Origin of the sequence: Pantoea sp. DY-15 (assembly GCF_019795935.1) — a bacterium.
Classification (GTDB): Bacteria; Pseudomonadota; Gammaproteobacteria; order Enterobacterales; family Enterobacteriaceae; genus Pantoea; species Pantoea leporis.
Window position 1 is genome coordinate 115344 of sequence record NZ_JAIMIF010000003.1, and the last position, 57366, is coordinate 172709.

Sequence of the window (57366 nt, forward strand, 5' to 3'; positions counted from 1 at the left end):
AAAATTGATAAAACCGCCTATCAGGCGGGCGACACCGCGCATGTGCAGGTGGAATCGCCTGCTGCCGGGAAAGGCTATCTGATGGTGGAATCCAGCAGCGGCACGCTGTGGTGGCAACCGCTGGAGGTTCCGTCGGGCGGCGCAACCATTGATGTACCGATTAGCGACAGCTGGAAGCGACACGATCTCTATCTCAGTGCCATCGTGGTGCGCGACGGCGACAAGGCCAGCGGCGTCACGCCGAAACGCGCGGTGGGGTTACTGCATCTGCCGATGGCGACCGAAGCGCGCCGCCTTAGCTTAGCGCTCGACGCGCCGGATAAGATCCGTCCTGAGCAGACGCTAAAAGTGCAGGTCAAAGCCAGCCGTGAAGGTGGCGCATTGCCTAAGCAGGTTCAGGTATTACTCTCGGCGGTGGACAGCGGTGTGCTTAACATCACTGACTACAAAACCCCGAATCCGTGGGAAGCGTTCTTTGGCCGCAAGCGCTATAACGCCGATCAATACGATGTGTTTGGTCAACTGATTGAAGGCGGTGGCAAACTGGCCGCGCTGCGCTTTGGTGGTGACGGCGACGATGCGGATGCGCTGTCGCGCGGCGGTAAAAAACCGGTCACTGATGTGCAGATCGTGGCGCAGCAGTTGCAGCCCGTAACGCTGGATGGCAATGGCGAAGGCATGCTGGAACTGCCGATTCCGGCGTTTAATGGCGAATTGCGTTTGATGGCGCAGGTGTGGAGTGACGACAGCTTCGGGTCGGCCAATCGTAAGCTGGTGGTTGCCGCGCCATTGATCAGTGAACTGGCGACGCCGCGCTTCCTGGCCAGCGGCGATCAATCTACGCTGGCGCTGGATCTCACTAACCTCACCGATCAACCGCAAACGCTGAAAATCAACATCAGCGCCAGCGGCCAGATCGCCCTGAACGGCAACATCCCTGCCAGCGTGCAGCTGGCGCAAGGCGCGCGCACCACCTTGCAAATTCCGGTCAGAGCGCTGGGCGGCTTCGGTGAAGGCGAGGTACAGGTCAGGGTTTCCGGCATGAGTTTGCCGGGTGAAACGCTGGCAGCGAGCGAGCGTAAATGGAAAATTGGTGTGCGACCGGCGTATCCGGCACAAACGCTGAGTTTCGATAACGTGATGCAAACCGGCCAGAACTGGCAGGTGATGGCCAGCGCCTTCAATGGCTTGCAGCAGGATACCTTGAGCGGACAGCTGTCGCTCAGTAACCGTCCACCGCTGAATATCGCCAGCTATATCAGTTCGCTGTACGCCTATCCTTATGGCTGCCTGGAACAGACCGCCAGCGGCATTTGGCCGTCGGTGTTCACCAATCATGCGCAGCTAACGGCGATGGGCATCAAAACCAGCAACGATGAAGCGCGTAGCGCCTCGATTGATACCGGCATCGCGCGTCTTGCCGGCATGCAGCGCGGCAACGGCAGCTTTGGTTTGTGGAGCAAAGAGAGTCAGGAAGAGTTCTGGCTGACGGCTTACGTCACCGATTTCCTGCTGCGCGCCAGCGAAGCCGGTTACGGTGTACCGGATGGCGTGATTACCCGCGCCGACGAACGTCTGATGCGCTATCTGCAGGATCCCGCGCAGATCGAAACCAGCTGGAGCAGCGATGCCGATGGCTTGCGTTTCAGCGTGCAGGCTTATGCCGGATTGGTGCTGGCACGTCAGCAGCAGGCTCCGCTCGGTGCGTTGCGTGCGCTGTATGAAAAGCGCGATCAGGCTAAATCGGGCCTGGCGATGGTACAGCTTGGCGTGGCGTTGAAGCTGATGGGCGATCAACAGCGCGCGCAACTGGCGCTGGCGCAGGGCATTGGTCTGGAACGTAAACCCAACAGCTGGCTCGGCGATTACGGCAGCCCGGTGCGCGATCGCGCGCTGATTCTGTCGCTGCTGACGGAAAACCAGCTGCTGCCGGAGATGCAAGGTCCGTTGCTGATCGATCTGGCGGAAGCCGTGCACGGACAGCGCTGGTTCTCGACTCAGGAAAACAACGCGTTGTTCCTCGCCGCCCGCACCTTGCAGCAGCACAAAGGCGAAAGCTGGCAGGCGACACTGCAGGGCAAAGCAGAACCGCTCAGCAGTAATCAGCCGCTCAATATTGGCATTACGGAAGATCAGCTGCGTCAGGGCATGTCGGTGAAAAGCGACAACGCGTCGCCGCTTTACGGCACGCTGAATGTGGTGGGCTATCCGCGCACCGCACCGTCGCCGATGAGCAACGTGCTGCATATCAGTCGTGAGTACTTCACGCTGGATGGTAAGCCGGCGGATCTCACCAACCTGAAAAGTGGCGAACTGCTGGTGGTGCGGCTCAAAGTCGCGGCCAGCGAGCGCGTCAGTGATGCGCTGGTGGTGGATCTGCTGCCTGCCGGACTGGAGCTGGAAAACCAGAACCTGAGCGACAGCAGCGCCAGTTTAGGCGACAGTGCCGATGCGCTGAAAGAGAGCATGATGGATATGCAACAAGCCAACATCAAGCACATCGAATTCCGTGACGACCGCTTCGTCGCCGCGCTGGCGCTCGATGGCTACACGCCGGGCACGCTGCTGTATCTGGCGCGAGCGGTGACGCCGGGCAGCTATCGCCTGCCGCCGCCGCAGGTGGAATCGATGTATGTGCCGGAATGGCGCGCGATTGGCAGCACGCCGGAAAAACTCAATGTGCGTTAAGCATTGATGTCTGGAAGTAAGCGACTAAAGCGGTGGCGCTGGCTGCCGCTTTTTTTACTGCTGCTGCTGGCCGCGCTGTGGCTACTGGATCGCCTTACACCGCTACCGCTGCATGAGTTACAGCCGGCGCGCGTGGTGGTGGCTGAGGACGGTACGCCGCTGTGGCGCTTTGCTGACCCGCAAGGCATTTGGCGCTATCCGGTGACGCTGGAGGATGTCTCGCCTTCCTATATTGAGGCGCTGCTGACCTACGAAGATCGCTGGTTCTGGCATCATCCCGGCATCAATCCGATGGCGATTATGCGTGCAGTCGGGCAGAACGTGCTGCATCACGGCGTGGTCTCCGGCGGTAGCACGCTCACCATGCAGGTGGCGCGGCTTATTGATCCGCAACCGCGCACCCTGCGCGGCAAAGTGGTGCAGGCGTGGCGCGCGCTGCAGCTTGAATATCATCTCTCAAAACGCGACATCCTCACGCTGTATCTCAATCGCGCCCCTTTCGGTGGCACGGTGGAGGGCGTTGGCGCGGCGAGCTGGATGTGGCTGGGGAAACCGCCTTCGCAACTTACCCAAGGTGAAGCGGCGCTGCTGGCGGTGTTGCCTCAGGCACCAAGCCGCCTGCGTCCGGACCGCTGGCCTCAGCGCGCCGAAGCAGCACGCAATAAAGTGCTGGATCGCCTCGCGCAATATCACGTCTGGTCAGCGCAGGTTGTCGCCGATATTAAACAAGAAGCGGTGTGGCTGCCGCCGCGCCAGATGCCGCAACGTGCGCCGCTGCTGGCCCGGCGCCTATTGTCGCTGTCACCCGACACCAAAATCACCTCAAACATTGATGTGTCGCTGCAGCGCGAACTGGAGAATCTGGCGACGTCGCTGAAAAACAACTTACCGCCGCGCACCTCGCTGGCGCTGCTGGTGGTGGATCACCAAAACATGAAAGTGCGCGGCTATGTCGGATCGGTGGATTTCAATGACGATAGCCGTTTTGGTCATGTCGATATGATCTCCAGCGTGCGATCGCCGGGATCGGTGCTGAAGCCTTTTGTCTATGGCATGGCGCTGGATGATGGGCTGATTCATAGCGAATCACTGCTGCAGGATGTGCCGCGCCGCTTCGGTGACTATCGTCCCGGCAACTTTGACTCGGGCTTTCACGGGCCGGTGAGCGCCAGCGCTGCGCTGGAGCGGTCGCTCAATCTCCCGGCGGTGCAGTTGCTGGATGCGCTGGGGCCAAAAAGCGTCGCCGCGCGCTTGCGTAACGTGGGATTGAATCTGCGCTTTCCCGCTGGCGCAGAACCCAATCTGTCGCTGGTGCTGGGCGGCACCGGCGCGCGCATGGATGAGATTGTGGCGGCCTACAGCGCCTTTGCCCGTCACGGCAATGCGGCGCAGTTGCGCTGGCTGACGACACAGCCGCTGCAGGAGAGGACGCTGTTGTCGCCGGGCGCAGCATGGATTGTGCGGCGCATTCTGGCTGGTGCGGCGCAACCTCCGGCCAGCGGCGCGGTGGCGGAGATTGCACCTTTGGCGTGGAAAACCGGTACCAGCTACGGCTATCGCGATGCATGGACGATTGGCATCACGTCGCGCTATCTGATTGGCGTGTGGGTTGGGCGGCCGGATGCCACGCCGGTCGCCGGGCAATTTGGTTTTGCCTCGGCGGTGCCGGTGATGAATCAGGTCAATAATGTGCTGGCGGGACACATGCCGGTGAGCGGTGCGCCGCGCGATCCGCGTCCGCTTGCGGTCAGCGCCATGAGCATTTGCTGGCCTGGCGGTCAGCCATTGCCTCCCGGCGACGAAAACTGTCGCCAGCGTCGTCAGAGTTGGGTGTTGAATCAAACTGTGCCACCGACGCTGCTGGCGCCGGGGCAGGAAGGCGTCAATGGCTTGCGTCAGCGCTACTGGCAGAACAGCCGGGGATGGCGTGTGGCGGCAGATTGCCCGGATGCACAAAGTCGGGAGCGCCTGATGTGGCCGCTGCCGCTTGAACCCTGGCTGCCGGTTGCTGAACGCCGTGCGCAGCGCTTGCCGCCGATCGATCCCGCTTGTCCGCCGCGCAATCAGGGCAATGCGCCGCCGATGGTGATTACTGGTGTGATCAACGGCCAGCGCGTACAGCCGCTGCCGGGTAAAGTGGTGCTGGTGATGCCGGTTGCGGTGCAGGGCGGGCAAGGTGAGCAGCGCTGGTGGTTCTTAAACGGAGAGCCGCTGGAGCGGGACGCGAATGATAAGAGTGCGGCGCTGGTGCTGGATGAGCCGGGCAGTTATCAATTGGTGGTGATGGATGAAGCGGGGCAACTCTCATCGGTGTCATTTATCCGCGGTTAAGTGCATGGATATGGCATACTTTTTGCCTGCGCGCCCCGACAAAAATCAATTATTTTCAATAATTCCGCAAATCGCTAATAGGCAACGCGCTGCGATATCCCTATAATCGGCGCGTTTTCTTACCGGGAGGAGCTCCCGGATTCTTCAGGATGCTAACTAGAGGTCAACATGGCAATCGAACGTACTTTCTCAATCGTGAAACCAAACGCCGTCGCTAAGAACGTGATTGGTGCAATTTATAACCGTTTTGAAAGCGCGGGCTTCAAAATCGTTGGCGCAAAAATGCTGCACCTGACCAAAGAGCAGGCTGAAGGCTTCTACGCTGAGCACAAAGGCCGTCCATTCTTTGATGGTCTGGTTGAATTCATGACTTCTGGTCCGGTTGTGGTTTCTGTACTGGAAGGCGAAAACGCCGTTCAGCGTCACCGCGATCTGATGGGTGCAACTAACCCAGACAACGCGCTGGCAGGGACCCTGCGTGCGGATTACGCGGACAGCTTCACCGAGAACGCGACCCACGGTTCTGACTCTGCTGAATCTGCAGCACGCGAAATCGCGTACTTCTTCGCAGAAAACGAAGTCTGCCCACGCACTCGCTAAGTGCGTTGATGGCCTGAGCGGACACCCGTCTTTACAGCTGTTCAACCTCTGTGAAACGGTTCCCCTGGCATCATGCAGCAGATGTAGTACAATTATGCGCCCTTGTTGAGCCAGCCTCAGCGAGGGCGCTGTTTTTTTCCTACTATTAACCAGAGCCGTAACGTGTAACAACGAGGCCAGAGAACATTATGTCCGAACAGATTGTGACGCCGTCGTCCGCTTCCCCCGTGGTTGTTTCCCCAAAAAACGAAAAAATTAACCTGCTGGATCTTAACCGTCAGCAGATGCGCGAATTCTTTCTTGAGATGGGCGAAAAGCCGTTCCGTGCCGATCAGGTCATGAAGTGGATGTACCACTACTGCTGCGATGATTTCGAGCAGATGACCGACATCAACAAAGTGCTGCGCGGTAAGCTGATGCAGCGCGCTGAAATCCGTGCGCCGGAAGTGGCGGAAGAGATGCGTTCCACCGATGGCACCATTAAATGGGCGATTCGCGTGGGTGACCAGTTGGTTGAAACCGTCTATATCCCGGAAGCAGATCGCGCAACCTTGTGCGTCTCTTCGCAGGTAGGCTGTGCGCTGGAGTGCAAATTCTGTTCGACGGCGCAGCAGGGCTTTAACCGTAACCTGCGCGTATCAGAAATTATCGGCCAGGTATGGCGTGCCGCGAAAATCATCGGTGCCGCAAAAATTACCGGTCAGCGCCCGATCACCAACGTGGTGATGATGGGCATGGGCGAACCGTTGCTCAACCTGAACAACGTAGTGCCGGCGATGGATATCATGCTTGACGACTTCGGTTTCGGCCTGTCAAAACGTCGCGTTACGCTGTCTACCTCAGGCGTGGTGCCGGCGCTGGATAAGCTGGGCGATATGATCGACGTAGCGCTGGCGATTTCGCTGCACGCGCCGAACGATGCGATTCGTGATGAGATCGTGCCGATCAACAAAAAGTACAACATCGAGACTTTCCTTGCGGCGGTCAAACGCTACATCGGCAAGTCCAACGCCAATCAGGGCCGTGTGACCATTGAGTATGTGATGTTGGATCACGTCAATGACAGCACCGACAACGCACATGAACTGGCGGCACTGCTGAAAGAGACGCCGTGCAAAATCAACCTGATTCCGTGGAACCCCTTCCCGGGCGCGCCGTATGGCCGTAGCTCCAATAGCCGTATCGATCGCTTCTCCAAAGTGCTAATGGATTACGGTTTCACCACCATCGTGCGTAAAACCCGTGGTGATGATATCGACGCCGCTTGTGGTCAGCTGGCGGGCGATGTGATTGACCGTACCAAGCGTACGCTTCGTAAGAAAATGGCGGGCGAAGCCATCTCTGTGAAGGCGCTCTGAAAGCCAGCGCCTGCTGATATTCAGCGGGCGTAACTCATGTCAGTCTCTCCACATATTTTTCATGGAGAGACTGAAATGCGTAAAGGATTACCCGCCGCGATTCTGGCTGGCTTTGTTGTAACCGGTTGTGTCAATCATCCTGCAAAGCAGAGTGCAGCGGATATCCGTTTGCAGCTCGGATTGCATTATCTGGCGGTGAAGGATTATGCCGCTGCACAGCGCAATTTATTGCGTGCTCAGCAGGCAGCGCCGAAAGATTATCGCGTGCCGTTGGCCCTTGCTCGGGTGGCGCAGGCGCAGCAGAACAGTGCACAAACCCGCTGGCACTATCAGCGGGCGCAGCAGTTAGCACCGCTGAATGGTTATGTGGCTAACAATTACGGTGCGTTTCTCTGCGGTTTAAGGCAGTATGACGAAGCGCATCAACAGTTTAAGCTGGCAATTGAGGCGCAGGAAATCGATGCTCGTCAGGATGCATTCCTGTTTTCGGGCTATTGTTACCTGCAGGCTGATGAGAGTGCCGCAGCGCGCGAGCAATTAGGTTACGCGCTGGATGCCGCGCCGGAGCAGGGCAGTCAACTGCTAAGGGAAGTGGAAAGGCGGCTTGAACAGCAGGAACAGCAGTCGGTTCCGCTGCTTTTAGAAGTGTACCACCAGCGTTTGCCCGCAACGGCAGAGAGCCTGTGGTTACAGATACGTTTCGCCGCGCAACAGGGAAACGCTGCTGACGTTACACGTTATGGCGACCGGTTGGCGCGAAGTTTTCCACAATCGATACAGTACCAGCGTTATTTAGCTAATGAATACTGAAGCCACTCAAGAGAATTCTGCAGTACATTCCACAGGTGAACGCCTGCGTCTGGCCCGTGAGCAGATGGGGCTGACCCAGCAAAACGTCGCTGAACGCCTGTGCCTGAAACTTACTACCGTGCGTGATATTGAAGAGGATAAGTCACCTGCTGATTTGGCTTCGACATTCCTGCGCGGTTACATTCGCTCCTATGCCCGTCTGGTGCATGTGCCGGAAGATGACCTGCTGCCGATGATGGCAAAACAGGCTCCAGTTCGTGCTGCCAGGATCGAGCCGATGCAGAGCTTCTCATTGGGTAAGCGTCGTAAAAAGCGCGATGGCTGGCTGATGATCTTCACCTGGTTGGTGGTTTTCGTCGTAGTCGGTTTGACCGGTGCGTGGTGGTGGCAGAACCATAAAGCGTCACAGGCTGATTTGGTATCGATGGCCGATCAAAACGGCAGCGGCGACAATAGCCAGTCCATTCCATTGGGCGACAACAGCACCGACAGCAATACTGATGCGGATACTAACGCTGCCGGTACGCCAGTCGATAACGGTGCTGGCGCAGTGGCCACGCCTGAAAGCAACGCCAGCGCACCTGCGTCGAGCATGAGCAACAATGCGCAAACCACCGGCAGCGACAACGCCGTGGTTTCGCCAAGCCAGGCTCCAATTGATACAGCGCCGCCAGCGGCGACCTCTCCGGCGCCAGCAAACAGTGTTCCTGCTGGTCAAATGCCTACCGCGGATGCGGCAGTCAGCCAACCGGCAGGCGATCCGAATGCCATCGTAATGAACTTCAAAGCCGACTGCTGGCTGGAAGTCAGCGATGCGACCGGCAAGAAGTTGTTCAGCGGTTTGCAACGTAGCGGCGGTAAGCTGAGTTTGTCCGGAACGGCTCCGTATCGTCTGAAAATTGGCGCACCGGGTGCGGTTGACGTGCAATATCAGAATCAGCCCGTTGATTTAAGTCGTTTTATCCGTAATAACCAGGTTGCCCGTCTGACGCTGGGTGCGCAATAACGCGCAGCGCGCTTTCCGGGTAATTGTGGAGAGAGAATATGCATAACGAAGCACCCATCATCCGTCGCAAATCAACACGGATTTACGTCGGCAAGGTGCCAGTTGGCGATGGTGCGCCCATCGCCGTTCAGTCAATGACCAACACCCGCACCACTGACGTGGACGCCACCGTTAACCAGATTCGCCAGCTTGAGCGCGTCGGGGTTGATATCGTGCGCGTCTCCGTTCCCACTATGGATGCGGCTGAAGCCTTCAAACTGATTAAGCAACAGGTCAACGTGCCGCTGGTCGCGGACATTCACTTTGACTATCGCATCGCACTGAAAGTCGCTGAATATGGCGTGGATTGTCTGCGTATCAATCCAGGCAACATCGGCAACAATGAGCGTATTCGCCAGGTGGTGGATTGTGCGCGTCATTACAACATTCCGATCCGTATCGGCGTTAATGCCGGTTCGCTGGAAAAAGATCTGCAGGAAAAATATGGCGAGCCAACGCCGCAGGCGCTGCTCGAATCCGCGATGCGCCATGTGGATCACCTTGATCGCCTCAACTTTGATCAGTTCAAAGTGAGCGTCAAAGCCTCTGACGTCTTCCTTGCCGTTGAATCTTATCGTTTGCTGGCGAAAGCCATCGATCAGCCGCTGCACCTCGGTATCACCGAAGCGGGCGGCGCGCGTGCGGGTTCCGTGAAATCGGCGATCGGTTTAGGTTTACTGCTGGCCGAAGGCATCGGCGATACGCTGCGTATTTCGCTGGCGGCCGATCCGGTTGAAGAAGTGAAAGTCGGCTACGATATCCTCAAATCTCTGCGCATCCGCTCCCGCGGCATCAACTTTATTGCCTGCCCGACCTGTTCGCGTCAGGAGTTTGATGTCATCGGTACGGTTAATGCGCTGGAAGAGCGGCTGGAAGACATCATTACGCCGATGGATATTTCCATAATCGGTTGCGTGGTGAACGGTCCGGGTGAAGCGACAGTTTCTACCCTCGGCGTGACCGGCGGAGCCAAGAAAAGCGGCTTCTACGAAGATGGTGTGCGCCAGCGCGATCGTCTCGATAACAACGACATGATCGACCAGCTGGAAGCGCGTATTCGCGCTAAAGCCAGCATGCTGGATGAAAGCCGCCGTATCAACGTGCAGCAGCTGGAAAAATAATCGTGGTGCGCGCCTGTCGCGTGCCAGTTTGTGATTGAACCTGTGCGGTTTCATCCTCATAAGGTATGATGCCGCTCAGGTTTTTTTGTCTTAAGAGATTCTAACGTGGCGAAGAATATTCAAGCGATTCGCGGGATGAACGATTACCTGCCGGCGGATACCGCGATTTGGCAACGTATTGAAGGCACCCTTAAGCAGGTGCTGGCCAGTTATGGTTACAGTGAAATCCGTCTGCCAATCGTTGAGCACACCCCGTTGTTCAGCCGCGCGATCGGTGAAGTCACCGACGTGGTTGAGAAAGAGATGTACACCTTTGAAGACCGCAACGGCGAAAGCTTGACGCTGCGTCCGGAAGGCACTGCAGGTTGCGTGCGCGCCGGTATCGAGCACGGTCTGCTGTACAATCAGGAACAGCGTCTTTGGTACACCGGCCCGATGTTCCGCTACGAGCGCCCGCAGAAAGGTCGTTATCGCCAGTTCCACCAGATGGGTGTAGAAGTCTTCGGCCTGCAAGGCCCGGACGTAGATGCTGAGCTGATCATGATGACCGCGCGTTGGTGGAAAACGTTAGGTATTGCCGAGCACGTTGATCTGGAGCTGAACTCTATCGGTTCGCTGGACGCGCGTGCCAACTATCGCAGCGCGCTGGTAGCATTCCTTGAGCAACATCAGGACGTACTCGACGAAGATTGTAAACGCCGCATGTACACCAATCCACTGCGCGTGCTCGACAGCAAAAATCCTGACATCCAGAAACTGTTAAACGATGCGCCAACGCTAGGCGAATTCCTTGATGAGGAGTCACGCGAGCACTTCAGCGGCCTGTGCGCCTTGCTGGACGACGCGGGCATTAACTATCGCATTAACCAGCGCCTGGTGCGCGGCCTCGATTACTATAACCGTACCGTGTTTGAATGGGTGACCAGCAGCCTCGGTTCGCAGGGCACCGTGTGCGGCGGCGGACGTTACGATGGTTTAGTTGAACAGCTGGGTGGACGTGCTACGCCAGCGGTTGGTTTTGCGATGGGTATGGAGCGTCTGGTGTTGCTGGTGCAAGCAGTTAATCCAGAATTTGAACCGACGCGCATTGTTGATGTCTATGTTATCGCTTCGGGGCAGGGCGTTCAGTCTGCCGCGATGCAACTGGCGGAAAAACTGCGTGATGCTGATCCGGCACTAAAGATGATGACCAACTTTGGTGGCGGTAACTTCAAGAAGCAGTTTGCCCGTGCAGACAAGTGGGGCGCACGCATTGCGCTGGTGCTGGGCGAAGATGAAGTGAAAGCGGGCCAGGTTGTGGTGAAAGACCTGCGTACCGGCGATCAACAGACGCTGGCTCAGAGCGACGCCGCAGCAACGTTGCGCACGCTGCTGCAGTAAGCGCAGCACTGCAACAGCCATTTTAAAGAGAGGGATTGCGTGGAAGTTTACAGCAACGAAAACGAACAAGTTGACGCGCTGCGTCAGTTCTTTGCCAACAATGGCAAATTTCTGGCCGTTGGCGTAATCATCGGTATCGCTGCGCTGGGTGGCTGGCGTTTCTGGTCCAGTCATCAGGAAGGCACCGATAAAGCGGCATCAGCAGAATATCAACAGCTGACCAGCGCGATGCAAGCGGACAAGCCTGATTCGCTGGAAGCGGTCGCCACTTTCGCCAGCGAAAACAACAACACCTATGGTGCGTTGGCTTCGTTGGATCTGGCTAAGCAGTATGTTGAAACCAATCAGCTCGATAAAGCTATCACTCTGTTACAGAGTGGGCTGAAAGATACCAAAGATGCCAACCTGCAGGCGGTGATTAACCTGCGTCTGGCTCGCATTCAGTTGCAGCAAAGTCAGGCCGATGCCGCACTTTCTACCCTTAACAATGTTAAAGGTGATGGCTGGACAGCCATTGTGGCGGACATTCGTGGCGAAGCACTGCTGAGCAAAGGCGATAAGCAGGGCGCGCGTGATGCCTGGAGCAAAGGTGCTGAATCGCAGGCCTCTCCTGCGCTGAAGCAAATGCTGCAGATGAAGATGAATAACTTAAGTTAAGCCAGTCAAGAGAGCGCACATGGAATTACGTAAATACCTGCTGCCAGGGCTGATTTCAGTCACTCTGCTCAGCGGTTGCTCGCTGTTCAGCGGCGAAGAAGATGTAGTGAAAATGGCCCCGCTGCCTAAAGTGGAAAACCAGTTTACGCCGCAGACCGCGTGGAGCACCTCGGTTGGCGATGGCGTTGGTGATTTCTATTCCAATCTGCATCCAGCCTGGCTGGACGGTACCGTGTATGCTGCGGATCGTTTTGGTGTGGTTAAAGCGCTTGATGCCAGCAATGGTAAAGAGAAATGGAAAGTCGATCTCTCTGAGAAAACCGGCTTCTTCTCGAAAAACATCTCGGCACTGCTCTCTGGCGGCGTCACCGCCAGCGGCGACCGCATCTACATCGGTAGCGAACGTGGACAGGTATTTGCGTTGAATACCAGCGATGGTGGCATTGCCTGGCAGACCAAGGTCGCCGGTGAAGCGCTGTCGCGTCCGGTGGTGAGCGACGGTTTAGTGCTGGTTCACACCAGCAACGGTATGTTGCAAGGCCTTGATCAGAGCACTGGCGTGATCAAATGGACTGTTAACCTTGATATGCCTGCGCTGTCACTGCGCGGTGAATCAGCCCCGACCGTGGCCTTTGGTGGCGCAATTGTGGGTGGCGATAATGGCCGCGTGAGCGCAGTCATCGTCAATCAAGGTCAGCTGATTTGGCAGCAGCGTATTTCGCAGCCAAGCGGCGCCACGGAAATCGATCGCCTGAGCGACGTCGATACTACGCCAGTCGTGGTAAACGGTGTGGTTTATGCGCTGGCGTATAACGGTAACCTCACCGCGCTGGAACTGCGTTCTGGTCAGGTGCTGTGGAAACGTGAGATTGGCGGCGTGAAAGACATGGTGGTGGATGCGGGTCGTATCTATCTGGTCGATCAGGATGACCGCGTGATTGCCCTGAATGCTGACGGTGGCGTAGCCATCTGGCGTCAAAGCGATCTGCTGCATCGTAATCTGACCTCGCCGGTGCTGTTCAACGGTTATCTGGTTGTCGGTGATAGCGAAGGTTATCTGCACTGGATTAACACCCTTGACGGCCGCTTCGTGGCGCAGCAGAAACTGGACAGCGATGGCTTCCAGACTGAACCGGTTGTTGCCGGTGACAAGCTGCTGATCCAGGCGAAAGGCGGAGAAGTTTACGCCATCACCCGTTAAGGATTTGGCTCTGCGGGAACGCGTTTCCCGCTCGCTTACACGGCTCCTGATTCGTCAGGGGCCGTTTCGTTTTTAGTCAGGCATGGTATTCTTTGCGCCTTCAGCCTGACGCCTGGCGTCAAATGTCGTTATAATCACGCCATTCGGGCGAATTATTTTAAAAACTGAGGCAAGTGTTATGGTACCTGTGGTCGCGCTGGTTGGGCGTCCCAATGTGGGAAAATCTACGCTATTTAACCGTTTAACACGCACACGTGATGCGCTGGTGGCGGATTTTCCTGGACTGACTCGCGATCGCAAATATGGTCGCGCCGAAGTGGAAGGGCGCGAATTCATTGTTATTGATACCGGCGGTATTGATGGCACCGAAGAGGGCGTAGAAAACCGCATGGCGGAGCAGTCGCTGCTGGCGATTGAAGAAGCCGATGTGGTGCTGTTTATGGTGGATGCGCGCGCGGGCGTAATGCCGGCGGATCAGCAAATCGCCAATCATCTGCGTGCCCGTGAGAAAGCCACCTTTGTTGTCGCCAACAAAACTGACGGTATCGACCCGGAAGCGGCGGTGCTGGATTTCTATGCGCTGGGCTTAGGCGAGATTCACGCCATTGCAGCTTCGCATGGCCGCGGCGTTAACAGCCTGCTGGAAACCGCACTGTTGCCGTGGATGGAAGAAATCGTTCCAGAAGTCGAGCTCACTGAAGAAGAAGAGAACGCTGCTTATTGGGCCGATTTAGAAGAAGAGAGTGAGAAGGCGCTGGAGGAAGAGGAAGAAGAAGATTTCGACCCAACCACACTGCCAATCAAACTCGCTATCGTTGGCCGCCCGAACGTGGGTAAGTCAACGCTAACTAACCGCATTCTTGGCGAAGACCGTGTCGTGGTCTTCGACATGCCGGGCACCACGCGCGACAGCATCTATATTCCGATGGAACGTGACGGACGTGAGTATGTCCTGATTGATACCGCTGGCGTACGTAAGCGCGGTAAAATCACCGAAACCGTCGAAAAATTCTCAGTTATCAAAACGTTGCAAGCTATCGAAGATGCTAACGTGGTAATGCTGGTGATTGATGCGCGTGCCGGAATCTCCGATCAGGATCTCTCGCTGCTCGGCTTTATCCTGAACAGTGGGCGCTCACTAGTGATCGTGGTCAACAAGTGGGATGGCATGACGCAGGAAGCCAGAGATGAAGTCAAAGAGATGTTGGACTTCCGCCTGGGCTTTATCGATTTTGCGCGCATCCACTTTATTTCCGCCCTGCACGGCAGCGGCGTCGGCAACCTGTTCGAATCGGTGACCGAAGCGTACGACTGCTCCACCAAGCGTGTGGGCACCGCAATGCTGACGCGCATCATGACTATGGCCGCCGACGATCACCAACCGCCGTTGGTACGGGGTCGCCGCGTGAAGCTGAAGTATGCGCACGCCGGTGGTTATAACCCGCCAATCGTGGTGATTCACGGCAACCAGGTGAAAGATCTGGCCGATTCCTACAAGCGTTACCTGATGAACTACTTCCGTCGTTCACTCAACGTTATGGGTACGCCGATTCGCATTCAGTTCAAAGAGGGCGATAACCCGTACGCGGGCAAACGCAACCTGTTGACGCCAACGCAGCAGCGTAAACGTCAGCGTCTGATGTCGCATCTTAAGAAGAACAAGCGTTAAGATGAGAAGGGCCCATCAGGGCCCTTTTTTTATGCACCTGTAACTCGTAGGGTCGCCATTCATGGCGACCGCCATCCAAAGCGCAGAGGACAATTGATGAATTTTTCCTGCCCAGCCTGTCAGCAATTACTCACTCTCAGTGAAACCGGTTTTGACTGCCCCAACTGTGAACGTCATTTCGATCGTATCGCCTTATGCCCGGATTGCCATCAGCCGTTACAAGTGCTGAAAGCCTGCGGCGCTGTCGATTACTTTTGTCAGCACGGCGACGGTTTGATCTCGAAAAAGCGCGTCGAATTTACGCCTGCCTTCACCGCAGATTAAAAACTCCGGCTTTCACGCCTATATTTATTAACAAGTTACGCCTGGATTTGTAGCAAAAATGCTATTAACCAGTGACTGCCGCGTTATGGATATTCACTTCTTATTGTACCAGGTGGTACAATCCTGCCGCCTTGTCGCGAGAATCACTCTCACCTGCGTTGTGTCCTCGCTCACAAGCGCCGAATCACGGGCATTGCACCCGTACCAATAGATATAAAATAAAGCGTAACGGAATAGTTCCTGTCTCCCGCTTCGGCTGGGGCCTTGTCATCGGCTGCCACAGATTTATCGGCGCCAGCGCTTTATTTTTTCAGGAGAGTTTTTGTTATGGCAGAAAATTCCGCTCGTCCCGGCAAAGGGCTGAGCATCTGGTCCGTACTGTTTGGCCTGGTCTTGCTGGCAATCGGCTTGTTCTTCGCAATCGGCGGCGGCAAGCTGGTCGCGCTGGGCGGCAGCTGGTACTTCCTCATCGCCGGTATCGTCATGCTGCTGTCGGCCATTCAGTTCTTCCGTCGCAAATCATCCGCCGTCACCCTGTTTATTCTGGTGTTTGCTGGCACGTTGATTTGGTCACTGTTTGATGCAGGCCTGCATTTCTGGCCGCTGGTATCACGCTTGATGGTGCCGGCCGGTTTGATGCTGTTTGCATTCCTCACCTGGCCAGCCCTGCGTAAAAGCGAAGGCAAAAGCTCTCTGGCGAAAGTCTCTTATGTGCTCTCTGCGGTGATCGCGGTGGGCATGGTGGCGACCTTCGTGCAGATGTTCCAGCCGCATCCTACCGTGGCGTTTGACGGTAAACAGCTGCCGCTGATTCCGGTCGATAAATCAAAACCTCAGCAAGACTGGAGCAGCTACGGCCGTACGCCGGGTGGCGACCGCTTCGCTGCCATCGATCAGATTACCCGTGACAACGTGAAAGACCTGCAGGTTGCCTGGACTTTCCACACTGGCGATACGCCAATCAGCCCAACCGGTAACGGTGCGGAAGATCAGCAAACCCCGCTGCAGGTGGGCAACACGCTGTTCCTGTGCACCCCGCATAACAATGTGATTGCGGTTGCCGCAGACAGCGGTAAGGAAATTTGGAAACGCGAAATCAACGCGCAGGCAGAAGTGTGGAACCGCTGCCGTGGCTTAGCCTATTTCGATGCAACTAAACCGCTGCAGCAGCCAACCGAGCCGGGTTCAACGCCGGTTACTGCCGCTGTGCTGCCTGCTGGCGATACCTGTCAGCGTCGTATTCTGATGAACACCATTGATGCGCGTCTGATTGCTATCAACGCCGACAACGGTGAGCTGTGCGACACCTTCGGTACGCACGGTGTGGTTGACCTGAAAACCGGTCTGGGCAGTGCGCCAGATCCGCAATATCAGCTGACGTCACCGCCAGCGATGGCCGGTACCACTGTTGTTGTGGGTGGTCGTGTCGCCGATAACGTACAGACCGACATGCCTGGCGGCGTGCTGCGTGGTTTTGACGTCATCACCGGTCAGATGCGTTGGGCGTTTGACCCAGGCAATGACGACCCCAATGCGGTGCTGATGCCGGATAAAAATTACACCCGCAGTACGCCAAACTCGTGGGCGCCAATGTCTTACGATCCGGCAATGAACACCGTGTTCCTGCCGATGGGTAGCTCGTCAGTGGATCTGTGGGGTGCGAACCGTACCAAACTGGATCACACTTACGGCGCATCAATCCTGGCGTTGGATGCCACCACCGGTAAGCAGAAGTGGGTTTATCAGACCGTGCATAACGATCTGTGGGACTTCGACCTGCCAATGCAGCCGAGCCTGGTCGACTTCCCGATGAAGGATGGCACCAACAAGCCAGCCGTAGTTATCGGCGCGAAAACCGGCATGATCTGGGTGCTGGACCGCCTGACTGGCAAGCCTTTGACCAAAGTTGAAGAGCTGCCGATGCCGCAGGGTCACATCCCGAACGAGCAGTACACCAAAACTCAGCCGCACTCTGTGGAAATGCCAAATATCGGCAACCAGAAAATGACGGAATCGGATATGTGGGGTGCAACACCGTTTGATCAGCTGGCGTGCCGTATTGCCTTTAAAGGCATGCGTTACGATGGTCTGTTCACCGTGCCGGATACCGATAAATCCCTCAGCTTCCCAGGTTCACTGGGCGGTATGAACTGGGGCGGTATCTCGTTTGACCCGAACAACCAGTACATGTTCGTTAACGACATGCGTCTGGGCCTGTGGGTACAGATGATTCCACAAGACACCAGCAAAACGGCGGCCAGCAACGGTGGTGAAGCTATCAACACCGGTATGGGTGCGGTTCCGCTGAAAGGCACACCGTACGCGGTGAACAAAAACCGCTTCATGTCGCCGCTGGGCATTCCGTGTCAGGCTCCGCCGTTTGGTACGCTGTCAGCGATTGACATGAAAACCCGTCAGATCGTGTGGCAGGTGCCGGTGGGTACGGTAGAAGATACCGGTCCGTTTGGTATCAAAATGCGCGCGAAAATGCCAATTGGCATGCCGACCTTAGGCGGCACGCTGGCAACGCAGGGTGGCCTGGTGTTCATCGCGGGTACGCAGGATTACTATCTGCGCGCTTTCGATAGCTCAACCGGTAAAGAAGTGTGGAAAGCACGTCTGCCAGTCGGCAGCCAGGGCGGTCCAATCAGCTACGTTTCGCCGAAAACCGGCAAACAGTACATCCTGATCTCCGCAGGCGGTGCACGTCAGTCGCCAGACCGTGGTGATTACGTGATTGCTTACGCGCTGCCAGACAGCAAGTAAGTTAAAAAAGGAGAAAGGCCGACATCATGATGTCGGCCTTTTTTTTATCACCCTCCGTGGCACATCTCTTCCTTTAAGGCACCTTAATTACTGCTGCTTAGAAGGGCGACGGCTTTTTTGACCTCCTTTTCTTCCAGCTTCCCTGGCTCTTTCAGGATCGTTTCTGAAATTACCCCCACTGACTTTGCCGCCAGCGCTACCGGCTTCCCTGGCGCGCTCCGGGTCCTCTGCAAAGTTCCCGGCACCACCTCGTTGCTTTTTTTGTGTCATAGCAGAGACCTCATCTAAGGGTGTTTTCTTCGACGTGGACTAGCTAGCCACATAATGAGTATAGTCAATCAGTTACGCTCTGCCTTGAGAGATCTCCGATAACCTATTCACCGTCTCGCCACAGCGATTGCAGCTCGGGGGGCGCCAGTTGTTCGGGAATTAAAATCACGAAACTTCCCGCTTCGCGATGGGTGGCGTAGGTGATTTGAATGCGGAAGTAGCGCTGATCGCCACGACCGACATTTGCCGCCTGATCTTCCGTTTCCCCCAAGGGCATTGCCTGTTCCAGTACTTCGCAGACGCGCTGCTTTTGCGGTTCCGGCAGTTCCGCCAGCGCAAAGCGCCGTTCGCCGCGCAGTTTAGGGATAAAAGCGATTCCGCCTTCCCGCGCCAGCTCGATGATTGCGTCATCGGTCAGTTGGATGTCCATGTTACGCCTACCTGCTGCCAGGCGGATTGGATCTTTTCCGCCACTGAGCTGTTGAATCGTTGATTGGCATGCTGCACGGTAAAGCGCGCAAAGGTGCTGAAATCGGCATCCTGCGGCAGCGTTTTGTCGCACAGCGTGTCGTACCAGGCTTGACCGGCCTGTTCCCACGCAAAGCCGCCCAGCGCTTTAGCGGCGAGGTAAAAGGCGCGATTGGGAATGCCGGAATTGAGGTGCACGCCGCCGTTGTCGTCACGCGTTTCGATGTAGTGCGCCATATCGGCCGGTTGCGGATCTTTACCCAGCACAGGATCATCGTAAGCCGTTCCCGGTGACGACATCGAGCGCAATCCGCGCCCGTTGATGCCCTGTGCCAGCAAACCTTCGCCGATGATCCAGTCAGCCTGATCGGCGCTCTGCTTGAGGTGGAATTGCTTCACCAGCGAGCCAAACACGTCAGACATCGATTCGTTCAGCGCACCTGCCTGCTGGAAGTAGATCAATCCCGCTTCGGTTTCCGTCACGCCATGCGTCAGCTCGTGCGCCACTACATCCAGCGCGATGGTGAAGCGATTGAAAATCTCGCCGTCGCCGTCACCAAACACCATCTGCTGCCCGTTCCAGAAGGCGTTCTGATACTCCTTGCCGTAATGCACGGTGCCATCGAGCTTGAGGCCTTTGTTGTCCAGCGAGTTGCGTTGGTAGGTTTTCCAAAAGAAATCGTAGGTAATGCCGAGATAGTTCCAGGCTTCTTCGGCTGCAACATCGCCATTTCCCGGCTGGCCTTCTTCGCGCACCAAAGTGCCGGGCAGATTTTGCGTCCCTTCGGCGTCGTAAATAGCACGCAGCACCGTGCCTCGTTGCGCTGTGGCGGTACCTGCCGGTTTAACGTTATGTTCGCCCATCAAGTGTTGGACGTGGGTGAGGGTGCGGCGGGCGTAGTCTTGCTGCGCGCCGGAGCAGTTATCAATGATATTGCGCAGAATGTAAGGAGGAATAACGCTGTAAGACATACCAATCTCCCTGGCTCTTTTACGAATGTGCCAGAAAGTATAGTTTTCATACTATGAACGTGCTTTGCGACTCCGGGATTTCTGCGGTTCGAGGGCGGTAACCTGGCTTTCCACCCAGCCATCGTCGAGTCGGGTGCGTAGCAAGTCGCCTTTGCTGAGCTGCTGGGTTTTCTTCACCACCTGACCTTGAGTGTCGGTGGTTACGCTAAAGCCACGCGCCAGCGTCGCCAGCGGGCTTACGCCTTCCAGCTGTGCCGCCAGCGTGCCAAAGCGCTGACGATTGTGATTGAGCTGCTTCTCCATGCCCTGCTGTAAGCGATAGTGCCATTGCTGGAGCTGCTGCTGAGCGCGCAGAATACGTCCCTGCGGCTGCTGGGCGTTAAGGCGTTGCAGCAGGCGATCCTGCTGACGATTGGCCACACGCATGCGCTGGTCCATCGCTTCACCGAGACGGCGCTGCAGCTGGAAGAGCGCGGTTTGCTGGCGTGCCAGACGCAGCTGTGGATGCTGCTGCTGCAAGCGGTGCTGAATGCGCGTGAAGCGACGCTGCTGCTGAGCCAGATAGAAATCCATCGCCATCTCCATGCGCTGCTGCTGCGACTGCAAACGACGCAACAGTTCAAGCTGATTACGGCTCACCAGTTCTGCCGCAGCAGACGGCGTCGGCGCACGTAAATCCGCTACGAAGTCAGCGATGGTGACATCGGTTTCATGCCCAACGGCGCTGACAATCGGCAGGCGGCTGGCAAAAATCGCCCGCGCCACGCGCTCGTCATTGAAGCTCCACAAATCTTCCAGCGAACCGCCGCCACGACCGACAATCAGCACGTCACACTCATCGCGCTGGTTAGCCAGCTCAATGGCACGCACAATGCCAGCCGGCGCATCCACGCCTTGCACCGCGGTGGGATAGATAATCACCGGCAGTGAAGGATCGCGTCGATGCAGCACGCGCAGCACGTCGTGCAGCGCCGCGCCGGTGGCGGAGGTAATCACGCCCACCTGACGCGCCGGATCCGGCAGCGGCTGTTTGAACTGTTGATCGAATAAACCTTCCGCGGCTAAACGCGCTTTCAGCTGCTCGAATTGCTGCTGCAGCAAGCCTTCACCGGCCGGATGCATGCTTTCGATAATCAGCTGATAATCGCCGCGCGGCTCATACAGCGTGATGCTGGCGCGCACTAACACCTGCTGGCCATGTTGAGGACGGAAGGTGACGCGACGATTGCTGTTGCGGAACATCGCGCAGCGCACTTGTGCGCCATCATCCTTCAACGTGAAGTACCAATGACCGGAAGAGGGCTGAGTGAAATTTGAAATTTCAGCGCTGAGCCACACCAGGCCCATCTCATTTTCCAGCAGTTGGCGCACCGTGGTGTTCAGGCGGCTGACGGTAAAAATATTGGCGGTTGGCGGTAGCGACATGTGATGTAGATCAAATTTTAAATCAGAGGGTTAATCAACTGATACTACATTGCTTGCCCCGAGGATCAAGACATTTTCTGAAAAAACACTGGAGGCAATCGGTTTCGGCCTGTATAATGCCGCGGCAATATTTTATCTGTTTTAATCGCCCCCAGGTGGAGATATTGCAATGTTAAGAATCGCTAAAGAAGCCCTCACATTTGACGACGTTCTGCTCGTTCCCGCTCACTCCACTGTCTTACCGAACACCGCTGATCTCAGCACTCAACTGACGAAAAACATCCGTCTGAACATCCCCATGCTCTCCGCTGCAATGGACACCGTGACCGAAGCCGGTCTGGCAATTGCGCTGGCGCAGGAAGGTGGTTTAGGCTTTATTCACAAAAACATGTCAATTGAGCGCCAGGCGGATGAAGTTCGTAAGGTGAAAAAACACGAAAGCGGCGTCGTTACCGATCCGCAAACCGTGCTGCCAACCACCGCGCTGGCGGCGGTGAAAGAGCTGACCGAACGTAACGGCTTCGCCGGCTACCCGGTCGTGAACACCGACAACGAGCTGGTGGGCATCATCACGGGCCGTGACGTGCGTTTTGTTACCGACCTGACCTTACCGGTTTCCGCGGTGATGACCCCGAAAGAGCGCCTGGTAACGGTGAAAGAGGGTGAAGCACGCGAAGTTGTGCTGCACAAAATGCATGAAAAACGTGTTGAGAAAGCGCTGGTTGTTGATGACAGCTTCCACCTGCTGGGCATGATCACCGTTAAAGACTTCCAAAAAGCCGAACGTAAACCTAACGCGTGTAAAGATGCGGAAGGCCGTCTGCGCGTAGGCGCTGCTGTTGGTGCCGGTGCGGGCAATGAAGAGCGCGTTGATGCGCTGGTTGCTGCCGGTGTTGACGTGCTGCTGATTGACTCATCACACGGTCACTCTGAAGGCGTGCTGCAGCGTATTCGTGAAACCCGTGCTAAATACCCGAACCTGGAAATCATCGGCGGCAACGTTGCCACCGGCGCAGGCGCATTGGCGCTGGCGCAGGCCGGCGTGAGCGCGGTGAAAGTGGGGATCGGTCCTGGCTCAATCTGTACCACGCGTATCGTCACTGGTGTTGGCGTGCCACAGATCACCGCGGTTTCTGATGCGGTTGCCGCGCTGGAAGGCACCGGCATTCCGGTTATCGCTGATGGCGGTATCCGCTTCTCTGGCGACATCGCAAAAGCGATTGCAGCAGGCGCAGCGGCCGTTATGGTTGGCTCAATGCTGGCCGGTACCGAAGAGTCTCCGGGCGAAATCGAGCTTTATCAAGGCCGTTCGTTCAAGTCTTATCGCGGTATGGGTTCATTGGGCGCGATGTCTAAAGGCTCTTCAGATCGTTACTTCCAGAGCGATAACGCCGCTGACAAACTGGTACCGGAAGGTATCGAAGGCCGCGTGGCCTATAAAGGCCGCCTGAAAGAGATCGTGCACCAGCAGATGGGCGGCTTACGCTCTTGCATGGGCCTGACGGGTTGCCAGACCATTGACGATCTGCGCACCAAAGCGGAGTTCGTGCGTATCAGCGGCGCGGGCATCAATGAAAGCCACGTGCATGACGTGACCATCACCAAAGAGTCACCAAACTACCGCATGGGTTCATAATCCCGTAAAATTTAGCGCCCGGCACCCGCCGGGCGCTTTTATTATTAAGTCCATCCCAATGGAAACGCCTCAATGACGACTGAAAATATTCATAAACATCGCATTTTGATCCTCGATTTTGGTTCTCAGTATACGCAGCTGGTTGCGCGCCGCGTGCGCGAGCTGGGTGTCTACTGCGAACTCTGGGCGTGGGATGTCACCGAAGAGCAAATTCGCCAGTTTAACCCGAACGGCATCATTCTCTCTGGTGGTCCGGAGAGCACCACCGAGCTGAACAGCCCGCGTGCGCCGGAATACGTGTTTAACGCGGGTGTGCCAGTGTTGGGCGTCTGCTACGGCATGCAGACCATGGCGATGCAGTTGGGCGGCAAGGTTGAAGGCTCTAACGAGCGCGAATTTGGTTATGCGCAGGTTGAAGTGCTGACTCAGAGCGCGCTGGTGCGTGACATCGAAGATGCGATTAGCGCAGCAGGTAAACCGCTGCTGGACGTTTGGATGAGCCACGGCGACAAAGTCACCGCCATCCCAGCCGGTTTCGAAACCGTTGCCAGCACCGAAACCTGTCCGTTTGCCATCATGGCTAACGAAGAGAAGAAATTCTACGGCGTGCAGTTCCACCCGGAAGTGACGCACACGCGTCAGGGCCTGCGCATGCTTGAGCGTTTCATTCGTGACATCTGCGGCTGTGAAGCGCTGTGGACGCCAGCTAAAATCATCGAAGATGCGGTTGAGCGTATTCGTCAGCAGGTTGGCGATGACAAAGTGATTCTCGGTCTGTCTGGCGGCGTGGACTCTTCTGTGACCGCGATGCTGCTGCATCGCGCCATCGGCGAGCGTCTGACCTGCGTGTTCGTGGATAACGGCCTGCTGCGTCTGAATGAAGCTGAGCAGGTGCTGGAAATGTTCGGTGACCACTTCGGTCTGAACATCGTGCACGTTGCGGCAGAAGCGCGCTTCCTTAATGCGCTGGCGGGCGAGAACGATCCCGAAGCCAAACGTAAAATCATCGGCCGCGTATTCGTAGAGGTGTTTGACGAGCAGGCGCTGCGTCTGGAAGACGTGAAGTGGCTGGCACAAGGCACCATCTATCCTGACGTGATCGAATCGGCGGCTTCTGCCACCGGTAAAGCGCACGTGATCAAATCGCACCACAACGTGGGCGGTTTGCCGAAAGAGATGAAGATGGGCCTGGTTGAGCCGCTGAAAGAGCTGTTCAAAGACGAAGTGCGTAAAATCGGTCTGGAACTCGGCCTGCCGTACGACATGCTGTATCGTCATCCGTTCCCAGGTCCAGGTTTGGGCGTGCGCGTGCTGGGCGAAGTGAAGAAAGAGTACTGCGACCTGCTGCGCCGTGCAGACGCTATCTTCATCGAAGAGCTGCATAAAGCTGACCTGTACAACAAAGTCAGCCAGGCGTTCACCGTGTTCCTGCCAGTACGTTCTGTTGGCGTGATGGGCGATGGTCGTAAATATGATTGGGTAGTTTCACTGCGTGCGGTGGAAACCATCGACTTCATGACAGCGCACTGGGCGCACCTGCCGTACGATTTCCTCGGCCGCGTCTCTAACCGCATCATCAACGAAGTTAACGGCATTTCCCGCGTGGTTTATGATATTTCAGGTAAACCACCTGCGACGATTGAGTGGGAATAAATCCTGCTTTGATCACTGCGTAAAAACGAAGCCCGCTTAATTGCGGGCTTTTTTATGACTTCTGCTGTTTAGTGTTGTGGAATAAGACGCACACCTGCTGCACGCGTGATCTCCGTAAGAGTCGTCAATGTAGGATTGCCGTTTTCAGATAGCGTTTTATACAGTTGTTGACGTGACAGCCCTGATTTTTTTGATATTTCACTGATCCCACCACGCGCTTCAACAACACGGCGTAAGGCGATGAGGAAGGCTGCAATACCCCCTTCTTCATAAATATCTTCGAGAGCGGTCTGCAGATAAATTTGTGCATATTCAGGATTTTCGCGCAGCTCTGCTACCATCGCATCATCGTGGTTTATTGCTTTTTTCTTTTTAGCAGACTGAATGATGATAGTCATATTCTTACCTCTTTTGATAATCCCGCCAAAATTTTACAGCTTTCATTAAGTCGCTTGCTTGAGTGGATTTATCTCCACCAACGAGGAGTAAAATTATTCTTTCACCATCAAGGGTGTAATAGACACGATAACCGGGGCAATAATCAATTCTAAGCTCCCAAACACCATCCAATTCAAACTTATGATCGCCAAAATTGCCGCTTTCTGCGCGGTCAATGCGGATATCAATTTTTGCTGCAGCACGAGGATCTTTTTTACGTAACCTTTTGATCCACTCAGTGTAGGGGACTTTACCGGTAGCGTCCTGATAACGTTGAGTCGTGTACAGCATAGCGTCCTCGCAAGCACTGAATCCTTAGCAGATTGTCTTTTATAAATGACGGTAAGACAATCAAATTTTGTACAATCAATTTACTTCTGTTAGGCATGCCGCTTTTTCGCTTCATCGCATAGTTCGTGAATACAACCCCCCCCATTTCGATGCAAGATAGCAAGTGATTTTTACTCATCAGGATGCCGTCGATGTTGCCTTTCAAAGCCGTACTGATCTCTTTTCTTTGCATCATTTTGCTTTCATTAGGCGCGAGTCTGGCGCAGGCAACGCGTAGCGGTGAGCTCACCTCTGAACGCGGTGGCTGGGCGTCCGCAAGGCGCGATTCGGCCGGTATCGCACCGGATCCACAGCGTTATGCGGCAGAAGCTATCGTGCAGGTTTATGCTGCGCCGACTTATGGCTGGAAGGGCGCGGTGGCGGTACATCCGTGGATTATCTTCAAACGCGCCGGTGAAATCCGCTATAACCGTTACGAAGTGATTAGCTGGGGCAGCGGCGATAAAGTGCGTCGTAACAGTAACCTTCCGGATGGTTACTGGTACGGCGCGAAGCCGCGTTTGTTAGTTGATCATCGCGGCAGTAGCGCAGAAGCGATGATTCCGCAGATCGAAGCGGCAATTAAATCCTATCCGTGGCCGACCACGTATCACGCCTGGCCGGGACCCAACAGCAATACCTTCATGGCGCACATTGGCCGCGAGGTTCCGGCATTGAAGCTGGACTTGCCGGCTAACGCGCTTGGTAAAGATTATCGCTCGCTACTTAATCCAGTGGGTTTACCGCCTTCAGGTCGCGGCGTGCAGCTTTCCTTGCTGGGCGTGTTGGGGGTGACGCTTGGCGCAGAAGAGGGGCTGGAAGTGAATCTGCTGGGTTTAAATATGGGGCTGGATTTCACACCTTTCCGGCTGCGTCTGCCGTTTATCGGCGGCATCGGGCAGAACAATGTGCAGCGAGAAAATCCCTAAAAATGGCCCCGATTTGGGGCCGTTTTTTTAACAGACGCCGAAATCACCGTCTTCGTGATACAGATTCACGCTATCGGCTCTGACTTCAATTTCACGCTTGATGTGATCGTCAACACGAGCGCACCACAGCATATCGCCCTCTACGCGCAGCACCTGCATCTTTGGGCCACCGGTCTTAGACTGCACAAAATCATCCACGTTAAACATGCTTCTTCTCCGTCAGGTCAGTGATAACAATAGAGTCTATATGCACTTCAGGCGCTGTGCGGTTGATTTCGTGCGCTGTCTTCCAGCACAAAAAGGAACCAAAGCGCGTTGAGACCGTTCTGGTTATTTTCTGCAGCATTCGTCGCTGAAATAGTATCGAAATACCTCTTGGTTGTCAGTTGACAACTTGGTGTGCTGGGCATAAGGTAATCAGCGATGTCAGACAGGAAGCGGCATCCGCATAAAGCGGTCGAAGAAGCTTTGCGATATGCAGAAGCTAGTGGTTGGAAGATTACAGTTGGCGGTCACCATGCGTGGGGCAAGATGTACTGCCCAGATAACTCGGCAGAGTGTCGGTGTGGGGATTACTGTATTACCTGCATTTGGAGTACGCCAAAAAATCCCGACACACATGCCAAACTGTTACGGCGCGTGGTGGATAACTGCAGTGAAAGCCCTCAGCGGGTTAAGTGACGAGGAGTGAAACATGGAATTTGAGTTTACGCTGCGTTTTCAGCTCAGTGGTGAGATCGCCATCGATGTTGTGATCGAACGGCTCGGATCGCAAGGCTGCACTGATGCGTTAATTGGTGCGGGCGTGGCGGGAAAATTAAGCATGACGTTCTGCCGCGAAGCCAGCACTGCACAGGACGCGGTGCGTAGCGCGTTAGAGGATGTTTTTCAGGCATTGCCAGATGTTGAACTGATTGAAGCCGCGCCAGATTTAGTCGGGTTAACGGATATTGCAGAGTTGATTGGTGTTTCGCGGCAGAACATGCGCAAGCTGATGCTCAGCCACAGCCCGCAGTTTCCGCGTCCGATTCATGATGGAAAAACAGCCATATGGCATTTGATCGATGTGCTGGAGTGGTTAAATCAGCGTGGTTCAACGCGGGTCAATCCAGCACTGAGTGAACTGGCGCGCGCAACGTTGCAACTCAATTTACAGCAGATGCTGCAACGTTACGCACACTGTTTAAAGCCTTAATGATGCAGCAAAAATATCGTCGCCAGACCAAGGAAGATAAAGAATCCGCCGGTATCGGTGATCGCGGTGATCAGCACGCTAGAGCCAACGGCGGGATCGCGTTTCATTTTGGTCATGATTAACGGAATCAGCACGCCCATCAGCGCGGCCAGCAGCAGGTTCAGCACCATCGCCAGCATCATCACGCCGCCGAGTTGCAGGTTGTCATACATCAGCCAGGTGACACCGCCCATAATGCCGCCCCAGAACAGGCCGTTAATCAATGCCACGCCGAGTTCACGCATGATCAGGAACGAGAAGTTACCCGGTTCAACCTGATGCAGCGCCAGCGCACGCACAATCATGGTAATGGTTTGATTGCCGGTGTTGCCGCCGATGCCGGCGACGATTGGCATCAGCGCCGCCAGCGCAACCAGCTGCGATATGGTGGCTTCAAACAGGCCAATCACGCGCGAAGCGACAAATGCGGTACACAGGTTAACCGCCAGCCAGGCCCAGCGTTTGCCCACCGCTTTGCGCACCGGCGCAAACACGTCTTCGCCCTGGCTGATACCCCCCATTTTACGGATGTTGCTTTCGTTCTCTTCGTTCACCAAATCGACCACGTCTTCAATGGTGATACGGCCAATCAGTTTACCTTGAGCATCGGTGACCGCAGCGGAGATCAGGTTATAACGTTCAAACGCGCTGGCGGCGTCTTCCGCTTTATCGTTGAGCTGAAACGTGGTGGGATGCGAATTCATCACTTCTGCGACCAGCATCTTCGGTTTGTTGAGCAGAATATCAGTGAGCGTTAACTCACCTAACAGTTGATTCTGTTCGTCGGTGATAAAGATCTTATCGGTGCCGTCAGGCATTTTTTTGCCTTTACGCAGATAGCGCTGCACCGTGGCTAAGGTCACGTCAGAGCGCACCGTCAGGATATTGAAATCCATGATCTGCCCGACGCGATCGCGATCCAGCTCGATCACGCTCATCAGTCGCGCGCGCAGGCTAGGTTCAAGGGTGGTGAGCAGACGTCCGGTTAAATCGCGCGGCAGGTAGCGCGCCAGATATACCTGATCGTCGATATCCAGCGGCTCGATGGCGTGCAGAATATCGCGATCAGACATTTCTTCCGTCAGGCTGGCCCAAACGGTTTCTGAAGCCTCAACCAGGACGTGACCACGCTGTGCCGTCGGCACTAAACGCCACAGCGCCTGACGCTCTTCTTCCGGCAAGGCTTCGAGGATGTCGGCTAAATCCGCGGCGTGCAATTGCTGCAGCTCAAGCTCTAATTCATGACGCCAGTCGGTGATATCACGCAGTTCGGCGGCATTCAGATCGACGGATTTATCCAGCAGAACATCAACCAGATCGTGCTCGTTGAGCAGCAGGTTGAGAATGTGATGACGGGTTTCAGCTAATTTTTGTGAATGCGAAGCAGACATAACGCGTTCCTTGTGTCTGTAAAGTCAGCTCACAGTGTAGCGCGTTGCGGGTAACAGGACGTAAAAAGCAGCATTGTCTCAAAGGACAATGTTTAGCAGCGACAGCCGACCCGCAAATTATTTAGCGCGAATCACTGGTGCTCAGCGTGACCGGTTCAGGGATGGCTTTCTTTTGCTGATGATGCTCGATGGCACCGGGAATGATGAAAAGCAGGCGGCCGAACAAAATTAAGAAGCTGACCAGTAAAACAATGCGGGTCATGGTGCCAGTTTTGGGACGTCTTCGTGCAGAGATAGCGCTGTTCACGCGGGGTGGTTCCTGTAAATGCCCGATGGGCGGAGGCAATATTTAGTCACACTTAGATCGCTAAAGCAATCGCTGTGTGAAAAATGAGCGAAAAAGGTTCAGCGCACTGATCGACATCAGACAATCGAATGGCCGCACAAAGCGGCCGTTAATTCAGTAACTGGCTTTCTGCGCCAGCAGCGTGGCGAAACGGGTTTTAATGCGGTTACCGTTTTCATCACGACGATGCAGTTCACCGACCTCTTCGTTGTATTTCACAATATGCCAGTTGCGGTAATAGTGGCTAAGTTCACCGGATTTAAACGCAAATGGGAAGTTTTGCGTATTGGGATAATCATCGGTATCCATCGCCGCCACAATCAGGTTGTAGCCATATTTACGCGTGCTGGCCTGCATATCGGCAATCAGCTGCGGAATGGTTGCCGGCTGCAGGAACATCATCACCACGGTCGACAGCACAAACTGATAGCTGCCGTTGAAGCGCACGCTATTCAGATCGCACAGCTCGGTGTGAATGTTCTGTAGATTCTCTTCCGCGATGATGCTGTTCAGGCGCTCCAGACTGGCGGGATTGCTGTCCCAGGCCGTCACGTCAAAGCCATGCTGATTGAGAAACAGACTATTGCGGCCCTGGCCGCAGCCCAAATCCAGTGCTTTCCCTACTTCAAGATGAGGCAGGGCCGCCAGCACTTCAGAATGGGTCGGCGTGAGGCCGTATTGTTCAGCGTAATAATTATCGGGGCGTGTAGTCATAACCAGATTGCGGGCCAGTTGCCCGCATTACTCCTCTTCTTCCAGCATCAGTTTCCAGCCGGTGACATCATTCCAGTAAGCTTGCTCGCGCTCCAGATCCAGCTGCACCAGCGTATTCTGGCTCAGGAAGCCGGCAGGGAAGGTCAGCGTCCAGTGGCCGTCGTCGGTGCTGAGCTTGAGAGAATCCGGTTTGGTGGTCGCCTGACGCTGATTATTCAGCAGCGTGCCAAGACGCAGCAGGAATACCATCGGCAGAAACTGTTTCTTTTTAAACAAGGTGAAACGCGGCATCTCATCCTGCTTCACCGCTTTGCGGTGATAACGTACCAGCGTGGCCAACAGCATCTGTTGATCCTGATTAAAGCCCGGCATGTTGGAGTTCTGCAGGATGTAGGCCGAATGGCGCTGCATACCGCTGTGATTGATGGTCAATCCCACTTCATGCAGCAGCGCGGCCCATTTCAGCAGCGCCGACAGTTGCGGATTGGCTTGCTTGGGATTCTGCTCCTGCCACTGCAAATAGAGCTTCTCGGTGGTTTCCAGCACACGGCGCGCCTGATCGCTATCAATCGCATAGTGATTTGCCAGACTTTGCGCGGTGCGGCTGCGAATGTCCTGATGACGGAAACGGCCTTCCATCTCATACAGCACGCCTTCACGCAGTGCGCCGTCAGAGAGACGCAGCTCGCGAATCGCTAACGCATCAAACACGCCACACAAAATTGCCAAGCCCGGTACAAATACCGCCTTACGCTCTTCCGACAAGCCCGGCAGGCTCAGCGCGTTAAACGACTTATGCTTCAGCACTTCGCTGGTCAGCAATTCCAGCGTTTCTGGCGTAATCAGCTTCTCTTTTTCGCCCATCGCCAGCAGCACTTCGCAGGCCGCTTTAATGGAACCCGACGCGCCTAGCGCATATTGCCAGCCGTGCAAACGATATTGCCACGCCATGGTTTCCAGCTTTTGCGCAGCGGAGAGGCGCGCGCGGCGGAAGTTTTCTGGCGTAATTTCGCCTTTGGGGAAGAAGAGATTGGCGAAGCTGACGCAGCCCATGCGGCGGCTCTCTACCAGCTGCGGCTCAAAGTCTTCCCCAATCACCAGTTCGGTGGAGCCGCCGCCGATATCGATCACCAGCTTGCGGCCTTTTTCCGGCTGCGTGTGCTCCACGCCCATAAAAATCAGACGCGCTTCTTCGTTGCCGGAGATCACCTCGATCGGATAGGGAATCACCTCGGCCGCGCGCTGCAGAAACTCTTCCGCATTGCTGGCGATACGCAGCGTGTGCGTGCCGACGATCGTCACGTTGGCGGAACTGAAGCCCTGCAAACGTTCGGCGAACAACGCCAGACAGCTCAGCCCGCGCTCAATCGCTTCTTCGCTCAGGCGATTGTGCGCATCCAGCCCATCGGCCAGATGCACGCGCTGTTTCAGGCGTCCCAGCACTTGCAAAGCGCCATCCACCACGCGGGCAATGACCATATGGAAGCTGTTCGAGCCGAGGTCGATTGCCGCGAATTCCTGAGGTTTCGGCGTACTTTTATGTGAGATTGGCATAGGCGTTATTCGGGTTGTTCCAGTTTCTTGATGTAGTCATAAATGGCCAGCTGCGAACGCACCTTTTTACGGTTGCCGCGCGGCACATAACGATTACTCAGCTCTTTATCGACGATGCGGGCTTTCACCGTATCACTAAACAGAATGGCGATGATGTCCAATATGCGCTGCTTCACGCGGGGATCAAGAATCGCCACGGCTACTTCAATGCGGTGGTCTATGTTACGCGTCATCCAGTCCGCGGAAGAGAGGAACACCTTTTTCTCGCCGCCGTTCTCAAAAATATAGACGCGGTCGTGTTCGAGATAGCGGTCAACGATGCTGGTAATGCGAATATTTTCACTGATGCCCGGTAAATCAGGAATCAGCGAACACATGCCGCGCACCAGCAGATTCACTTTCACGCCTGCCGACGAGGCGGCGTAAAGTCGATCAACTAAACCATTATCCACCAGGTTGTTGATCTTCAACGTAATGCCAGCAGGATTGCCTTGCTGCGCGTTGGCGATCTCGGCATCAATGAACTTATACAGCACGTCACGCGAGTTCTGCGGTGACACCAGCAAATGCTCGAAGGTGACCGGACGATACGGATTCTCAATGAAGTTGAACACGCGACGCACTTCATTGGTGATGCGCGCATCGGCGGTCAGCAATGAATAGTCAGTATAAATGCGCGCGGTTTTTTCGTTGAAGTTCCCGGTACCGATATGCGCATAACGCACCACTTCTTCGCCTTCACGGCGCGAAATCAGGAACAGCTTGGCGTGAATTTTCAGACCCGGCGCGGAGAAGATCACATGCACGCCCGCTTCGGTCAGGCGTTTCGCCCAGCGGATGTTGGCCTCTTCATCGAAGCGCGCCTGCAGTTCCACCACCACCGTGACTTTCTTACCGTTATAGGCGGCGTGAATCATCGCATCCATGATGCGCGAGTTTTTCGCTACGCGGTAAATATTGATCTTAATCGCCAGCACGTTCGGGTCGAACGAGGCCTGACGCAGCAGCTCCAGCACATGTTCAAAGGTGTGATACGGGTAGTAGAGCAGCACATCGCGATTGCGGATGGCGTCGAAACCGTTGCGGAAGCCGTCAAAGCCGATGTGGCGAATCTGCGGCAGCGGACGGTTTTCCAGATTGCTTTTACCAACGTTCGGGAAGCCGATGAAATCTTTAAAGTTATGGTAGCGGCCGCCGGGCACAATCGAATCGTAGTTCGAAATCGACAGCTTATGGCGCAGCATTTCCACCATCGCATCCGGCATATCGCGCTGATAAACAAAACGGACCGGCTCGGCATTGAGACGCTGCTTCAGGCTCGACGACATCAGCTCCAGCAGGCTCGATTCCATCTCTGTAACCAGATCGTATTCGGCGTCGCGCGTCATCTTCATCGAATAGGCGTTCAGCGTATCGTAATCGAAGAAGCCTTTGAAAATTTCATCGAGGCAATAGCGCAGGATGTTATCCAGCAGAATCATTGGCTTGCGCCGACGTGGCGACTCAGCCGGCAAGTTAATAAAGCGCGGCACTTTATCCGACGGGATCTCCAGCAGCGCATAACGAATATCGTCGCCGCGAATGATCTCCACCGCCAGATAGGTGTAATCGTCTTTCAGGAATTCGATCAGATCGGTGTCATGGTTAATCAGAATCGGCGTAACGTGCTGGCGTAATTGATGTTTGAAGTAGTAGCGCAGCCACTCTTGCTGATTCGGTGACAGTTGACGTTCGTTAATCAGAAAGATCTGATTACGCGCCATTTCCAGCAGCAGATCGTTGTAGAGCGCATCAAACTCCTGATCCGATTTCTGCACCCGCAGCTGAATTTTCTTCAACAGATGCCGCAAAGAGGTCGGTTTGCCTTGCTCTTCGCTGATCAGAATTCGCCGCTTGAGATCGGCAAAGCGCACTTTATAGAACTCTTCGAGGTTATTGGAGTAAATCCCGAGGAAGCGCATGCGTTCAATCAGCGGATTACTTTTATCCGAGGCTTCCTGTAACACACGTTCATTGAAGCTTAACCAGCTTAATTCTTTTTCTATATACAGCTTATCCTGACCCATTCTGACTCCGAGATGCTGATGCTGGACGGAATGTCCGGCGGAAAAGACGCAAAAATGCGTTACCGCTCAGTGTCCGTCACCATTATGGCGAGAGTATGGCAGGCTTGTCCAACGTCAAAGGTTGTCTTATCAATCAGCTACGGGCAACATAGCGACTTGTTTCCACCGGTAACCTGGCCTGCATGAGCATAAATCGTATTCCCGTCCACTTTAGCGACCGTCGTCGACGCGCCACTGATAATTTAGTGCGCCGCGTCGTCACAGCTTGCGGCGTGGGAATTTTGCTGCTGATGTTACTGCTGTTCTTCTGGTTGATCTGGGTGGTGTTGCCGCTGTTTAGCGCGCCGGGAATGCATGCCACCACCAATATTCAGCTGTGGGACAAAGCCCCAATGCTGGCGATGGGCAGCGACGGCCATTTAGGCTGGCGCATCAGCCGCAACGAAGCGCGCTTTATTCCGCTTGATGGTCAACCTGCCGCTCCCGCACTGGCGCTGAATGGCAAACCCGATGCGGCGATCGCAAGCTTTGATAACCGCAGCGTGCTGCTCAATATGCAGGGCGAACTGCTGTTAATGCAACCGGTTATCCGCAACGGCAGCGGCGAATGGGGCTTCCCGCTCGGCGATCGTCCACTGCGCTTACCGCAAGGCCCGGTCAGTAACATGGCGTTGACGTCGCTCAACGACCATCAATGGTTGATCGCGGCGCAAACCGCAGCTGGCATCAGCTTGCTGACGCTGGAAAATCAGCAAAAGGTGAATCAGATCCTGTTGCCGCAGCAGCAGGCCGATCATCTGCTGCTGTCACCGGATGGCTCTTTGCTTTACGCCAGCAGCGGGCGTTTGCTGCGCGTGTGGCAAATCACATCTGATGGCGCACAGTTACGTGAAACGCAAACCCTCAATCTGCCGCCGCAAAGCCTGCATATGCTGGCCGGTGGACGCACCTTGCTGATTCAGGATGCGCAGGGCGTGCAGCAATGGTTCGCTATCGCCAGTAATAATGGGCCGCGCTTACAACAGATTCACACCTTCAACGGCAGCCAGCAGGCGCGCGGAATAACGCCGGAGCCGCAGCGCCGCGTGTTTGCCACTTACGATGCGCAGGGCACGGTTCAGCTGTTCGCCAGCAAGCAGCAGGGCGCGATTTTAACGCGTCAGCTGGCACCGGGCATTCAGGCACTGGCCTTCGCGCCGCACGGTGATGCCTTGATCATTGAACGCGCCGGGGAATGGCAACAGTTTGCGCTAGATAACCCGTGGCCGGACTTCACCTGGCGCAATCTGTGGCAAAAAATCTGGTACGAAAACTATCCGCAGGCCGATTGGGTATGGCAATCCACCGCGGCGGGCGACAGCTATCAAGCTAAGTTCAGCCTGATGCCGCTGGTACTGGGCACGCTGAAAGCCGCCAGTCTGGCGCTGCTGTTTGCCACGCCGCTGGCGCTGGCCGCCGCAATGTATACCGCCTGGTTTATGTCGCCGGGTTTACGTCGCTGGGTGAAACCGGCGATCGAAATGATGGGCGCGCTGCCCAGCGTGGTGATTGGTTTAATCGCTGGCGTGTGGCTGGCACCGCACATCAGCACCGCGCTGGTTGGCGTGCTGCTACTGCCGCCGGTGTTGGCCGCGACCTTATTATTGTGCGGCGTGCTGAGTCCGCGTTTGCCGGCCAGCTGGCGACGTCCCGGCTTTGAAGTGATTCTGCTGCTGCCGCTATTGTTAGTGGTGACGTTGCTGACGCTGTGGCTGCCGACGCTGTTCTGGCCGGAGATTGGCGAGCGTTTAGCCCATTACGAACAGCGCAATCTGTTGGTGGCCGCGCTGGCGATGGGTTTTGCGCTGGTGCCGCTGATTTTCACCTTATCGGAAGATGCGCTATTCAGCGTGCCGGGCGCGCTGGGTCAGGGCTCGCTGGCGCTGGGCGCCACGCCGTGGCAAACCCTGACGCGCGTGGTGCTGCCGGGCGCCTCGGCGGGCATCTTCGCCGCCTTGATGATTGGCTTTGGCCGCGCCGTCGGCGAGACGATGATTGTGCTGATGGCCACCGGCAACACGCCGGTTAGCGAAGGCGGTTTATTTGCTGGTCTGCGTGCGCTCTCCGCCAACATTGCCATTGAGATGCCCGAAGCCGCCGCGGGCAGTGCTCATTACCGCATTCTGTTCCTCAGTGCGTTGTTGCTGTTGATCTTCACGTTGGTGATCAACACCATCGCCGAGTTGATTCGTCAGCGCCTGCGCCAACGCTACAGCCAGCACGAGGGCCACGGATGACGGCGATGAAACAAAACGATCGCTGGCGCTGGCTTACCGCTGGGGCCGTCGCGGTTTGCCTGCTGGCGTTCACCTTGCTGATTGGTTTGCTCGGCTGGCAAGGCATGCGCGCCTTCTGGCCGCAGCCGGTCGATCAATATCAGTTCCAGCCGCCTGAAGGCAGCGCGGTGATGGTGCTGGGCGAAACCTTGCAAAAGCAGCAGCAGGGCGAACAGTGGCGCTACGTGGTGAAAACCGGCAACCGTGACTTTGCCGCGCCGGATTTTCGCGTGCTTTACAGTCAGGGCGAGGCGAAAACCCGTCGTCCTGCTGATGTGTTGGTGCTGCAGCGCCGCAACGGCGGCAATGCTTATGGCTGGCTGGTGGAGCTGCGCCAGGATAACGAAGTAATGACCGCTCAGAGCCGCGATGCTTTGCTGCATCAGCGTTTGCAGCAGGTACATGAGCAGCTGCGCCAGGCGAGTAACATCCGCCGCATTGAGATGGCGCGCCTTAATGCACAGCTGGAAAGCCTGCAGCAGCAGGCCGATGAGCAGCAGCGTAACGGCCGCTTCAGCCTGGAAGTGCAGTCTGAGTTTGATGCCAATCGCACGGCGTTACAGCGCCGCTTTAACGCGCTGGCGCAGCAGTTAACTCATCTGCAGCACGAAAGTCAGCGCGATACGCTGGTGCTGCGCGATGTGAACGGCGTGGATCACACCATCCCATTGGCGCAGGTGGTGGATGCGTGGTATCCGAATGCCATGACCTTAACCAACAAAACGCTGCACTTCTTCGGTCAGATTTGGCAATTCGTCAGCGATTCACCGACTTCCGGTGGCGGCGAGAGCGGGGCGTTTCCGGCAATTTTTGGCACCGTGCTGATGGTGCTGTTGATGTCGATCATCGTCATGCCGCTCGGCGTCATCGCGGCGGTATGGCTACACGAATACGCCGGACGCAATGCACTGACGCGGCTGGTGCGCATCGCGGTGGTGAATCTTGCGGGCGTGCCGTCAATTGTCTACGGCGTGTTTGGCCTCGGTTTCTTTGTGTGGCTGATTGGCGGCACCCTCGACCAGCTGTTTTTCTCCAGCGCCTTACCCAATCCTACTTTTGGTACGCCGGGCTTGCTGTGGGCCGCGCTGACGCTGGCGCTGCTGACGCTGCCGGTGGTGATCGTTGCCACCGAAGAGGGATTGTCGCGCATTCCGGATAATCTGCGTCAGGGATCGCTTGCGCTGGGCGCAACGCAGGCGGAAACGCTGTGGCGCGTGGTGCTGCCGCTGGCGGTACCGGCCATGCTCACCGGCTTGATTCTGGCGGTGGCGCGTGCGGCTGGAGAAACCGCGCCGCTGATGCTGGTGGGCGTGGTGAAGATGGTGCCTGAGCTGCCGGTTGATGCGGTGTTCCCTTATCTGCACCTCGATCGCAAATTCATGCACCTCGGTTTTCAGATCTACGATTTGGCGTTCCAGAGCCCCAACATCGATGCTGATCGACCGCTGGTTTACGCCACCGCTTTGCTGCTGGTGGTGATCATCCTGTCGCTCAATCTGCTGGCGATGGCGTTGCGCCATCGGCTGCGTGAGCGTTACCGGATTATGACGCACTAAAAAGGTTTCTGATGACGCCCGATTACGACATTGCCCTTAGCGTTAATCAGCTGTCGCTGTGGTATGGCGAACGCCAGGCGCTGAATAACATTGATCTGCAGATTCCGAAGAACCGCATCACGGCGTTGATTGGTCCTTCCGGCTGTGGCAAATCGACGCTGCTGCGCTGTTTCAATCGCATGAATGATGTGATCGATCGCTGCCGCATTGAAGGCGAGATTCTGCTCGGTGATTACGCGGTGATGCAGGCGAATCAGGATCTTCCCGCGCTGCGTCGCCGCATTGGCATGGTGTTCCAGCGGCCGAATCCGTTTCCGAAATCAATTTACGAAAATGTGGTTTACGGCCTGCGCTTGCAGGGCGTGCGCGATCGTCGCGTGCTGAATGAAGCCTGTGAGCGTGCGCTGCGTGCGGCGGCGTTGTGGGGCGAAGTGAAAGATCAGCTGGGGCAGAACGCATTAACGCTCTCTAACGGCCAGCAGCAGCGTTTGGTGATTGCGCGCGCCATAGCCATTGAGCCGGAAGTGTTGCTGCTGGATGAGCCCACTTCGGCACTTGATCCGATCTCAACGCTGGTGATCGAGGAGTTGATGACCACGCTGAAGCAGCATTTCACGCTGGTGCTGGTGACGCACAATATGCAGCAGGCGGCACGCGTGTCGGATTACACCGCGTTTATGCATAACGGACAATTAGTTGAGTTTGACGAAACCGACAGAATCTTCACCTCACCGAAAGCGCGGCGCACCGAAGATTACATTACGGGACGGTTTGGTTAAAAAAGTCTACGATGCGTAGCGGCGCAATTTATTGCGCAATGCCCGGATGGGCACGATGTTGCCATCGAAATGCGCGATAAATCGCGCCGCTACGGAATGTGCATAACATTCAATCGTGAGCATAGCCTTGCGTCGGTAATAACTGACCATCCAGCCATGCTTTACCTTCACGCATCTGCAAACGCCCATCAACAAACCAGCTGATCACCAGCGGATAGATCGCGTGTTCCTGATGCTGCACGCGCGCGCTGATCTCGTCTTCGCTGTCGCCAGCAAACACCGGCACACGCGCTTGCAAAATAATGGGTCCGCTATCCAGCTCGTCAGTGACAAAATGCACTGAGGTGCCATGCTCCTCGTCGCCGTTTTCCAGCGCCTGACGATGCGTGTGTAAGCCCGGATATTTTGGCAACAGCGACGGATGAATATTCACCAGACGATCGTGATAGTGCGCGACAAAAGCGCTGCTGAGGATGCGCATATAACCGGCCAGCACCACCAGATCCGGCGCGTAAGCATCAATCTCCTGCATCAGCTGGCGATCAAAGGCTTCACGGTCGGCAAAATCACTGGCGGCTAACGCATGCGGCGGGACGTTGGCTTCCCGCGCGCGCGTTAAACCATAGGCGCTGGCTTTATTACTGAAAACGGCAGCGACGCTGCCGTTGATACGCCCGCTTGCGCAGGCGTCGAGGATGGACTGAAGATTGCTTCCGTTGCCGGAGATCAGTACAACCAGTTTTTTCATGGGTTGATAACCACACGCTCTTCTGAATCAGACGCTTTAATCACACCGATTTTCCACGCTTTTTCGCCTGCGTCGGTCATCAGCTGTACCGCTTTATCGGCTTCTGCCGGGCTCAGCGCAATCACCATGCCCACGCCGCAGTTAAAGGTGCGGTACATTTCGTGACGGCTAACGTTGCCTGCCTGCTGCAACCAGCTGAACACTGACGGCCACTGCCAGCTGCTCTCTTCCAGCACCGCTTGGGCGTTATCTGGCAGCACGCGCGGGATATTTTCCCAGAAGCCGCCGCCGGTCAGATGCGAAATCGCATGCACATCAACCTGTTCGATCAGGCTAAGGATGTTTTTCACATAGATGCGGGTTGGCGCCAGCAGGTGATCGGCCAGTGATTTGCCATCCAGCTGTTTGGTGGCCGGATCGGTCTGGCTGACTTCAAGAATCTTGCGCACCAGTGAATAACCGTTCGAGTGTGGGCCGCTGGAACCCAGCGCGATCAGCACGTCGCCGTCCTGCACTTTCGAACCGTCAATGATCTCTGATTTTTCCACCACGCCGACGCAGAAACCCGCCACGTCGTAATCTTCGCCGTGGTACATGCCCGGCATTTCAGCGGTTTCACCGCCGACCAGCGCACAACCCGACTGCAAGCAACCTTCGGCGATGCCGGTGATCACCGATGACGCGGTATCCACATCCAGCTTGCCGGTCGCGTAATAATCGAGGAAGAACAGCGGCTCAGCACCCTGAACAATCAGGTCGTTCACACACATCGCGACCAGATCAATGCCGATGCTGTCGTGGCGTTTGAGATCCATCGCCAGACGCAGCTTGGTGCCGACGCCATCGGTTCCGGAGACCAGCACCGGCTCGCGGTACTTCTGCGGCAGCGCACAGAGCGCGCCGAATCCGCCCAATCCACCCATCACTTCCGGGCGGCGGGTTTTTTTCACTACGCCTTTAATACGGTCAACCAGATCGTTACCAGCATCAATATCAACACCGGCGTCTTTGTAGCTGAGAGAGGTTTTGTCGGTCACTGCGGAATCCCCACGCGAGTTGCGGTTGGTGGCAAAAATTAAGCGCGGCAATTCTAACAGCGCAGGCAAACGTTTGCGAGTCCCATCTCATGCTGCCTTTGCATCGCCTCAGATTTTCGCCAATCCTTAGAGTAAGCAGGCTATTGACCGATGACATGTGGCGCAGCGGCGAAAAGGCGGTATAATCCGGCGATTTTTTTTTAGCTCAACTCAATTCCGGGAGAACAATCATGAAGATCGTGGAAGTCAAACACCCGCTGGTCAAACATAAACTGGGCCTGATGCGTGAGCATGATATCAGCACCAAGCGTTTCCGCGAGCTGGCCTCGGAAGTGGGCAGCTTGCTGACCTATGAAGCCACCGCCGATCTGGAAACCGAGCGCGTCACCATCGAAGGCTGGAATGGTCCGGTTGAAATCGATCAGATCAAAGGTAAAAAAATCACGGTGGTTCCGATTCTGCGTGCTGGCCTCGGCATGATGGAAGGCGTGCTCGAGCACGTTCCAAGCGCGCGTATCAGCGTGGTTGGCGTGTATCGTGATGAAGAGACGCTGGAGCCGGTACCTTATTTCCAGAAGCTGGTTTCGAACATTGAAGAGCGCCTGGCGCTGGTGGTCGACCCGATGCTGGCAACCGGCGGTTCGATGATCGCTACTATCGATCTGCTGAAAAAAGCCGGTTGTACCAGCATTAAAGTGCTGGTGCTGGTGGCCGCACCTGAAGGTATTGCCGCGCTGGAGAAAGCGCATCCGGATGTGGAGCTCTACACCGCATCTATCGATCAGGGATTGAACGAGAAGGGATACATCATTCCTGGACTCGGCGATGCCGGGGACAAGATTTTCGGAACCAAATAAAAGAAACCAGCCGGCCAGAGAGTCGGCTTTTTTTTGGCAAAAACACAACATTGTCATCCTCGAGTTATTCGAGCCAACGCAGCCATGGCTCGAAGAACGAAGAGGATAGGGGATAATAATGACTCGTCGCGCTATTGGTGTGAGCGAACGCCCACCGCTGTTACAAACCATTCCACTCAGCTTGCAGCATCTGTTCGCCATGTTCGGCGCAACCGTGCTGGTGCCGATTCTGTTCCACATCAACCCGGCCACGGTATTGCTGTTTAACGGCGTCGGAACGCTGCTCTATCTGTTTATCTGTAAAGGCAAAATCCCCGCTTATCTCGGATCGAGCTTTGCCTTTATTTCGCCGGTGCTGCTGCTGTTGCCGCTGGGTTATGAAGTGGCGCTGGGCGGTTTTATTCTCTGCGGTTTGCTGTTCTGCATTGTGGCGCTGATCGTCAAGAAAGCCGGTACCGGCTGGCTGGACGTGATGTTCCCACCGGCAGCGATGGGCGCGATTGTCGCGGTTATCGGTCTGGAACTGGCGGGCGTGGCGGCGAATATGGCCGGTTTGCTGCCTGCTGACGGCGCATCGCCAGACAGCAAAACCGTGATCATCTCGATGGTGACGCTGGCGGTTACGGTGTTTGGTTCGGTGCTGTTCCGTGGTTTCCTCGCCATCATCCCGATTTTAGTCGGCGTGTTGGTCGGCTATGCGCTCTCATACGCGATGGGCATTGTGGACTGGACCGCGGTGGAAAATGCGCCGTGGTTTGCGCTGCCAACCTTCTACACGCCGCGTTTTGAGTGGGTGGCGATGCTGACCATTCTGCCGGCCGCGCTGGTGGTGATTGCCGAGCACGTGGGTCACTTGGTGGTCACCGCGAATATCGTGAAGAAAGATCTGATCCGCGATCCGGGCCTGCACCGCTCAATGTTCGCCAACGGTTTATCCACCATGATCTCCGGTTTCTTCGGCTCCACGCCGAACACCACTTACGGCGAGAACATCGGCGTAATGGCGATTACCCGTGTGTACAGCACCTGGGTAATTGGCGGCGCGGCGATTTTTGCCATTCTGCTCTCGTGCGTTGGCAAGCTGGCGGCGGCGATTCAGGCGGTTCCCGTGCCGGTGATGGGCGGCGTATCGCTGCTGCTGTACGGCGTAATTGGTGCATCAGGTATTCGTGTGCTGATCGAGTCGAAAGTGGATTACAACAAAGCGCAGAACCTGATCCTGACCTCGGTGATCCTGATCATCGGCGTGAGCGGTGCCAAAGTGCATATCGGCGCGGCCGAGCTGAAAGGTATGGCGTTGGCGACTATTGTAGGCGTGGGTCTTGCGCTGATCTTCCGTTTAATCAGCGTATTGCGCCCGGAAGAAGTGGTGTTGGACGCTGAAGAGAAGCGCGAAAGTTAAGGCTGCAAGCCGGGCAGGGAAGCCCGGTTCATCTCCGGCAAAGATCGTGATAAACTTGCGCGGTTTTCTGCCCGCTCATCCGTTGAGGTACTTCTGAACACGCCGGCACAGCTCTCATTGCCACTCTATTTACCCGATGATGAAACCTTCGCCAGTTTCTGGCCGGGGGAAAACACGTCTCTGCTGGCGGCGCTGCAAGGCGCACTCTCTCAGCAACACGGTAGCTATCTCTATTTCTGGTCGCGCGAAGGCGGTGGCCGCAGTCATCTGCTGCATGCCGCCTGTGCGGAGCTCTCGGCGCGCGGCGAAGCGGTGGGCTATGTGCCGCTGGATAAGCGCACCTGGTTTGTGCCGGAAGTTCTGGAAGGCATGGAGAATCTGGCGCTGGTGTGCATTGATAATATCGAGTGCATCGCGGGCGATCCGGAGTGGGAAATGGCGATCTTTGATCTCTACAACCGCATTCTGGAAATCGGTAAAACGCGTTTGCTGATAACCGGCGATCGACCGCCGCGCCAGCTCAATCTTGGCTTACCGGATCTGGCTTCACGTCTCGACTGGGGACAGATTTACCGTTTGCAGCCGCTTTCTGATGACGACAAATTACAGGCGATGCAGCTGCGTGCCGGATTGCGTGGTTTTGAGTTGCCGGAAGATGTCGGGCGCTTCCTGTTGAAACGCCTCGACCGTGAGATGCGCACGCTGTTTGATACGCTGGATCGTCTCGATCGCGCCTCCATCAGCGCCCAGCGCAAACTCACCATTCCTTTTGTTAAAGAAGCGCTGGAGCTTTAGATAATCTCCAGCACCGCTTCGGGTGGACGACCAATACGCGCCTGTTCGCCCTTGATCACAATCGGGCGTTCGATCAGTTTCGGATGATCCACCATCGCCTGCAGCAGCTGAGCCTCGCTTAACGCGCTATCCGCTAAAGCCAACTCTTGATACAAATCCTCTTTACGACGCATCAGTTCGCGCGCGCTGTGCATGCCGAGCTGTTTCAACAGACGTTTTAGCGTGGGGACATCGGGCGGCGTCTCAAGATAAAGCACCACATTGGGCTTGATACCTCGCTCCTGCAACAGCGCCAGCGTTTCGCGGCTCTTGCTGCAGCGCGGGTTGTGATAAATGCTGACCATCTTCTTATCCTTTTTGATAAACCTTAAAACGCTTCTGCAGTTCACGGAACTGGTCGATACGTGCGTCATAGCGCGCTTGTTTCAGGCTGCCGAGCGGCACTTGCGCGCTGGCGCTGCTCAAGGTGGAGATCGCCTGATCGAGCTGGCCGTTGAGCGCCAAACCTTCCGCGCGCGCCGAAAGTTCTTCATCGCGCAAACCCTGCGCCGCAGAGGCCTGCGCCAGCAGATCAAAGGCGTTAACATCGTCTGGATGGGCAAAGGTGAAGCGATTGAGGATGCGGCTGGCGTTGGCGGGCTGCTTCGCTTCAACATAGGCATTAGCCAGATTCAACTGCAACACCGGATTGCTGTTGCTGCCTTTGGCGCTGCTGAGCATGGCGATCGCCTGCTGCGGCTGATTCAGGCCGATGTCGATGTCGGTCATGATATCAAGGAACCAGACGTTATCCGGCTGCTTCGCCAGCAGCGGGGCGATCACCCGTTTGGCGCTATCAAAGCTTTTGGCCTGCAGGAACTGTATCGCTTTGCCGTACTGTGCCGCCTGCTGCTCGCGCACGTTGCCTTTGGCGTATTCGTTCAGCAGGTCATCGGTCAGCTGATTGCGGCCAGTGGCGTACATGCCGAGCGAGCGCACTTTCGCCATGTAGAAATCCTGCGATGACTGCACCACCACCGGACGCATCTGGTTGGCGCGGTTACGCGCATCGGCAAGCCGGCTGTCGGGTAACGGGTGCGTCAGCAAAATTTCCGGCGGCTTGGAGGAGAAGCGACTCTGATCCGCCAGCTTCTGCAGAAAAGTCGGCATCGCTTGCGGATCGAATCCAGCGCGTTGCAGAACCTGAATACCGATGCGGTCGGCTTCCTGCTCGTTGCCCTGGGTAAAGCTGATAATGCCTTGCTGCGCACCCGCCAGCGTACCGGTCAACGCCGCCATGCCGGCCTGCGGGCTGGCCATTGCCAGCAGAATCGATCCCAATGCGCCGACCCAGGTCAGCGGCGCATTGCGTCGCTGCTCTTCCATGGCGCGCGCCAGATGGCGCTGCGTGACGTGCGAGATTTCGTGCGCCATCACCGACGCCAGCTGGCTTTCGTTATCGGTATAGCGGAACAGCGATGAATGCAGCACCACGTTGCCGCCAAAGAAGGCGAAGGCGTTGAGTTCGTCGTTCTGGATCAAAAAGAAGTGGAACGGCGTCCGCACCGAGTTGGCATGCGCCACCAGTCGCTGACCAAGCTCGTTAATGTATTGATTCAACAGCGGATCGTTAATCAGAGGCGCACTGGCGCGCAGCTGGCGCACGTAGAAGTCGCCCATCTGCAGTTCCTGATTAATCGAAAGCGTTGAACCTGCTGTGGTGCCCATGTCGGGCAGCGTATCACTAACGTCAGCGCGCGCACTCAGCGCAGGCGTCAGCAGCAGCGTAGGAATAAGGGCCGCCAGCACTGATTTTTTCAACCGGTTAAACATGCCTTGATCCTGTAAAAGTCACCCGAAATTGGACAGGTAAGTGGTTCAAATGTTCTGCACTATTTTTCCCTTTGCGGAACGCGCTCTATCTTAACCAGACTGCGGCGACAAGCAAACGATGAAGATTCATCAGCTTTAAATGAAAAAAGGGTTACAGCATGACGAAATTGCAGCAAAAAATTGAATAGCACGCCGCGATTTAAACAGGCTTCTTCACTCGTAAAAGTTAAAGTTACGTAAAGTTGCTCAAAATTATTGAATTTGGCATGAACTTTTCCAGGTTTACTCTGAAAAGCGGCGGCAAATCAGCGGTGTTGGCCCGCTTTATCCATCAGTGTTTTTAATCGTGAAGACGACGCGCAGAGCATTCTACACAGTTATCATCGGACGGATTTTAAACGCACGTAAACTTATTCCCTCTGTATTAGGATCACAATTTCACGGCCACGCATTTCTCAACTGCTGCCAAAGCGACAATCGAAACCCTTTTTCAATTAACCTTGCTAATTATTTTTCACGCAATGAAAACGCCGGACAGCCCGTCACTACAGGAGTTTTGCCTTGCTCACGCTGTGGTATAGATAAGGCACTTTATTCAAACGGACTGTGAATTGACGCGCAGTGTAAGCCGGAGAGTTTTTATGCGTTCTGTAGTTTCATACGCCCTTATCGCAATTGTCGGTGGCTTTGTAGGCGCCACCGTGAGTAAAGGTGATGACCTGTATCAGCGTGTTGTCAGCCATTTTTCCTCTACACCCACCGATCCCGACGGCTTCTGGAGCACGCCCGCCGTCGACGGCTACGGCAAAATCCATTACGAACCGGATGCGGCTTTCAAACCGGTGGTCGGTTTAAGCAACAAAGTGGTGTTTCAAATTACCCGCAGTGAAGGGGAGATGACGCGCCCAAATCTTGGACTGGAGCGCGTAGCGCGCGTGGTCAATCTCTATATCGCTTCGGGCGTACCGGCTGACGACCTGCACTTTGTGGTATCGGTCACCGGTGATGCCACGCCAGCGATGCTGGACAACGCGCATTTCCAGCAGTTCTACAAAGCGGACAACCCCAATCTGGCGCTGATCGGCGCACTGAATAAGTTGGGCGTGAAGGTTTCTGTATGCGATCAGTCGGTGGCGTTCCATCACTTCCCGAGAGAGTGGATTGACCCATCGGTGATTCATGCACTCTCCAGCCCGACCACCGTGTCGACGCTGGAAAATCAGGGTTATGCACTCTTACAGATGTAAATCTCAGGCACAGGAGAAGTGAAATGCGTCCAGCATCCTATATCGTTATTGCGGCTCTGGCAGGGTTTGTCGGCGGCAATGTATTACAGCTCCCCGAATTGGTCGACAAGGTCAGCGACAAATTTGCTGACAAGAAAAGTGAACCGGCTGATTTCTGGAGCACGCCGGCGATCGACGGTTACGGCAAAATCCACTTTGTGAATGTACCGGACTACAATCCGGCCACCACGCCGGGATTGAGCAATAAAATCGTCTTCCAGATCAACCGTAATGAAGGCGATATTCATCAGGCCAACCTCGGGCTGGAGCGCGTGGCGCGCGTCACCAACCTCTATTACGCGGCGGGCGTACCGCTCGATCAGCTGAAATTTGTGGTGTCGATTAACAGCGATGCGGTTCCTGCGGCATTGAATAATGAGCAGTTCCGCAAAACCTACGGCACCGATAACCCCAATCTCAAGCTGATTGATGAGCTGAAAAAAGCCGGCGTGAAAGTGACTATTTGCGATCAGTCGGTGGCTTTCCATCAGCTGGAGCGCAACTGGATCGATACGCGCGTCACCCACACGCTGTCGAGCGGCACCACCGTGGCGTCGCTGCAGAACGAAGGTTACGCCTTCCTGATGTTGTAATTCCTGCCTGACAGCAGTTCGCGCTGCTGTCATCTCGCTGTCATTTATCCGCGATGTTGCTGTCACAGTTCGCCGCTACTTTAAGCGCCAATGAGATCGATCTCATTGGCACTTTACGAGGCGAACATGTCCGATTTAATCAGCGTGGCCAAACTGGCTGGCGTTTCTCGCGCTACCGCCGCCCGCGCATTCTCTGATCCGCACCTGCTGCGTGCTGACACGCTGGAAAAGGTGTTAAGCGCCTCTGAGCAGCTCGGCTTTCGCCCCAATCATATTGCCCGCCAACTGCGTACCCAAAGTTCAACCACCTTCGGCGTGCTGCTGCCGTCGCTGCTGAATCCGATCTTCGCCCGCCAACTGCAAGCGATGGAGCGTCAGGCGCGTGCCGCCGGTTACGGCCTGCTGGTGGCAACGAGCGATTATCAGCCCGAGCGGGAAGCGGCGATTGTGGAGCACATGCTGAACCAGCGCGTTGCCGGTTTGGTGCTCACCGTCGCCGACGCCGATAACAGCGCCATCCTGCATACGCTGCATCAAGCCAGCATGCCGTTTGTCCTGACGCACAACGTGCCGCAGGCCACGCACTGGCCCGCGATTTGCGTCGATAACCGCCAGGCGATGCAGCAAGCCACCGAACACCTGCTGCAGCTCGGCCATCGCCACATCGGCATGGTGGCCGGTCCCATGCTGCAATCGGATCGCGCCCGTCTGCGCTATCAGGGCTATTGCGATGCGATGCAACAAGCCGGACTCGACGCGCTGCCGGTCATTGAAATGCCCAGCCATACGCAATCCGACTTCACGCTGCTGCAGCCGCAGCTGAGTGGCAACACGCCGCTCAGCGCGGTGATCTGCACCAACGATCTGCTCGCCATCAGCCTGATTGGTGCTGCGGCGCGCGCCGGAGTGCGCATTCCGCAGCAGCTGTCGGTGATGGGTTTTGATGGCATCGATATCGGCGAGCACATCGCGCCGTCGCTGGCGAGCGTGAGCCAGCCAGCTGACATGCTCGGCGCCGGGGCGATCGACATGCTGTTACAACAAGCCAGCCGCGGCACGCGCGTGCTGCCACATCGATTAAGGCTCGGTGCCAGTATCGCCGCGCCAGCAACCACTTTTTCTTCCATTGCCAATATCAGGGAACCATCATGAAAAAAGTCACAATGATTGCCGGGGCTCTAGCACTGACCGCCGGCTCGCTGTTCAGTTCGCTGGCGCAAGCCGCCGATACGGCGATCTGCTACAACTGTCCTCCCGAATGGGCGGATTGGGGAACCCAGCTTAACGCCATTGCCAAAGACACCGGCATTCAGGTACCGCAGGACAACAAAAACTCCGGCCAGGCGCTGGCGCAACTGGTGGCGGAGCAGGGCAATCCAGTGGCAGATGTGGTTTATTACGGCGTCAGTTTTGGCATCCAGGCGGACAGCGCCGGTGTCATCAGCGCCTATAAGCCCGCGCATTGGGACGAGATCCCAGCCGGAATGAAAGATTCCGACGGCAAATGGGTGGCGCTGCACTCCGGCACCATGGGCTTTATGGTTAACGTCGATGCGCTGGGCGGCGCGCCGGTGCCGCAATCCTGGGAGGATCTGCTGAAGCCGGAATACAAAGGCATGATTGGCTACCTCGATCCGGCTAGCGCCTTTGTCGGTTACGTGGCGGCTGTGGCGGTCAACCAGGCGAAGGGCGGCAACATGCAGGACTTCACGCCCGCGCTGACGTGGTTCAAAAAATTACAGGCTAACCAGCCAATCGTACCGAAGCAGACTGCCTACGCGCGCCTGATCTCCGGTGAGATTCCGATCCTGCTCGACTACGACTTCAACGCCTATCGCGCCAAATATAAAGATCACGCCAATGTCGCCTTTGTGATCCCGAAAGAGGGCACGGTTACGGTGCCGTACGTCATCAGCCTGGTGAAGAACGCGCCGCACGCAGACAACGGCAAGAAAGTGATCGACTACGTGTTGTCGGATAAAGGTCAGGCTATTTGGGCGAATGCCTTCCTGCGTCCGGTACGCACCTCGGCGATGTCAGCAGACGCTAAGAAATTCTTCCTGCCAGACAGCGATTATGCGCGTGCGCAAACCGTGAACTATCAGCAGATGGCCGATGCGCAGAAGGCCTTCTCGGCGACATACCTGAGCGAGATGCGTTAATGTCGATGGCTGACACCCTGGCGGCCTCGCGCCGCCAGATACCTACGCAACCGGGCAGCCGCTGGTTGTGGCTGACGCTGCCCGCGCTGCTGTTCTTCTGCGCTTTCTGGCTGCTGCCGTTTGCCCGCCTGCTGCAAATCGGCATGCAGGACGATCGCAGCACCCAGCACAGCGGTTACTGGACGGTGATCACGCAGCCGCACTATCTGCTGAGCCTGCTGAACACTGTGCTGCTGTCGCTGGCGGTGACGCTGGTGACGTTACTCATCGCCGCTATCGTCGGCTGCTTTCTGGCGCGCCAGCGCTTTGCCGGGCGCGGCACCTTGCTGGCGTTGCTGACCTTTCCGCTGGCGTTTCCCGGCGTGGTGGTGGGTTTTCTGGTGGTGATGCTGGCTGGACGTCAGGGATTGCTGGCGCAAATCAGTATGAGTTTGCTGCATGAGCGCTGGACGCTGGCCTATTCGCTGGCGGGTCTGTTTATCGGTTACCTCTATTTCTCGCTGCCGCGCGCCATCGTCACGCTGGTGGCGGCCAGTGAAAAACTCGATCGCTCGCTGGAAGAGGCGGCGCGTTCGCTCGGTGCCAGCCAGTGGCGCATCACCTGGGATGTGATTGTGCCCGGCCTGCAACCGGCGCTGCTATCTACCGGCGCGCTGTGCTTCGCCACCAGCATGGGCGCTTTTGGCACCGCCTTTACGCTCGGCACCGATTTGGCGGTGCTGCCGCTGACCATTTACGGCGAGTTCACCAACTACGCCAACTTTGCCACCGCCGCTGCGCTGTCGGTGTTGATGGGCGGATGCGCCTGGCTGGCGCTGATGCTGGCGCGCCGTATGGCGCAGGCGAAAGAGGTGCAATCATGAAACGTCGTGGACTGTTTAGCCTGCAACTGCTTATCACCGCCATCACCGCGCTGTTTATGATCGTGCCGGTGGTGCTGTCGATGCTGGCGGGCGTCACCAATAACTACTTCATCGGCCTGCGCAGCGGCTTCACGCTGAAGTGGGTGGAGCAAGTGTGGCAGATGTACGCCGATACTTTCTGGCTGTCACTGCTGATCGCGCTGTTCTGCCTGTTGGTCACCTTGGTGATTGGTGTTCCCGCCGCGTGGGGATTGCTGAAAGCGCCGGGCCGCTGGGCGGCGCGTATTGAAGAGTGCTTGATGCTGCCGGTGGCGCTGCCCGGTCTGGCTACCGCGCTCGGCATCATTCTGCTCTACGGCCAGTTTTCCGGTCTGCGTGACAGCTGGCTGTTCATCCTGATTGGTCACGTGCTGTTTACCTTGCCATTTATGATGCGACCTGTACTGGCGGTGATGCAGGCGGTAGATATGCCGCGCCTGGAAGAAGCCTCGGCCAGCCTTGGCGCCAGCTTGTGGCAGCGCTTCTTTACCGTGGTGGTGCCGAACTGCCGTAACGGCATTCTCGCCGGCGCTTTTATGGTGATCACGCTGTCGGTGGGGGAATTCAACATTACATGGATGCTGCACACGCCGCTGACCAAAACCTTGCCGGTTGGCCTTGCCGACAGCTACGCCTCGATGCGGCTGGAAGTGGGTTCCGCCTACACGCTGATTTTCATTCTGATGATTCTGCCGCTGCTGCTGATGCTCAATGCCGTGAATCACTGGCTTAACCGCGCGGTTTCGCGCCAACACAAGGAGGCAGCATGAATCCTGCGGCCGTTACCGTGACGCTGCGCGGCTGCGCACGTCATTTTAATCATCATCAGGCGCTGCAACCGCTTGATCTCACGGTGCATGCCGGCGAAACGCTGGTGCTGCTGGGGCCGTCCGGCTGCGGCAAAACTACCACGCTGCGCATAATCAGCGGGCTGGAAAGCTGCGATGTCGGCGGCGAAGTGTGGTTTGACGATCGCAACGTTACCGCTTTACCGATTGAAAAACGCAACGTCGGCATGGTGTTCCAGAACTACGCGCTGTTCCCGAATCTCAATGTGGCCGGGAACGTAGCGTACGGCCTGAAAGTGCAGGGCGTGGCGCGTGCCGAACGGGAAGCGCGCGTACAGGAGATGCTGGCGCTGGTGGATCTCACCGCGCTGGCGCAGCGCAGCATCGACAAACTCTCCGGCGGCCAGAAGCAGCGTGTAGCGCTGGCGCGCGCATTAGCCGCGCGGCCCAAAGTGCTGCTGTTTGATGAGCCGCTGGCGGCGCTGGATGCGCGCCTGCGCGATCGTCTGCGTCTGGAGATCGGCGCGCTGCTGAAGAAGCTGGCGATCACCGCCGTTTACGTAACGCACGATCAGCAGGAAGCGATGGCGCTCGGCGATCGTATTGCGGTGATGGAGCAGGGACGTTTGGTGCAGATCGATACGCCGCAGAATATCTATCAGCATCCGGCGTCAAAATTTGTCGCCGATTTTGTTGGCGCGATTAACTGCGTGGATGTCGATACGCGCGGCAATCTGCAACGTTTCTGCCGCCCGGAAGATGTGCTACTGGCCAGCGATGAGCGCTATCCGCGCCAGGGTTTTATCGTCGCCAGCACCTTTTTGGGCGCGTCGCAGCGGCTGATGATCGACATCGGGTTGGCGACGCCAATTCAGGTGGATCGCCACGCGCGTGAAGCCTGGCATGCCGGACAAGCGGTGAGCTGGACGCTGGCGCATGACGCCGCGCTGCAGTTTTCATAATTGGCACGGTCGCCATAAATGGCGACCCTACAAAAGCGCGCAGTACCGTCGCCATAAATCTATGCAATGCCGTCGTAGGGTCGCCATTAATGGCGACCGATTAGCACCCAAATATCCAAAGGAAAAATTCGTGTCTGAAGCAATGACGCTCATCGCGCAAATCAGCGATTTACACATCAAGGCCTACGGCCGTTTATCCTATAAAAAAGTCGACACCCAAGCCGCGCTACTGCGGGTGATTGAGACGCTAAACCGCCTTGCGCCGCGCCCCGACATGGTGGTGATGACCGGTGATCTGGTCGATTTCGGCACCGCGGCAGAGTATCAAACGTTAAAGCAGGCGCTGCGCCAACTGCAGCTGCCGTTTCTGCTGATGCCGGGCAACCACGACGATCGCCAGGCGCTGCGTGCGGCGTTCCCGGATCATCACTATCTGCAGCACGGAGCAACCCTGAACTGGCAGATGCAGGTGAAAGGTGTGCAACTGCTGGCGCTCGATTCCAGCGTGCCGCAGCAGCCGTGGGGTTATGTGGATGAAGTGCAGTTGCACTGGCTTGATGAGCAGTTGCAGCGTCAGCCGCAGTTGCCGACGCTCGTGATGCTGCATCATCCGCCGTTTCTTTGCGGCATCAAACATATGGATAACCAGCCGCTGCGCAATCCGGCGGCGCTGGCGGCGATTATCCAGCGCCATCCGCAGGTGGAACGCGTGCTGAGCGGCCATCTGCATCGCTCAGTGCAGGCGCGTTTTGCCGGTACGCTGGCGTGCGTGGCGCCGGGCGTATCACATCAGGTGGCGTTTGATCTCGCTGAAAATGGCCCAGCTAATTTTGTGCTGGAGCCGCCGGGTTTTCTGCTGCATCGCTGGCATGCGCAGCAGGGCATGAGTACCCATTTGTGTGCCATCGGTGATTATCCCGGTCCGTGGCCGTTTTACGATGCCAACGGTTTGATCGATTAGCGCCAGCGCAGAGAAAGAATTGTGTGTGGCTGACAGGATGCTTCGTGCTCAATTTGCGTTGGAGGTGTACAATCGCCCGTTAGCTCACCAGGGCAAGTGCATCCAATTATAACAAGACTGTCAGGCACACATATCGATGAATCTATTCACTAAGGTCGGTGCGCTATGCTAACGCGCCTGCGGCCAAAAACTGACCTGCGCACGCTGATCGCGCTGTTGGCGATCACCAGCATCGTCATCACACTTGCCAACACGCTGTACGCCACCTGGCGCGTACAACGTATGGTCCTGATCGAAAGCACCCTCGAAGCCAATCGCGCTTACGCCACTAAACTGGCGGCGACGACAGAGGTCTTCTTTCAGCTGGCTCAGTCGCAGCTGCACTACAGCGCGACGCAGCTGGGCAATGATTTTGATGATGCCGATTTGGCGCAGCAGGAAGTCAATCGCCTGCGTGAGCAAACTAATAGCTTTAACTCGGTGGCGGTGGTGGACAGCAACGGCATCGTGAAAGCCATTTCACCTGAATCGCTGATGCTGAAAGGCATGCAGCTCACCAGCCAGGCTTCGCGTGAAGCGCTGGCGCAGCGTCAGCCGATGGTCAGCAAACCCAGCATCTCCGCCGCCAATAATCTGATTGTGTTTGTCTCCTGGCCGATCTGGAGCAAAGACGGACGTTACCTTGGCTACGTTGGCGGCACCATCTATCTGAAGAAGAAAAGCATCCTCAACGCGCTGCTCGGCGAGCAGTTCTATCGCGATGGCACGCATGTTTACGTGCTGGATCGCAATAATCAGGTGCTGTACCACCAGAATACCCAGCTGATTGGTAAAAGCGTGCCGGGCATCGTTAGCGATCGCCAACGCGAGGAGAAAACCAACGGTGAAGTGCAACTGACGGAAGAGAACGTGCCTAAGCTGGCCGGTTACGCCATCGTGCCCACCACCGGCTGGATGGTGGTGGCGCTCAAACCCACCGATGTCACGCTGGCGCCGCTCACCGGCTTGCTGCTGAAAGTGTTGAAAAACTCGGTGCCATTTGCGCTGCTGACCTTGCTGGTGGCGGTGATTCTGGCGCGTCTGATTGCGCTGCCGCTGTGGCAACTGGCGCGCAAAGCCAGCCAGATGGATTCCCAGGGCGTGTCGAACGAGATTGGCGGCATTCGCGCCTGGTATTTCGAAGCGGCGCAGGTCAAACGCGCGCTGCTCACCGGTATTGGTTTAGTGCAGGATAAGATTGGTCGCCTGAAATCGGAAGTGCAGAGCGATCCCATGACCAATCTGCTTAACCGTCGAGGCCTGAGCGCGGTGCTCGACTACTTCGCCACCATGCGCCAACCGTTCTCGGTGCTGGCGCTGGATATCGATCATTTCAAACGGGTCAACGATACCTTCGGTCATGACGTCGGTGATGAAGTGATTAAACATGTGGCGCGAACCTTACGCGGCAGCGCACGTCAAACCGATGTGGTGTGCCGTAACGGCGGGGAAGAGTTCCTGATGCTGCTGCCTGCGACGTCGGTTGAGGATGCACGCATTTTGGCCGAGCGCGTGCGCATCAGCATTGCGGAAAACTGGATTGATCAGGTTGGCAATGTCACGCTGTCGGTGGGCATTGCCGACTGGCAGCCGGAAAGTGGTTCGCAGGAGCAAAGCCTCAAGCAGGCCGATGCCGCGCTCTATCAGGCGAAAAATGCCGGACGCAACTGCGTGATGATCTCCGGTCAGGATGCGTTGGTCAGTAGCATTACGCATTAATCCCCTCAATCAAATTATCAATCGGTCGCCATGAATGGCGACCCTACGTACAACTGGAAGTAAAAATGCTCGTTCTGCTTTATCAATGGTACAAACGCCGCTTCAGCGATCCGCAGGCCATCGGGCTGCTGGTGATTCTGCTGGCGGCGTTTTGCATTCTGTTCTTCCTCAGCGGTTTGCTGGCACCGCTGCTGGTAGCGTTAGTGCTGGCTTATCTGCTGGAGTGGCCAACGGTACGCTTGCAGCGTGTTGGCTGTAGCCGAACCTGGGCAACCAGCGCGGTGCTGGTGGTGTTTGCGGGCATCTTGCTGGTGATGGTGCTGATTGTTGCGCCGGTGGCGTGGCAGCAGGGCATCAACCTGACGCGCGACTTGCCCAACATGCTGAATAAGCTCTACGTGTTTGCCGCAGGCTTGCCGAAGCGCTATCCGGCGCTGGTTGATGCCGGCATCATCGATATCATCGTCGAGAACCTGCGCAGCCGTCTCACCGGCCTCGGCGAATCGCTGGTGAAGTATTCGCTGGCGTCGCTGGTCGGTTTGATGACGCTGATGATCTATCTGGTGCTGGTGCCGCTGATGGTGTTTTTCCTGCTGAAAGATAAAGAGCAGATGCTGAATGCGGTACGCCGCGTGCTGCCGCGTAATCGCGGTTTGGCGGGCGTGGTGTGGCAAGAGATGAATCAGCAGATCACCAACTATATTCGCGGCAAAGTGCTGGAGATGGTGGCGGTGGGCTTTGTCACCTGGCTGGCATTCCTGCTGCTCGGCCTCAACTATTCGCTGCTGCTGGCGGTGCTGGTCGGCATTTCCGTGTTGATTCCCTACATCGGCGCGATGGTGGTCACCATTCCGGTGATCGGCGTTGGTCTGTTCCAGTGGGGATTGGGCAGCGATTTCTGGACCATGATCGCTATTTATCTGGTGATTCAGGCGCTGGATGGCAACGTGCTGGTGCCGATTCTGTTCTCTGAAGCGGTTAACCTGCATCCGTTGGTGATCATTCTGTCAGTGGTGATTTTCGGTGGGATGTGGGGATTCTGGGGCGTGTTCTTTGCGATTCCGCTGGCGACGCTGGTAAAAGCGGTGGTGCGTGCGTGGCCGGAAACACCGGCGCTCGAGGAGCCACGCGCAGAGTAAAAGAAAACGGGTGCGACCTGCGCACCCGTTTACATCAGGCTGACTTCAGATAATCCAGCACGATGTCGTGGTGATTGGAGGTTTTGAAATCGTCGAACACTTTCTCAACGTTGCCGTTGGCATCAATCAGGAAGCTGATGCGGTGAATGCCGTCATAGGTTTTGCCCATAAAGGTTTTCTCACCCCAGACGCCAAACTGCTCGCACACCTGATGATCTTCATCCGATAACAGCGTGAAGTTCAGCAGCTCTTTATCGGCAAAGCGTGACAGCTTCTCCGCTTTGTCGGTGCTGATACCCAGCACAACAACGCCCTCAGTTTTCAACTCATCCATGTTGTCGCGCAGGCCGCAAGCCTGCACGGTGCAACCCGGCGTCATGGCTTTCGGATAGAAATAGACCAGAACGCGCTGTCCCTGGAAGTCGGCCAAATTTACTTGTTCGCCGTCCTGGTCGGGCAAACTAAATTTCGGTGCGGTATCACCGGCTTTCAGTGGATTCATCACAACTCTCCATTTTTTTTACATGCTGTGGGTAATACACCATCAAGAGCAAAAGTGCCAGGTGGTGTTTACCGTCAGGGTTATTTCACAACACGGTTTGCCGCAGCGGCAGAGTGTGTGGCGAAATAACCCGGAGCCTGATTAAACGGTGCTGTCAGCATCGTCGGTGACACTATAAAGACGAATTGAGCCTTGTGCATGCAGTTCTTCGCACAGCTGATTGAAAGCCTGCTCGATGGGCGCACTGAACTGATTGGCCGGGCTGTGCGCCGTTATTTGAATATAGAGCGTCGGTGCCACGCCATCCTGCGCCGGTTTAATTCTCGACACCAGTTCGGCAATGTTCATCTGATGTTTATCGAACAGATCGGTGAAGCGCTCAATGATGTGCGGTGAATCCGGCACTTCGATTTGCACCCATACGGTGGCGGGCATCGGTGGCGTGGCGCGCGCATTGGTGCGCTTCATCACAATCAGCAACTCCAGCTCGGCACCTTTCATCGGCAGCGTCGATTCAATCAGGGTTATCGCATTCCAGCTACCGGACAGCAGCATGATAAAGGTGAACTCATCGCCCAGCATCGCTAAACGGCTGTCTTCGATATTACAGCCGCAGCTGCTGACGTGGCGGGTGATGGTATTGACGATACCCGGACGATCAACGCCCAGTGCGGTGATCACCAGATGGTGAGGCTGTGACTGCGACAAAATGGCATTTCCTGTACGTTCGCTAATAACTATAAGGTAAACATAAAAAAAACTGCTGACAAGCGCGGGAATGGCGTGGCTCGCTTGCTTTTCTTTCAATGTAAAACGTAACATGAGGCACTTGTTTGTCGAGGGGATAGCCCATGTTCACCGGAAGTATTGTTGCGCTCATTACGCCAATGAATGAAAAAGGTAATGTCTGCCGCGAAAGTTTGAAAAAACTGATTGATTATCATGTTGCCAGCGGCACCGCGGCGATTGTTTCTGTTGGCACCACCGGCGAATCTGCCACGCTCAGCCATGACGAGCACGGTGATGTGGTTATGCAAACCCTGGAACTGGCGGATGGCCGTATTCCGGTTATCGCCGGCACCGGTGCAAATGCCACTGCTGAAGGCATTTCTCTGACCAAACGCTTTACCGGCAGCGGTGTGGTGGGCTGTTTAACGGTCACGCCTTATTACAACCGTCCGACGCAGGAAGGTCTGTTCCAGCACTTTAAAGCCATTGCGGAAAGTACCGATCTGCCGCAGATGCTGTATAACGTTCCTTCGCGTACCGGTTGCGACATGCTGCCGGAAACCGTCGCGCGTCTGGCCGAAATTAAAAATATTATCGGAATCAAAGAGGCCACCGGGAACTTATCGCGTGTCTCACAGATCCAAGAGCTGGTTAATGATGAGTTCATCATCGTCAGCGGCGATGACGCGACGGCGCTGGACTCCATGCAACTGGGCGGCAAAGGCGTAATTTCGGTCACGGCTAACATTGCAGCGCGTGAAATGGTTGAACTCTGTGCCTTGGCGCAACAGGGCAAATTCGCCGAAGCGCGTCGCCTGAATCAGCGTCTGATGCATCTGCACCAGACGCTTTTCTGTGAACCCAATCCAATCCCGGTGAAATGGGCAGCAAAACAGCTAGGATTAAT

53 protein-coding genes (2 of these 53 running past the window's edge) are annotated in these 57366 nt (G+C 56.1%); 35 read left to right on the top strand and 18 right to left on the bottom strand.

Going from position 1 to position 57366, the window contains the following annotated elements; all coding sequences use genetic code 11:
• The 13 genes from K5Y32_RS13130 to K5Y32_RS13190 form a co-directional block, all read left to right on the top strand.
• Nucleotides 1–2688: the 3' portion of an alpha-2-macroglobulin gene (locus K5Y32_RS13130; RefSeq protein WP_222184448.1), read on the top strand. Its footprint begins 2199 nt before the window's first position; only the last 2688 of its 4887 coding nucleotides appear in the window; its start codon lies off the left edge, out of view; the stop codon is at nt 2686–2688.
• Between the two features lie 6 nt (nt 2689–2694).
• On the top strand, nt 2695–5019 hold the full coding sequence (pbpC, locus tag K5Y32_RS13135; RefSeq protein WP_222184451.1) for a peptidoglycan glycosyltransferase PbpC: 2325 nt from the start codon (nt 2695–2697) through the stop codon (nt 5017–5019).
• Between the two features lie 168 nt (nt 5020–5187).
• The gene (gene ndk, locus K5Y32_RS13140; RefSeq protein ID WP_007884899.1) at nt 5188–5619 is read left to right on the top strand and encodes a nucleoside-diphosphate kinase; all 432 of its coding nucleotides are present in this window, start codon (nt 5188–5190) and stop codon (nt 5617–5619) included.
• A gap of 188 nt (nt 5620–5807) precedes the next feature.
• The gene (locus K5Y32_RS13145; RefSeq protein WP_007884898.1) at nt 5808–6977 is read left to right on the top strand and encodes a bifunctional tRNA (adenosine(37)-C2)-methyltransferase TrmG/ribosomal RNA large subunit methyltransferase RlmN; all 1170 of its coding nucleotides are present in this window, start codon (nt 5808–5810) and stop codon (nt 6975–6977) included.
• A gap of 75 nt (nt 6978–7052) precedes the next feature.
• Nucleotides 7053–7787 (top strand): type IV pilus biogenesis/stability protein PilW, encoded by a 735-nt coding sequence (gene pilW / locus K5Y32_RS13150; protein ID WP_110866462.1) that lies wholly within the window; start codon nt 7053–7055, stop codon nt 7785–7787.
• Nucleotides 7777–8793, top strand: a complete 1017-nt coding sequence (rodZ, locus tag K5Y32_RS13155) for a cytoskeleton protein RodZ (RefSeq protein WP_222184453.1) — start codon at nt 7777–7779, stop codon at nt 8791–8793. Before pilW ends, rodZ begins: the two co-directional genes overlap by 11 nt.
• A gap of 38 nt (nt 8794–8831) precedes the next feature.
• The gene (ispG, locus tag K5Y32_RS13160) at nt 8832–9953 is read left to right on the top strand and encodes a flavodoxin-dependent (E)-4-hydroxy-3-methylbut-2-enyl-diphosphate synthase (protein WP_101763487.1); all 1122 of its coding nucleotides are present in this window, start codon (nt 8832–8834) and stop codon (nt 9951–9953) included.
• A 105-nt stretch (nt 9954–10058) separates the two neighbouring features.
• On the top strand, nt 10059–11333 hold the full coding sequence (gene hisS / locus K5Y32_RS13165; protein ID WP_222184455.1) for a histidine--tRNA ligase: 1275 nt from the start codon (nt 10059–10061) through the stop codon (nt 11331–11333).
• Between the two features lie 39 nt (nt 11334–11372).
• The gene (locus K5Y32_RS13170) at nt 11373–11990 is read left to right on the top strand and encodes a YfgM family protein (protein ID WP_101763489.1); all 618 of its coding nucleotides are present in this window, start codon (nt 11373–11375) and stop codon (nt 11988–11990) included.
• A 19-nt stretch (nt 11991–12009) separates the two neighbouring features.
• Nucleotides 12010–13191 carry an outer membrane protein assembly factor BamB gene (gene bamB / locus K5Y32_RS13175; RefSeq protein WP_110866466.1) on the top strand — a complete coding sequence of 394 codons (1182 nt, stop codon included), beginning with the start codon at nt 12010–12012 and terminating at the stop codon, nt 13189–13191.
• A gap of 178 nt (nt 13192–13369) precedes the next feature.
• Nucleotides 13370–14860 (top strand): ribosome biogenesis GTPase Der, encoded by a 1491-nt coding sequence (der, locus tag K5Y32_RS13180; protein WP_101763491.1) that lies wholly within the window; start codon nt 13370–13372, stop codon nt 14858–14860.
• Between the two features lie 96 nt (nt 14861–14956).
• Nucleotides 14957–15184 carry a zinc ribbon domain-containing protein gene (locus K5Y32_RS13185; RefSeq protein WP_222184457.1) on the top strand — a complete coding sequence of 76 codons (228 nt, stop codon included), beginning with the start codon at nt 14957–14959 and terminating at the stop codon, nt 15182–15184.
• A 327-nt stretch (nt 15185–15511) separates the two neighbouring features.
• The gene (locus K5Y32_RS13190; protein ID WP_222184459.1) at nt 15512–17950 is read left to right on the top strand and encodes a glucose/quinate/shikimate family membrane-bound PQQ-dependent dehydrogenase; all 2439 of its coding nucleotides are present in this window, start codon (nt 15512–15514) and stop codon (nt 17948–17950) included.
• Nucleotides 17951–18037: 87 nt separating this feature from the next.
• Here the strand turns inward: K5Y32_RS13190 and K5Y32_RS13195 are convergent, their stop codons facing one another.
• The 4 genes from K5Y32_RS13195 to xseA all read right to left on the bottom strand — a co-directional run bounded on the left by K5Y32_RS13195 (nt 18038) and on the right by xseA (nt 21085).
• Entirely contained in the window at nt 18038–18220 is a 183-nt protein-coding gene (locus K5Y32_RS13195) for a general stress protein (RefSeq protein ID WP_045814915.1), read from the bottom strand.
• A 103-nt stretch (nt 18221–18323) separates the two neighbouring features.
• Nucleotides 18324–18650 carry a protealysin inhibitor emfourin gene (locus tag K5Y32_RS13200; protein ID WP_137386280.1) on the bottom strand — a complete coding sequence of 109 codons (327 nt, stop codon included), beginning with the start codon at nt 18648–18650 and terminating at the stop codon, nt 18324–18326.
• Entirely contained in the window at nt 18635–19660 is a 1026-nt protein-coding gene (locus tag K5Y32_RS13205) for a M4 family metallopeptidase (protein ID WP_222184461.1), read from the bottom strand. Before K5Y32_RS13205 ends, K5Y32_RS13200 begins: the two co-directional genes overlap by 16 nt.
• Nucleotides 19661–19711: 51 nt before the next feature.
• On the bottom strand, nt 19712–21085 hold the full coding sequence (gene xseA, locus K5Y32_RS13210) for an exodeoxyribonuclease VII large subunit (RefSeq protein ID WP_110866471.1): 1374 nt from the start codon (nt 21083–21085) through the stop codon (nt 19712–19714).
• Between the two features lie 169 nt (nt 21086–21254).
• Here xseA and guaB point away from each other — a divergent pair, with 169 nt between their 5' ends.
• Together guaB and guaA are read left to right on the top strand one after the other, a co-directional pair.
• Nucleotides 21255–22721 carry an IMP dehydrogenase gene (guaB, locus tag K5Y32_RS13215; protein ID WP_101763497.1) on the top strand — a complete coding sequence of 489 codons (1467 nt, stop codon included), beginning with the start codon at nt 21255–21257 and terminating at the stop codon, nt 22719–22721.
• A gap of 72 nt (nt 22722–22793) precedes the next feature.
• A complete protein-coding gene (gene guaA / locus K5Y32_RS13220) occupies nt 22794–24374 on the top strand; it encodes a glutamine-hydrolyzing GMP synthase (protein WP_222184463.1) in 1581 nt (526 codons plus the stop codon).
• A 68-nt stretch (nt 24375–24442) separates the two neighbouring features.
• Here guaA and K5Y32_RS13225 read toward each other — a convergent pair whose 3' ends face one another.
• Both K5Y32_RS13225 and K5Y32_RS13230 read right to left on the bottom strand, forming a co-directional pair.
• Nucleotides 24443–24772, bottom strand: a complete 330-nt coding sequence (locus K5Y32_RS13225) for an addiction module antidote protein (protein WP_222184465.1) — start codon at nt 24770–24772, stop codon at nt 24443–24445.
• A 4-nt stretch (nt 24773–24776) separates the two neighbouring features.
• The gene (locus K5Y32_RS13230; protein ID WP_222184467.1) at nt 24777–25103 is read right to left on the bottom strand and encodes a type II toxin-antitoxin system RelE/ParE family toxin; all 327 of its coding nucleotides are present in this window, start codon (nt 25101–25103) and stop codon (nt 24777–24779) included.
• A gap of 191 nt (nt 25104–25294) precedes the next feature.
• Between K5Y32_RS13230 and K5Y32_RS13235 the strand changes: the two genes are divergently transcribed.
• Nucleotides 25295–26071: a DUF3750 domain-containing protein gene (locus K5Y32_RS13235; protein ID WP_222184468.1), complete on the top strand. Its 777-nt coding sequence runs from the start codon at nt 25295–25297 to the stop codon at nt 26069–26071.
• Between the two features lie 27 nt (nt 26072–26098).
• Here the strand turns inward: K5Y32_RS13235 and K5Y32_RS13240 are convergent, their stop codons facing one another.
• The gene (locus K5Y32_RS13240) at nt 26099–26278 is read right to left on the bottom strand and encodes a DUF2158 domain-containing protein (RefSeq protein ID WP_101763499.1); all 180 of its coding nucleotides are present in this window, start codon (nt 26276–26278) and stop codon (nt 26099–26101) included.
• A 216-nt stretch (nt 26279–26494) separates the two neighbouring features.
• On the opposite strand from K5Y32_RS13240, the gene K5Y32_RS24915 reads away from it, so the two are divergent.
• Entirely contained in the window at nt 26495–26752 is a 258-nt protein-coding gene (locus tag K5Y32_RS24915; protein WP_255602647.1) for a hypothetical protein, read from the top strand.
• A gap of 13 nt (nt 26753–26765) precedes the next feature.
• On the top strand, nt 26766–27266 hold the full coding sequence (locus K5Y32_RS13245; protein WP_222184470.1) for an AlpA family transcriptional regulator: 501 nt from the start codon (nt 26766–26768) through the stop codon (nt 27264–27266).
• Here the strand turns inward: K5Y32_RS13245 and mgtE are convergent.
• The 5 genes from mgtE to ppk1 all read right to left on the bottom strand — a co-directional run bounded on the left by mgtE (nt 27263) and on the right by ppk1 (nt 33376).
• Complete coding sequence (gene mgtE, locus K5Y32_RS13250) at nt 27263–28696, bottom strand: magnesium transporter (RefSeq protein ID WP_222184472.1); 1434 nt, start codon at nt 28694–28696, stop codon at nt 27263–27265. The two genes, K5Y32_RS13245 and mgtE, sit on opposite strands and share 4 nt — an antisense overlap.
• A 121-nt stretch (nt 28697–28817) precedes the next feature.
• Complete coding sequence (locus K5Y32_RS13255; protein ID WP_110866478.1) at nt 28818–29003, bottom strand: YfgG family protein; 186 nt, start codon at nt 29001–29003, stop codon at nt 28818–28820.
• 153 nt (nt 29004–29156) lie between these two features.
• On the bottom strand, nt 29157–29762 hold the full coding sequence (tehB, locus tag K5Y32_RS13260) for a tellurite resistance methyltransferase TehB (RefSeq protein WP_110866479.1): 606 nt from the start codon (nt 29760–29762) through the stop codon (nt 29157–29159).
• Between the two features lie 21 nt (nt 29763–29783).
• Nucleotides 29784–31310: an exopolyphosphatase gene (gene ppx / locus K5Y32_RS13265; RefSeq protein ID WP_101763505.1), complete on the bottom strand. Its 1527-nt coding sequence runs from the start codon at nt 31308–31310 to the stop codon at nt 29784–29786.
• 5 nt (nt 31311–31315) lie between these two features.
• Nucleotides 31316–33376 (bottom strand): polyphosphate kinase 1, encoded by a 2061-nt coding sequence (gene ppk1, locus K5Y32_RS13270; RefSeq protein WP_101763506.1) that lies wholly within the window; start codon nt 33374–33376, stop codon nt 31316–31318.
• A 182-nt stretch (nt 33377–33558) separates the two neighbouring features.
• On the opposite strand from ppk1, the gene K5Y32_RS13275 reads away from it, so the two are divergent.
• The 3 genes from K5Y32_RS13275 to pstB are packed head-to-tail and all read left to right on the top strand — an operon-like array spanning nt 33559 to nt 38026.
• Entirely contained in the window at nt 33559–35652 is a 2094-nt protein-coding gene (locus tag K5Y32_RS13275; protein WP_222184474.1) for an ABC transporter permease subunit, read from the top strand.
• Nucleotides 35649–37247: a phosphate ABC transporter permease PstA gene (gene pstA, locus K5Y32_RS13280; protein ID WP_222184476.1), complete on the top strand. Its 1599-nt coding sequence runs from the start codon at nt 35649–35651 to the stop codon at nt 37245–37247. Before K5Y32_RS13275 ends, pstA begins: the two co-directional genes overlap by 4 nt.
• An 11-nt stretch (nt 37248–37258) precedes the next feature.
• Nucleotides 37259–38026 (top strand): phosphate ABC transporter ATP-binding protein PstB, encoded by a 768-nt coding sequence (pstB, locus tag K5Y32_RS13285; protein WP_101763509.1) that lies wholly within the window; start codon nt 37259–37261, stop codon nt 38024–38026.
• A gap of 109 nt (nt 38027–38135) precedes the next feature.
• Here pstB and purN read toward each other — a convergent pair whose 3' ends face one another.
• Both purN and purM read right to left on the bottom strand, forming a co-directional pair.
• Nucleotides 38136–38774, bottom strand: a complete 639-nt coding sequence (purN, locus tag K5Y32_RS13290; RefSeq protein WP_222184478.1) for a phosphoribosylglycinamide formyltransferase — start codon at nt 38772–38774, stop codon at nt 38136–38138.
• Nucleotides 38771–39811 carry a phosphoribosylformylglycinamidine cyclo-ligase gene (gene purM, locus K5Y32_RS13295; RefSeq protein WP_222184480.1) on the bottom strand — a complete coding sequence of 347 codons (1041 nt, stop codon included), beginning with the start codon at nt 39809–39811 and terminating at the stop codon, nt 38771–38773. Before purM ends, purN begins: the two co-directional genes overlap by 4 nt.
• Before the next feature lie 230 nt (nt 39812–40041).
• Between purM and upp the strand changes: the two genes are divergently transcribed.
• The 3 genes from upp (at nt 40042) to hda (ending at nt 42865) form a co-directional block, all read left to right on the top strand.
• Nucleotides 40042–40668, top strand: a complete 627-nt coding sequence (gene upp, locus K5Y32_RS13300; protein WP_008108331.1) for a uracil phosphoribosyltransferase — start codon at nt 40042–40044, stop codon at nt 40666–40668.
• 118 nt (nt 40669–40786) lie between these two features.
• A complete protein-coding gene (gene uraA / locus K5Y32_RS13305; RefSeq protein WP_222184482.1) occupies nt 40787–42070 on the top strand; it encodes a uracil permease in 1284 nt (427 codons plus the stop codon).
• A gap of 93 nt (nt 42071–42163) precedes the next feature.
• Nucleotides 42164–42865, top strand: a complete 702-nt coding sequence (gene hda / locus K5Y32_RS13310; RefSeq protein ID WP_036649513.1) for a DnaA inactivator Hda — start codon at nt 42164–42166, stop codon at nt 42863–42865.
• Here the strand turns inward: hda and arsC are convergent.
• On the bottom strand, nt 42862–43209 hold the full coding sequence (gene arsC, locus K5Y32_RS13315) for an arsenate reductase (glutaredoxin) (protein ID WP_222184484.1): 348 nt from the start codon (nt 43207–43209) through the stop codon (nt 42862–42864). The genes hda and arsC overlap by 4 nt on opposite strands.
• Before the next feature lie 4 nt (nt 43210–43213).
• Nucleotides 43214–44677, bottom strand: coding sequence for a M48 family metallopeptidase (locus tag K5Y32_RS13320; protein ID WP_222184486.1), 1464 nt, complete (start codon nt 44675–44677; stop codon nt 43214–43216).
• 641 nt (nt 44678–45318) lie between these two features.
• Between K5Y32_RS13320 and K5Y32_RS13325 the strand changes: the two genes are divergently transcribed.
• From K5Y32_RS13325 to K5Y32_RS13370, 10 genes are all read left to right on the top strand, one after another.
• Nucleotides 45319–45924 carry a DsrE family protein gene (locus tag K5Y32_RS13325; protein WP_222184488.1) on the top strand — a complete coding sequence of 202 codons (606 nt, stop codon included), beginning with the start codon at nt 45319–45321 and terminating at the stop codon, nt 45922–45924.
• A 23-nt stretch (nt 45925–45947) separates the two neighbouring features.
• Nucleotides 45948–46556, top strand: a complete 609-nt coding sequence (locus tag K5Y32_RS13330; protein WP_222184490.1) for a DsrE family protein — start codon at nt 45948–45950, stop codon at nt 46554–46556.
• A 126-nt stretch (nt 46557–46682) separates the two neighbouring features.
• The gene (locus tag K5Y32_RS13335) at nt 46683–47708 is read left to right on the top strand and encodes a substrate-binding domain-containing protein (RefSeq protein ID WP_222184492.1); all 1026 of its coding nucleotides are present in this window, start codon (nt 46683–46685) and stop codon (nt 47706–47708) included.
• Nucleotides 47705–48718, top strand: a complete 1014-nt coding sequence (locus K5Y32_RS13340; protein ID WP_222184494.1) for an ABC transporter substrate-binding protein — start codon at nt 47705–47707, stop codon at nt 48716–48718. Before K5Y32_RS13335 ends, K5Y32_RS13340 begins: the two co-directional genes overlap by 4 nt.
• A complete protein-coding gene (locus tag K5Y32_RS13345) occupies nt 48718–49581 on the top strand; it encodes an ABC transporter permease (protein WP_222184496.1) in 864 nt (287 codons plus the stop codon). The genes K5Y32_RS13340 and K5Y32_RS13345 overlap by 1 nt, the downstream gene beginning before the upstream one ends.
• Complete coding sequence (locus K5Y32_RS13350; protein ID WP_101763519.1) at nt 49578–50390, top strand: ABC transporter permease; 813 nt, start codon at nt 49578–49580, stop codon at nt 50388–50390. Before K5Y32_RS13345 ends, K5Y32_RS13350 begins: the two co-directional genes overlap by 4 nt.
• Nucleotides 50387–51370, top strand: a complete 984-nt coding sequence (locus K5Y32_RS13355) for an ABC transporter ATP-binding protein (protein ID WP_222184498.1) — start codon at nt 50387–50389, stop codon at nt 51368–51370. The genes K5Y32_RS13350 and K5Y32_RS13355 overlap by 4 nt, the downstream gene beginning before the upstream one ends.
• 142 nt (nt 51371–51512) lie before the next feature.
• Complete coding sequence (locus K5Y32_RS13360) at nt 51513–52331, top strand: phosphodiesterase (RefSeq protein WP_255602668.1); 819 nt, start codon at nt 51513–51515, stop codon at nt 52329–52331.
• Between the two features lie 165 nt (nt 52332–52496).
• Nucleotides 52497–54089, top strand: a complete 1593-nt coding sequence (locus K5Y32_RS13365) for a sensor domain-containing diguanylate cyclase (RefSeq protein WP_222184502.1) — start codon at nt 52497–52499, stop codon at nt 54087–54089.
• A 65-nt stretch (nt 54090–54154) separates the two neighbouring features.
• Nucleotides 54155–55228: an AI-2E family transporter gene (locus K5Y32_RS13370; protein ID WP_176971084.1), complete on the top strand. Its 1074-nt coding sequence runs from the start codon at nt 54155–54157 to the stop codon at nt 55226–55228.
• A 34-nt stretch (nt 55229–55262) separates the two neighbouring features.
• On the opposite strand, the gene bcp is transcribed toward K5Y32_RS13370, so the two are convergent.
• Together bcp and K5Y32_RS13380 are read right to left on the bottom strand one after the other, a co-directional pair.
• Nucleotides 55263–55730 (bottom strand): thioredoxin-dependent thiol peroxidase, encoded by a 468-nt coding sequence (gene bcp / locus K5Y32_RS13375; protein ID WP_176971085.1) that lies wholly within the window; start codon nt 55728–55730, stop codon nt 55263–55265.
• A gap of 141 nt (nt 55731–55871) precedes the next feature.
• Complete coding sequence (locus tag K5Y32_RS13380; RefSeq protein WP_218168177.1) at nt 55872–56438, bottom strand: glycine cleavage system transcriptional repressor; 567 nt, start codon at nt 56436–56438, stop codon at nt 55872–55874.
• Between the two features lie 143 nt (nt 56439–56581).
• Here K5Y32_RS13380 and dapA point away from each other — a divergent pair, with 143 nt between their 5' ends.
• Nucleotides 56582–57366: the 5' portion of a 4-hydroxy-tetrahydrodipicolinate synthase gene (dapA, locus tag K5Y32_RS13385; protein ID WP_222184504.1), read on the top strand. The gene runs 94 nt beyond the window's last position; 785 of the gene's 879 nt are visible here — the first part of the coding sequence; its start codon is at nt 56582–56584; its stop codon lies off the right edge, out of view.

What these genes read in the sequence shown, in the direction of transcription:
- pbpC (WP_222184451.1), top strand. Translation starts at nt 2,695, where the DNA reads ATGTCTGGAAGTAAGCGACTAAAGCGGTGGCGCTGGCTGCCGCTTTTT.
- ndk (WP_007884899.1), top strand. Translation starts at nt 5,188, where the DNA reads ATGGCAATCGAACGTACTTTCTCAATCGTGAAACCAAACGCCGTCGCT.
- K5Y32_RS13145 (WP_007884898.1), top strand. Translation starts at nt 5,808, where the DNA reads ATGTCCGAACAGATTGTGACGCCGTCGTCCGCTTCCCCCGTGGTTGTT.
- pilW (WP_110866462.1), top strand. Translation starts at nt 7,053, where the DNA reads ATGCGTAAAGGATTACCCGCCGCGATTCTGGCTGGCTTTGTTGTAACC.
- rodZ (WP_222184453.1), top strand. Translation starts at nt 7,777, where the DNA reads ATGAATACTGAAGCCACTCAAGAGAATTCTGCAGTACATTCCACAGGT.
- ispG (WP_101763487.1), top strand. Translation starts at nt 8,832, where the DNA reads ATGCATAACGAAGCACCCATCATCCGTCGCAAATCAACACGGATTTAC.
- bamB (WP_110866466.1), top strand. Translation starts at nt 12,010, where the DNA reads ATGGAATTACGTAAATACCTGCTGCCAGGGCTGATTTCAGTCACTCTG.
- der (WP_101763491.1), top strand. Translation starts at nt 13,370, where the DNA reads ATGGTACCTGTGGTCGCGCTGGTTGGGCGTCCCAATGTGGGAAAATCT.
- K5Y32_RS13185 (WP_222184457.1), top strand. Translation starts at nt 14,957, where the DNA reads ATGAATTTTTCCTGCCCAGCCTGTCAGCAATTACTCACTCTCAGTGAA.
- K5Y32_RS13190 (WP_222184459.1), top strand. Translation starts at nt 15,512, where the DNA reads ATGGCAGAAAATTCCGCTCGTCCCGGCAAAGGGCTGAGCATCTGGTCC.
- K5Y32_RS13195 (WP_045814915.1), bottom strand. Translation starts at nt 18,220, where the DNA reads ATGACACAAAAAAAGCAACGAGGTGGTGCCGGGAACTTTGCAGAGGAC.
- K5Y32_RS13200 (WP_137386280.1), bottom strand. Translation starts at nt 18,650, where the DNA reads ATGGACATCCAACTGACCGATGACGCAATCATCGAGCTGGCGCGGGAA.
- K5Y32_RS13205 (WP_222184461.1), bottom strand. Translation starts at nt 19,660, where the DNA reads ATGTCTTACAGCGTTATTCCTCCTTACATTCTGCGCAATATCATTGAT.
- xseA (WP_110866471.1), bottom strand. Translation starts at nt 21,085, where the DNA reads ATGTCGCTACCGCCAACCGCCAATATTTTTACCGTCAGCCGCCTGAAC.
- guaB (WP_101763497.1), top strand. Translation starts at nt 21,255, where the DNA reads ATGTTAAGAATCGCTAAAGAAGCCCTCACATTTGACGACGTTCTGCTC.
- guaA (WP_222184463.1), top strand. Translation starts at nt 22,794, where the DNA reads ATGACGACTGAAAATATTCATAAACATCGCATTTTGATCCTCGATTTT.
- K5Y32_RS13225 (WP_222184465.1), bottom strand. Translation starts at nt 24,772, where the DNA reads ATGACTATCATCATTCAGTCTGCTAAAAAGAAAAAAGCAATAAACCAC.
- K5Y32_RS13230 (WP_222184467.1), bottom strand. Translation starts at nt 25,103, where the DNA reads ATGCTGTACACGACTCAACGTTATCAGGACGCTACCGGTAAAGTCCCC.
- K5Y32_RS13235 (WP_222184468.1), top strand. Translation starts at nt 25,295, where the DNA reads ATGTTGCCTTTCAAAGCCGTACTGATCTCTTTTCTTTGCATCATTTTG.
- K5Y32_RS13240 (WP_101763499.1), bottom strand. Translation starts at nt 26,278, where the DNA reads ATGTTTAACGTGGATGATTTTGTGCAGTCTAAGACCGGTGGCCCAAAG.
- K5Y32_RS24915 (WP_255602647.1), top strand. Translation starts at nt 26,495, where the DNA reads ATGTCAGACAGGAAGCGGCATCCGCATAAAGCGGTCGAAGAAGCTTTG.
- K5Y32_RS13245 (WP_222184470.1), top strand. Translation starts at nt 26,766, where the DNA reads ATGGAATTTGAGTTTACGCTGCGTTTTCAGCTCAGTGGTGAGATCGCC.
- mgtE (WP_222184472.1), bottom strand. Translation starts at nt 28,696, where the DNA reads ATGTCTGCTTCGCATTCACAAAAATTAGCTGAAACCCGTCATCACATT.
- ppx (WP_101763505.1), bottom strand. Translation starts at nt 31,310, where the DNA reads ATGCCAATCTCACATAAAAGTACGCCGAAACCTCAGGAATTCGCGGCA.
- ppk1 (WP_101763506.1), bottom strand. Translation starts at nt 33,376, where the DNA reads ATGGGTCAGGATAAGCTGTATATAGAAAAAGAATTAAGCTGGTTAAGC.
- K5Y32_RS13275 (WP_222184474.1), top strand. Translation starts at nt 33,559, where the DNA reads ATGAGCATAAATCGTATTCCCGTCCACTTTAGCGACCGTCGTCGACGC.
- pstA (WP_222184476.1), top strand. Translation starts at nt 35,649, where the DNA reads ATGACGGCGATGAAACAAAACGATCGCTGGCGCTGGCTTACCGCTGGG.
- pstB (WP_101763509.1), top strand. Translation starts at nt 37,259, where the DNA reads ATGACGCCCGATTACGACATTGCCCTTAGCGTTAATCAGCTGTCGCTG.
- purN (WP_222184478.1), bottom strand. Translation starts at nt 38,774, where the DNA reads ATGAAAAAACTGGTTGTACTGATCTCCGGCAACGGAAGCAATCTTCAG.
- upp (WP_008108331.1), top strand. Translation starts at nt 40,042, where the DNA reads ATGAAGATCGTGGAAGTCAAACACCCGCTGGTCAAACATAAACTGGGC.
- uraA (WP_222184482.1), top strand. Translation starts at nt 40,787, where the DNA reads ATGACTCGTCGCGCTATTGGTGTGAGCGAACGCCCACCGCTGTTACAA.
- arsC (WP_222184484.1), bottom strand. Translation starts at nt 43,209, where the DNA reads ATGGTCAGCATTTATCACAACCCGCGCTGCAGCAAGAGCCGCGAAACG.
- K5Y32_RS13320 (WP_222184486.1), bottom strand. Translation starts at nt 44,677, where the DNA reads ATGTTTAACCGGTTGAAAAAATCAGTGCTGGCGGCCCTTATTCCTACG.
- K5Y32_RS13325 (WP_222184488.1), top strand. Translation starts at nt 45,319, where the DNA reads ATGCGTTCTGTAGTTTCATACGCCCTTATCGCAATTGTCGGTGGCTTT.
- K5Y32_RS13330 (WP_222184490.1), top strand. Translation starts at nt 45,948, where the DNA reads ATGCGTCCAGCATCCTATATCGTTATTGCGGCTCTGGCAGGGTTTGTC.
- K5Y32_RS13335 (WP_222184492.1), top strand. Translation starts at nt 46,683, where the DNA reads ATGTCCGATTTAATCAGCGTGGCCAAACTGGCTGGCGTTTCTCGCGCT.
- K5Y32_RS13340 (WP_222184494.1), top strand. Translation starts at nt 47,705, where the DNA reads ATGAAAAAAGTCACAATGATTGCCGGGGCTCTAGCACTGACCGCCGGC.
- K5Y32_RS13345 (WP_222184496.1), top strand. Translation starts at nt 48,718, where the DNA reads ATGTCGATGGCTGACACCCTGGCGGCCTCGCGCCGCCAGATACCTACG.
- K5Y32_RS13350 (WP_101763519.1), top strand. Translation starts at nt 49,578, where the DNA reads ATGAAACGTCGTGGACTGTTTAGCCTGCAACTGCTTATCACCGCCATC.
- K5Y32_RS13355 (WP_222184498.1), top strand. Translation starts at nt 50,387, where the DNA reads ATGAATCCTGCGGCCGTTACCGTGACGCTGCGCGGCTGCGCACGTCAT.
- K5Y32_RS13360 (WP_255602668.1), top strand. Translation starts at nt 51,513, where the DNA reads ATGACGCTCATCGCGCAAATCAGCGATTTACACATCAAGGCCTACGGC.
- K5Y32_RS13365 (WP_222184502.1), top strand. Translation starts at nt 52,497, where the DNA reads ATGCTAACGCGCCTGCGGCCAAAAACTGACCTGCGCACGCTGATCGCG.
- K5Y32_RS13370 (WP_176971084.1), top strand. Translation starts at nt 54,155, where the DNA reads ATGCTCGTTCTGCTTTATCAATGGTACAAACGCCGCTTCAGCGATCCG.
- bcp (WP_176971085.1), bottom strand. Translation starts at nt 55,730, where the DNA reads ATGAATCCACTGAAAGCCGGTGATACCGCACCGAAATTTAGTTTGCCC.